At 61.8% G+C, this 57,671-nt stretch carries 50 protein-coding genes and 2 tRNA genes (1 of these 52 running past the window's edge); 36 read left to right on the forward strand and 16 right to left on the reverse strand.

The features are described from left to right. From G7A66_RS02850 to lepB, 4 genes are all read right to left on the reverse strand, one after another. A partial coding sequence (locus G7A66_RS02850; protein ID WP_174294208.1) for a helix-turn-helix domain-containing protein occupies positions 1 to 293 on the reverse strand: 293 nt, incomplete at its 3' end. Positions 294 to 361: 68 nt separating this feature from the next. Beyond that, complete coding sequence (gene era / locus G7A66_RS02855) at positions 362 to 1,267, reverse strand: GTPase Era (RefSeq protein WP_174294209.1); 906 nt, start codon at positions 1,265 to 1,267, stop codon at positions 362 to 364. Beyond that, a complete protein-coding gene (gene rnc / locus G7A66_RS02860) occupies positions 1,264 to 1,929 on the reverse strand; it encodes a ribonuclease III (protein ID WP_174294210.1) in 666 nt (221 codons plus the stop codon). Before rnc ends, era begins: the two co-directional genes overlap by 4 nt. Continuing rightward, positions 1,926 to 2,759 carry a signal peptidase I gene (lepB, locus tag G7A66_RS02865; RefSeq protein ID WP_174294211.1) on the reverse strand — a complete coding sequence of 278 codons (834 nt, stop codon included), beginning with the start codon at positions 2,757 to 2,759 and terminating at the stop codon, positions 1,926 to 1,928. The genes rnc and lepB overlap by 4 nt, the downstream gene beginning before the upstream one ends. A 124-nt stretch (positions 2,760 to 2,883) precedes the next feature. On the opposite strand from lepB, the gene pgi reads away from it, so the two are divergent. The 9 genes from pgi to G7A66_RS02910 all read left to right on the forward strand — a co-directional run bounded on the left by pgi (position 2,884) and on the right by G7A66_RS02910 (position 15,219). Beyond that, positions 2,884 to 4,452: a glucose-6-phosphate isomerase gene (gene pgi / locus G7A66_RS02870; protein ID WP_174294212.1), complete on the forward strand. Its 1,569-nt coding sequence runs from the start codon at positions 2,884 to 2,886 to the stop codon at positions 4,450 to 4,452. Positions 4,453 to 4,538: 86 nt separating this feature from the next. Next, positions 4,539 to 5,885: a glutathione-disulfide reductase gene (gor, locus tag G7A66_RS02875; RefSeq protein ID WP_174294213.1), complete on the forward strand. Its 1,347-nt coding sequence runs from the start codon at positions 4,539 to 4,541 to the stop codon at positions 5,883 to 5,885. 67 nt (positions 5,886 to 5,952) lie between these two features. Further along, on the forward strand, positions 5,953 to 6,981 hold the full coding sequence (locus tag G7A66_RS02880) for an NAD-dependent epimerase/dehydratase family protein (RefSeq protein ID WP_174294214.1): 1,029 nt from the start codon (positions 5,953 to 5,955) through the stop codon (positions 6,979 to 6,981). 121 nt (positions 6,982 to 7,102) lie between these two features. Then, positions 7,103 to 8,635, forward strand: a complete 1,533-nt coding sequence (locus G7A66_RS02885) for an acyl-CoA carboxylase subunit beta (protein ID WP_174294215.1) — start codon at positions 7,103 to 7,105, stop codon at positions 8,633 to 8,635. A 79-nt stretch (positions 8,636 to 8,714) separates the two neighbouring features. Further along, positions 8,715 to 9,164, forward strand: a complete 450-nt coding sequence (gene mce / locus G7A66_RS02890) for a methylmalonyl-CoA epimerase (protein ID WP_174294216.1) — start codon at positions 8,715 to 8,717, stop codon at positions 9,162 to 9,164. Then, positions 9,164 to 9,949 carry an enoyl-CoA hydratase-related protein gene (locus tag G7A66_RS02895; protein ID WP_174294217.1) on the forward strand — a complete coding sequence of 262 codons (786 nt, stop codon included), beginning with the start codon at positions 9,164 to 9,166 and terminating at the stop codon, positions 9,947 to 9,949. The genes mce and G7A66_RS02895 overlap by 1 nt, the downstream gene beginning before the upstream one ends. Further along, a complete protein-coding gene (gene scpA, locus G7A66_RS02900) occupies positions 9,946 to 12,102 on the forward strand; it encodes a methylmalonyl-CoA mutase (protein WP_408609231.1) in 2,157 nt (718 codons plus the stop codon). Before G7A66_RS02895 ends, scpA begins: the two co-directional genes overlap by 4 nt. A gap of 70 nt (positions 12,103 to 12,172) precedes the next feature. Continuing rightward, positions 12,173 to 13,183, forward strand: coding sequence for a biotin synthase BioB (gene bioB / locus G7A66_RS02905; protein ID WP_174294218.1), 1,011 nt, complete (start codon positions 12,173 to 12,175; stop codon positions 13,181 to 13,183). Positions 13,184 to 13,185: 2 nt separating this feature from the next. After that, on the forward strand, positions 13,186 to 15,219 hold the full coding sequence (locus tag G7A66_RS02910) for an acetyl-CoA carboxylase biotin carboxylase subunit (RefSeq protein ID WP_174294219.1): 2,034 nt from the start codon (positions 13,186 to 13,188) through the stop codon (positions 15,217 to 15,219). Positions 15,220 to 15,261: 42 nt separating this feature from the next. Here G7A66_RS02910 and aroB read toward each other — a convergent pair whose 3' ends face one another. Continuing rightward, positions 15,262 to 16,371, reverse strand: coding sequence for a 3-dehydroquinate synthase (aroB, locus tag G7A66_RS02915; RefSeq protein ID WP_174294220.1), 1,110 nt, complete (start codon positions 16,369 to 16,371; stop codon positions 15,262 to 15,264). Then, the gene (locus G7A66_RS02920; protein WP_174294221.1) at positions 16,362 to 16,961 is read right to left on the reverse strand and encodes a shikimate kinase; all 600 of its coding nucleotides are present in this window, start codon (positions 16,959 to 16,961) and stop codon (positions 16,362 to 16,364) included. Before G7A66_RS02920 ends, aroB begins: the two co-directional genes overlap by 10 nt. Positions 16,962 to 17,068: 107 nt before the next feature. Here G7A66_RS02920 and G7A66_RS02925 point away from each other — a divergent pair, with 107 nt between their 5' ends. The 5 genes from G7A66_RS02925 to G7A66_RS02945 all read left to right on the forward strand — a co-directional run bounded on the left by G7A66_RS02925 (position 17,069) and on the right by G7A66_RS02945 (position 22,612). Then, positions 17,069 to 17,224 (forward strand): hypothetical protein, encoded by a 156-nt coding sequence (locus tag G7A66_RS02925; protein ID WP_174294222.1) that lies wholly within the window; start codon positions 17,069 to 17,071, stop codon positions 17,222 to 17,224. Next, a complete protein-coding gene (locus tag G7A66_RS02930; protein WP_269748144.1) occupies positions 17,221 to 19,113 on the forward strand; it encodes a hypothetical protein in 1,893 nt (630 codons plus the stop codon). The genes G7A66_RS02925 and G7A66_RS02930 overlap by 4 nt, the downstream gene beginning before the upstream one ends. 22 nt (positions 19,114 to 19,135) lie before the next feature. Next, positions 19,136 to 20,029 (forward strand): tyrosine recombinase, encoded by an 894-nt coding sequence (locus G7A66_RS02935; RefSeq protein ID WP_332310475.1) that lies wholly within the window; start codon positions 19,136 to 19,138, stop codon positions 20,027 to 20,029. A gap of 11 nt (positions 20,030 to 20,040) precedes the next feature. Continuing rightward, entirely contained in the window at positions 20,041 to 20,988 is a 948-nt protein-coding gene (locus G7A66_RS02940) for an acetyl-CoA carboxylase carboxyltransferase subunit alpha (RefSeq protein ID WP_174294224.1), read from the forward strand. A 121-nt stretch (positions 20,989 to 21,109) separates the two neighbouring features. Next, a complete protein-coding gene (locus G7A66_RS02945; protein WP_232366608.1) occupies positions 21,110 to 22,612 on the forward strand; it encodes a M48 family metalloprotease in 1,503 nt (500 codons plus the stop codon). A 99-nt stretch (positions 22,613 to 22,711) separates the two neighbouring features. Here G7A66_RS02945 and G7A66_RS02950 read toward each other — a convergent pair whose 3' ends face one another. Together G7A66_RS02950 and G7A66_RS02955 are read right to left on the reverse strand one after the other, a co-directional pair. Beyond that, positions 22,712 to 22,897 carry a Flp family type IVb pilin gene (locus G7A66_RS02950; RefSeq protein ID WP_174294225.1) on the reverse strand — a complete coding sequence of 62 codons (186 nt, stop codon included), beginning with the start codon at positions 22,895 to 22,897 and terminating at the stop codon, positions 22,712 to 22,714. Between the two features lie 107 nt (positions 22,898 to 23,004). Then, entirely contained in the window at positions 23,005 to 23,187 is a 183-nt protein-coding gene (locus G7A66_RS02955) for a Flp family type IVb pilin (protein WP_174294226.1), read from the reverse strand. Positions 23,188 to 23,265: 78 nt separating this feature from the next. Here G7A66_RS02955 and G7A66_RS02960 point away from each other — a divergent pair, with 78 nt between their 5' ends. The 4 genes from G7A66_RS02960 (at position 23,266) to G7A66_RS02975 (ending at position 26,797) form a co-directional block, all read left to right on the forward strand. After that, entirely contained in the window at positions 23,266 to 23,673 is a 408-nt protein-coding gene (locus G7A66_RS02960) for a (deoxy)nucleoside triphosphate pyrophosphohydrolase (RefSeq protein WP_332310474.1), read from the forward strand. Between the two features lie 63 nt (positions 23,674 to 23,736). After that, a tRNA-Arg gene (locus G7A66_RS02965) sits at positions 23,737 to 23,813 on the forward strand. A 480-nt stretch (positions 23,814 to 24,293) separates the two neighbouring features. After that, positions 24,294 to 25,364 (forward strand): phosphatase PAP2 family protein, encoded by a 1,071-nt coding sequence (locus G7A66_RS02970; RefSeq protein WP_206675036.1) that lies wholly within the window; start codon positions 24,294 to 24,296, stop codon positions 25,362 to 25,364. 155 nt (positions 25,365 to 25,519) lie between these two features. Continuing rightward, a complete protein-coding gene (locus G7A66_RS02975) occupies positions 25,520 to 26,797 on the forward strand; it encodes an O-antigen ligase family protein (RefSeq protein WP_174294228.1) in 1,278 nt (425 codons plus the stop codon). 44 nt (positions 26,798 to 26,841) lie between these two features. On the opposite strand, the gene G7A66_RS02980 is transcribed toward G7A66_RS02975, so the two are convergent. Continuing rightward, positions 26,842 to 27,243, reverse strand: coding sequence for a metallopeptidase family protein (locus tag G7A66_RS02980; RefSeq protein ID WP_174294260.1), 402 nt, complete (start codon positions 27,241 to 27,243; stop codon positions 26,842 to 26,844). Positions 27,244 to 27,352: 109 nt separating this feature from the next. Between G7A66_RS02980 and G7A66_RS02985 the strand changes: the two genes are divergently transcribed. From G7A66_RS02985 to G7A66_RS03000, 4 genes are all read left to right on the forward strand, one after another. Next, complete coding sequence (locus G7A66_RS02985; protein ID WP_174294229.1) at positions 27,353 to 27,844, forward strand: hemerythrin domain-containing protein; 492 nt, start codon at positions 27,353 to 27,355, stop codon at positions 27,842 to 27,844. Between the two features lie 23 nt (positions 27,845 to 27,867). Then, on the forward strand, positions 27,868 to 29,394 hold the full coding sequence (locus G7A66_RS02990; RefSeq protein WP_174294230.1) for a phospholipase D-like domain-containing protein: 1,527 nt from the start codon (positions 27,868 to 27,870) through the stop codon (positions 29,392 to 29,394). Then, entirely contained in the window at positions 29,391 to 29,999 is a 609-nt protein-coding gene (gene folE, locus G7A66_RS02995) for a GTP cyclohydrolase I FolE (protein WP_174294231.1), read from the forward strand. Before G7A66_RS02990 ends, folE begins: the two co-directional genes overlap by 4 nt. A gap of 122 nt (positions 30,000 to 30,121) precedes the next feature. Next, the gene (locus tag G7A66_RS03000) at positions 30,122 to 30,565 is read left to right on the forward strand and encodes a PA2169 family four-helix-bundle protein (protein ID WP_174294232.1); all 444 of its coding nucleotides are present in this window, start codon (positions 30,122 to 30,124) and stop codon (positions 30,563 to 30,565) included. A gap of 93 nt (positions 30,566 to 30,658) precedes the next feature. Here G7A66_RS03000 and G7A66_RS03005 read toward each other — a convergent pair whose 3' ends face one another. Continuing rightward, positions 30,659 to 31,138, reverse strand: coding sequence for a peroxiredoxin (locus tag G7A66_RS03005; protein ID WP_174294233.1), 480 nt, complete (start codon positions 31,136 to 31,138; stop codon positions 30,659 to 30,661). Positions 31,139 to 31,332: 194 nt separating this feature from the next. Here G7A66_RS03005 and ahcY point away from each other — a divergent pair, with 194 nt between their 5' ends. The 8 genes from ahcY to trxA all read left to right on the forward strand — a co-directional run bounded on the left by ahcY (position 31,333) and on the right by trxA (position 44,240). Further along, complete coding sequence (gene ahcY / locus G7A66_RS03010) at positions 31,333 to 32,742, forward strand: adenosylhomocysteinase (RefSeq protein ID WP_174294234.1); 1,410 nt, start codon at positions 31,333 to 31,335, stop codon at positions 32,740 to 32,742. Positions 32,743 to 32,909: 167 nt separating this feature from the next. Next, positions 32,910 to 35,264, forward strand: coding sequence for a sensor histidine kinase (locus G7A66_RS03015; protein ID WP_174294235.1), 2,355 nt, complete (start codon positions 32,910 to 32,912; stop codon positions 35,262 to 35,264). Then, positions 35,261 to 35,695: a tRNA (adenosine(37)-N6)-threonylcarbamoyltransferase complex ATPase subunit type 1 TsaE gene (gene tsaE, locus G7A66_RS03020; protein ID WP_174294236.1), complete on the forward strand. Its 435-nt coding sequence runs from the start codon at positions 35,261 to 35,263 to the stop codon at positions 35,693 to 35,695. Before G7A66_RS03015 ends, tsaE begins: the two co-directional genes overlap by 4 nt. Then, positions 35,692 to 36,666, forward strand: coding sequence for an aminoglycoside phosphotransferase family protein (locus tag G7A66_RS03025; protein WP_174294237.1), 975 nt, complete (start codon positions 35,692 to 35,694; stop codon positions 36,664 to 36,666). Before tsaE ends, G7A66_RS03025 begins: the two co-directional genes overlap by 4 nt. Positions 36,667 to 36,701: 35 nt before the next feature. Beyond that, positions 36,702 to 37,391 (forward strand): nucleotidyltransferase family protein, encoded by a 690-nt coding sequence (locus tag G7A66_RS03030; RefSeq protein ID WP_174294261.1) that lies wholly within the window; start codon positions 36,702 to 36,704, stop codon positions 37,389 to 37,391. Beyond that, entirely contained in the window at positions 37,384 to 40,359 is a 2,976-nt protein-coding gene (locus G7A66_RS03035) for a PD-(D/E)XK nuclease family protein (RefSeq protein WP_174294238.1), read from the forward strand. The genes G7A66_RS03030 and G7A66_RS03035 overlap by 8 nt, the downstream gene beginning before the upstream one ends. Then, positions 40,356 to 43,868 (forward strand): double-strand break repair helicase AddA, encoded by a 3,513-nt coding sequence (addA, locus tag G7A66_RS03040; protein ID WP_174294239.1) that lies wholly within the window; start codon positions 40,356 to 40,358, stop codon positions 43,866 to 43,868. The genes G7A66_RS03035 and addA overlap by 4 nt, the downstream gene beginning before the upstream one ends. Positions 43,869 to 43,919: 51 nt before the next feature. Then, a complete protein-coding gene (gene trxA, locus G7A66_RS03045) occupies positions 43,920 to 44,240 on the forward strand; it encodes a thioredoxin (RefSeq protein ID WP_174294240.1) in 321 nt (106 codons plus the stop codon). 7 nt (positions 44,241 to 44,247) lie between these two features. Here trxA and G7A66_RS03050 read toward each other — a convergent pair whose 3' ends face one another. Both G7A66_RS03050 and argJ read right to left on the reverse strand, forming a co-directional pair. After that, on the reverse strand, positions 44,248 to 45,051 hold the full coding sequence (locus G7A66_RS03050) for an inositol monophosphatase family protein (protein WP_174294241.1): 804 nt from the start codon (positions 45,049 to 45,051) through the stop codon (positions 44,248 to 44,250). Beyond that, a complete protein-coding gene (gene argJ / locus G7A66_RS03055; protein ID WP_174294242.1) occupies positions 45,048 to 46,274 on the reverse strand; it encodes a bifunctional glutamate N-acetyltransferase/amino-acid acetyltransferase ArgJ in 1,227 nt (408 codons plus the stop codon). The genes G7A66_RS03050 and argJ overlap by 4 nt, the downstream gene beginning before the upstream one ends. 103 nt (positions 46,275 to 46,377) lie before the next feature. Here argJ and G7A66_RS03060 point away from each other — a divergent pair, with 103 nt between their 5' ends. The 4 genes from G7A66_RS03060 (at position 46,378) to secA (ending at position 49,922) form a co-directional block, all read left to right on the forward strand. Further along, entirely contained in the window at positions 46,378 to 46,548 is a 171-nt protein-coding gene (locus tag G7A66_RS03060) for a hypothetical protein (RefSeq protein WP_174294243.1), read from the forward strand. Further along, positions 46,466 to 46,771: an energy transducer TonB gene (locus G7A66_RS14580; RefSeq protein WP_408609233.1), complete on the forward strand. Its 306-nt coding sequence runs from the start codon at positions 46,466 to 46,468 to the stop codon at positions 46,769 to 46,771. Before G7A66_RS03060 ends, G7A66_RS14580 begins: the two co-directional genes overlap by 83 nt. A gap of 45 nt (positions 46,772 to 46,816) precedes the next feature. Then, the gene (locus G7A66_RS03070; protein ID WP_174294245.1) at positions 46,817 to 47,086 is read left to right on the forward strand and encodes a hypothetical protein; all 270 of its coding nucleotides are present in this window, start codon (positions 46,817 to 46,819) and stop codon (positions 47,084 to 47,086) included. A 91-nt stretch (positions 47,087 to 47,177) separates the two neighbouring features. Continuing rightward, positions 47,178 to 49,922 carry a preprotein translocase subunit SecA gene (gene secA / locus G7A66_RS03075; protein ID WP_174294246.1) on the forward strand — a complete coding sequence of 915 codons (2,745 nt, stop codon included), beginning with the start codon at positions 47,178 to 47,180 and terminating at the stop codon, positions 49,920 to 49,922. Between the two features lie 141 nt (positions 49,923 to 50,063). On the opposite strand, the gene G7A66_RS03080 is transcribed toward secA, so the two are convergent. Both G7A66_RS03080 and G7A66_RS03085 read right to left on the reverse strand, forming a co-directional pair. Further along, a tRNA-Asn gene (locus G7A66_RS03080) sits at positions 50,064 to 50,138 on the reverse strand. 80 nt (positions 50,139 to 50,218) lie between these two features. After that, complete coding sequence (locus tag G7A66_RS03085) at positions 50,219 to 51,007, reverse strand: NAD kinase (protein WP_174294247.1); 789 nt, start codon at positions 51,005 to 51,007, stop codon at positions 50,219 to 50,221. 159 nt (positions 51,008 to 51,166) lie between these two features. On the opposite strand from G7A66_RS03085, the gene G7A66_RS03090 reads away from it, so the two are divergent. After that, positions 51,167 to 52,477, forward strand: a complete 1,311-nt coding sequence (locus tag G7A66_RS03090; RefSeq protein ID WP_174294248.1) for a GGDEF domain-containing phosphodiesterase — start codon at positions 51,167 to 51,169, stop codon at positions 52,475 to 52,477. Here the strand turns inward: G7A66_RS03090 and mfd are convergent. Together mfd and G7A66_RS03100 are read right to left on the reverse strand one after the other, a co-directional pair. Then, positions 52,474 to 55,971, reverse strand: a complete 3,498-nt coding sequence (gene mfd / locus G7A66_RS03095; protein ID WP_174294249.1) for a transcription-repair coupling factor — start codon at positions 55,969 to 55,971, stop codon at positions 52,474 to 52,476. The two genes, G7A66_RS03090 and mfd, sit on opposite strands and share 4 nt — an antisense overlap. A gap of 129 nt (positions 55,972 to 56,100) precedes the next feature. Further along, complete coding sequence (locus G7A66_RS03100) at positions 56,101 to 56,397, reverse strand: FAD assembly factor SdhE (RefSeq protein ID WP_174294250.1); 297 nt, start codon at positions 56,395 to 56,397, stop codon at positions 56,101 to 56,103. Positions 56,398 to 56,450: 53 nt separating this feature from the next. Between G7A66_RS03100 and recG the strand changes: the two genes are divergently transcribed. Beyond that, positions 56,451 to 57,671, forward strand: partial view of an ATP-dependent DNA helicase RecG gene (gene recG, locus G7A66_RS03105; RefSeq protein ID WP_174294262.1) — the 5' portion only. It continues 867 nt past the right edge of the window; the window shows 1,221 of its 2,088 coding nt (coding positions 1-1,221); the start codon lies at positions 56,451 to 56,453; the stop codon falls past the right edge of the window.

The raw sequence follows: 57,671 nt of genomic DNA on the forward strand, positions 1-57,671 counted from the left end.
ATCACCTTTGCCACCTGCTCATCGGAGACGGTTCGCGGGCGGCCGGGCCGGTACTCGTCGGTGAGCCCCTCGATCCGGTCCTTTACGAACCTGCGGCGCCACTTCCCGACCGTGTGCTCGTGCACCCCGAGCCGCTCGGCGACCTCCTTGCTTTGCGAGCCATCTGCGCACAGCAGGATCATCCGGCACCGATCCGACAACGACCGCGGGGTTTTGTGCCGCCGAACCTGCGTCTCGAGGAAATCGCGTTCCTCGCCTGTTAACACCACCGCGTCCGCCTGCCGACCTACCATCGCTCATCTCCTCACCTGGATCTGAATCAATGATATGAATTACAGTTCCAGGTGACTAGTGAAGGTTGTTACTGGCCCCAGTCGAGGCCGATTTCCTCGAAGATCTCCTTGTCGTCGGCCCAGCGTTCGTCGACCTTCACATGCAGGAACAGGTGAACCTTGCGCCCGAGCAGCTCGCTCAGTTCCTTGCGCGCAGCCTCGCCGATGGCCTTGATGCGCTGCCCGCCCTTGCCGAGCACGATGGGGCGCTGGCTTTCGCGGGCGATGACGATCTGCTGGCGGATCTCGACGCTGCCATCGCGCCTTTCGGTGTAGCTTTCCGGCCTCACTGCGCTGTCATAGGGCAGTTCCTCGTGCAGCTGCTGGTATAGCTGTTCGCGGGTGATCTCGGCCGCCAGCAGGCGTTCGCTTGCATCGGAAACCTGGTCTTCGGGGTAGTGCCAGAGCCCCGGCGGCATCTGACCGGCCAGATGCTGTTTCAGGCCCGCAACCCCGTCACCCGTTTTCGCGGATATGAAGAATATCTCGTCGAACTCGACCTTGCTGCCAAGATCCTGCGCCAGCGCCAGCAGCGGCTCCTTCGCCGCGATATCCACCTTGTTCAGAGCCAGCAGCTTGCGTTCGGGGCGTTCCTTCAGGGCGGTGAGCAGCGGCTCCAACTCGTGGCGGCGCTGCTTGACCGGGTCGACCACCAGCAGCACCGCGTCGGCCTCGGTCGTACCTTCCCAGGCGGCGCTGACCATCGCGCGATCCAGGCGTCGCTTCGGTGCAAAAATGCCGGGCGTGTCCACAAGGATCATCTGCACCGGCCCGTCGAGCGCGATGCCCATCAGCCGGGCGCGGGTGGTCTGTGCCTTGGCGCTGGTGATGGCGACCTTCTGGCCGACCAGCTGGTTCACCAGCGTCGATTTACCGGCATTCGGCGCACCGATCACCGCGACTACGCCGCAATAGGGCTGTTCCTGCTCGTTCATCCGTAACGCTCCATGAATTCCTTGGCAGCGGCGGTCTCCGCCTCCTGCTTGCTTGATGCGGTGGCCTGTGCCTCGCCCACGTTCGCTACGCTGACCCTGACGGTGAATTGCGAGGAATGATCGGGACCCGACCTGTCCACCACCTCATATTCCGGCATTCTGCGCCGATTGCCGGCGGCCCATTCCTGCAAGGCCGATTTCGGGTGCTTGGCCGTGCCGGCTTTCCCCTCGACCTCGGGCGCCCAGATGGTGCGGACCCAGTCCCGCGTGGGTTCGAACCCGCGCTCGACGAAGCTCGCGCCCAGCAATGCTTCCATTACATCGCCCAGGATGTTGTCGCTTTCCGCGCCGCCGTCCTCGCGCGCCTGCTTGCCCATGCGGATATGCGGCGGCAAGCCGATGCGCCGCGCCACGCGCGCGCAGGTGGCCCGGCTTACCAAGGCATTCAGGCGCTGCGAGAGAGTGCCTTCTGGGCCGGTGTTGCGCTGGTAGAGCCAGTCCGCGATGGCGATGCCCAGAACCCGGTCACCGAGAAATTCCAGCCGCTCGTAATCCGGTTCGTCGGGGCCGTAGCTGCCGTGGGTCAGCGCCTGTTTCCAGAGGCTCTGATCGAAAGGCTCGATACCGAACCTGCCAAGCCACTGCAGGGCTTCGGTCTTCATATGAGATCCCCGATGCGGCTCCAGCGAGCGGCGGAGAACCAGGTCCAGGGCAGCAGCCATTCCGCCGATCCGTCGGTGGACCACATCAGAACGGTGGCCCGGCCGACCAGATTGTCCATCGGCACCATGCCGATGCCGCCACCGGGCGCGGCAGGGAAGCGGCTGTCCTGTGAATTGTCGCGATTATCGCCCATGGCGAAGAAATGCCCTTCGGGCACCATCACCGGTCCGAAATTGTCCGCAGGGCCGGTGCCAAGGTCGATGATCTCGTAGGAACGGCCACTCGGCAGGGTTTCTTCAAACCGGATGTAGCGGCAGAACAGTGCACCCTCCACACGCACGACCTGCGCGGCGGGATGGCAGTCGGTGTTCGCCGAGATCGGCACCAGCAGATCGTCGAGGCGGCGGCGAGGCAGAGCCTCCCCGTTCAGATAAACCGTGCCGTCGCGCAGTTCCACGGTGTCGCCGGGCATGGCGATGGCCCGCTTGATGTAATCGGTCCCGTCGACAGGGTGGCGGAAGATGACGACATCGCCGGGATCGGGGGCACTTGCTAAAATGCGGCCCGGTATCAGCGGTGCGTTGAAAGGTAGAGAATTGCTGGTGTAGCCGTAGGACCATTTGGAGGCGAGCAGGTAATCGCCGTTCATCAGGCGCGGCAGCATGCTTTCGCTGGGGATGTTGAAGGGCGAGAAGATGAAGCTGCGGAAGATCACCACGATCAGCGCCAGCTTCAGGACGAAAATGAAGAAGTTTTCCTCTTCCTTCGCCTTGCTGTCTTCGTGCGTTGCGGGTGCTTGCTCCGCCGGGGCGACTGCGGGTTCGCTCACGAACGGCCGCCTGTTGCCGGGCTGAAGCGGCTGTGCGGCATCATCGGGGTGGTGCCCTTTTCATCCTTCCAAATCATGGCGGCATTCCCTAGTCGCCGTAAGGCACGGTAGGAAAGGAAATTCGATGAGCGACCCGACGCAGTCCACGAAATCGCAGGATATCAAGGACCGGATCGCTCAGCGGCAGGTCCTGACCCTGAAGGAACTGTTCCGGGCCGAAAAGGACCGCGTTGCCACCCTGGCGAGCCGGATCGAATGGCCGGTTGGCGAAGCTGGCGACGACGGGGCCGATGCGCCCCGAGCCGGAATGCTGTGCGACTGGTCGAAAACGCATCTAGACGCGACATTGCTCGGCGACTTCGAGGAACTTGCCGATGTCATGGACTTTGCAGCGGCGCGCGAGGCGCTGTTCGCTGGCGACATCGTCAATGTGACGGAAGGGCGGCCCGCCGAGCACATCGCGCAGCGCGGCATCGGCAACGATGCGGCCACCGAGGAAGCGGCGGCACTGCACCGCCGGATGAAGCTGCTGGTCGAAGCGATACACGAAGGCGCGCTGGGAGAGGTCAGGCACCTCATCCATATTGGTATCGGCGGCAGCGCGCTCGGCCCTGCTCTGGCAGTAGACGCGCTGACCCGCGATCTTGCGCTTGTGGACGTGCATGTCGTGTCGAACATCGACGGGCTCGCGCTGGAAGCGGCCTTTGCGGCATGCGACCCGGCCACGACACTGATCGCGGTGGCGAGCAAGACCTTCACCACCATCGAAACCATGACCAATGCGGCCAGCGCGCTGAAATGGCTTGGCGACAATGGCGTTGCCGACCCGCAGGGGCGCGTCATTGCGCTGACCGCCTCGCCTGAAAAGGCCGTGGAGTGGGGCGTCGACGAAACGCGGGTGCTGCCGTTTTCCCCTGCGGTTGGTGGACGCTATTCGCTCTGGTCGTCCATCGGTTTTCCGCTGGCGCTAGCGGTGGGCTGGGACGAATTCGCGCAATTCCTTGCTGGCGCTCGGGCTGTCGATGAACATTTCCGCGATATGGAGGGGCGCGAAAATCTGCCGTTGCGCGCCGCTTTCGCTGATCGATACTACGCTGAAATCCGCCACTGCCAGACCCGCGCGGTGTTCGCCTATGACGAACGGCTTGCGCTGTTTCCCGATTATCTCCAGCAGCTTGAAATGGAATCGAACGGTAAGCGGGTGACCGCCGAAGGGCACCCGGTGACCGGCCCTACAGCTGCGATCACCTGGGGCGGTGTCGGGACCGACGCTCAGCATGCCGTGTTTCAGCTGCTGCATCAGGGCACGCATCTGGCGCCGGTGGACTTCATCGCCAGCATTGCCCCCGGAGACGACCTCGACCCGGCGCATCACCGCATCCTTCTGACCAATTGCTTCGCACAAGGGGCGGCGCTGATGGCGGGCGAGCAGGGCAAGGATCCCGCGCGCCATTTCCCCGGTGACCGGCCCAGCGCCACCATCCTGTGCGACGATCTGGATGCGGCAACCCTGGGCGCGCTCATCGCCTTTCACGAACACCGCACCTTCGCCGATGCCGTGCTGATGGGCATCAACCCTTTCGACCAGTTCGGGGTGGAACTCGGCAAACGCATGGCGAAGGAAATCGAGGCAGGCGAGGGCGATTTCGATGCGGGAACGCGGGGGTTGCTGAAGGCTGCCGGGCTGGATTGAGGCGGCCCCAGATCGGCGCTCCTGTTGGCATTCGGGTGCCGCTCGCCCATATCGCCCGGGATTGCGTGGGCGAACAGGAGTATTGCATGGCCGAATATGATTATGATCTCTTCACCATTGGCGCCGGATCGGGCGGGGTGCGCGCCTCGCGCGTGTCCGCTGCGCATGGGGCAAAGGTCGCCGTGGCAGAGGAATATCGGGTCGGCGGCACCTGTGTCATCCGTGGCTGCGTTCCGAAGAAGATGCTTGTCTATGGCGCGCATTTTGCCGAGGATCTGGAGGATTGCCAGAAATTCGGCTGGACTGTCGAAAACCCGACTTTCGACTGGATCAAGCTGCGCGACAATGTCCTTGGCGACGTCGATCGTCTGAACGGCCTCTATAAGGACACTCTCGAGAACCACGGCGTGGAGATCATCCACCAGCGCGCCCGCATCACCGGCGATCACGAGATCACGCTGGCAGATGGCACCGTGGTTACGGCCAGGCACATCCTCATTGCCACCGGCGCCCGTCCCCATGTGCCGGAATGTCCCGGCCACGAACTCGGCATTACCAGCAACGAGGCGTTTCACCTCGACAAATTGCCCGAGCGTATCCTGATCGCAGGCGGCGGCTACATCGCCAATGAATTTGCCGGGATCTTCAACGAATTCGGCACGCATGTGACCATCATCAATCGCAGTGACACCCTGCTGCGCCAGTATGACGAACAGGTCCGCGACCGGCTGCTGCAGATATCCATGATGAAGGGCATCGACTTCAAGTTCCACGCCGAATTCAAGGGGATCGAAAAGACCGACGCCGGCTGCCTGCGTGTCTCAATGACGAACCATGAAGATATCGAAGTCGATTGCGTGATGTTCGCAACCGGCAGGATTCCGAACACGGAAGATCTCGGGCTTGAAAATGTCGGCGTGGAACTGGGAGAGAAGGGCGAGGTAAAGGTCGACCGGTTCAGCAAGACCAGCGTCGATTACATCTACGCCGTGGGCGATGTGACCGACCGGATACAGCTCACCCCCGTCGCCATTCGCGAGGGGCAGGCCTTTGCCGATACGGTATTCGGGAACGAGCCGACCTCGGTCAGCTACGATCATGTCCCCAGCGCCGTATTCAGCCACCCGCCCATCGCTGCTGTCGGCATGACCGAAGGGGAAGCGCGGAACAGCCTGGGCAGCGTGAAGGTCTACACTTCCGATTTCCGTCCCATGAAGAACGTGGTCGCAGGGCGCAACGAACGCGGCCTCTACAAGCTGGTTTGCGACGGTGAGAACGGCCGGATTGTCGGCGTGCACATGATCGGCCCGGACGCGCCGGAAATCATGCAAGCCGCCGCCGTTGCGGTGAAGGCCGGGCTGACGAAGCAGGATTTCGACAATACGGTCGCGATTCACCCGACCATGGCGGAAGAGCTTGTCCTGATGCGCTGAACGATCCGGACTGTCATGCGTTCAACCTCACAATGCACCAATGCGGACGCGAATGAAGGAGAAGCACATGTCAGGTACGGTTCTGGTCACGGGCGGCACAGGCTACATCGCAGGCGAATTGATCGGTCAGTTGCTGGACAGCGGCTGGAAGGTCCGGACGACCGTGCGCGACATGGCGGCGGGGGGTGGCCGCTTGCGCGGCCGGTTTCCCGGAGCGGGCGACGATCTGGCGATCATGAAGGCGGATCTGCTTTCGGATGATGGCTGGGCCGACGCGATGAAGGGCTGCGATGCGGTTGCCCATGTCGCCTCGCCCTTTCCGATGGGCGTGCCAAAGGACGAGGATGAACTGATCCGCCCCGCACGTGAAGGCACGTTGCGCGTCTTGCGCTTTGCAAAGGAAGCCGGTGTTACCCGCTTCGTGCAGACGTCCAGCGCGGCGGCCATCGCCTATGGCCATGACAGCGAGCAGACTCATTTCGACCATACCGACTGGACCGACGTAACCGACCCGAAAGTCGCGCCTTATGCGAAGAGCAAGACCCTAGCCGAGTTCGCCGCACGCGACTGGGTCCGCGACAATGCGCCTGAGATGGTCTATTGCTCGGTCAATCCCGTGGCTGTCCTTGGCCCCGTGCATGACGAAGACCTGTCGACGTCCATCCAGTTCGTGAAGAAGGCTCTCGATGGTTCGATGCCGATGATTCCGCATGTCGGCGTCGGCATCGTGGATGTGCGCGATGTCGCTTCCCTGCATGTGAAGGCGCTTGAAGCCGATGCCGTCAAGGTTCGCGGCGAACGTTTTGCGGCTTCTGGTCCGTTCATATGGCTCGAGCAGATAACCGAGATCCTGCGCAACCGGCTACCCGAACGCGAAACCCGTAAGGTACCCACAAGCCGCATGCCGAATTTCGCCGTGCCGGTCCTTGCGGTGTTCATGCCTGAAATGCGGCAGCTGAAGACGGAACGGGGCCGGGTCCGGGTGATCGATTCCAGTCATGCCGAGGATGTGCTGGGCTGGACGATGCGAGATTCGACGCAGACGATCGTGGATACAGCGCGCAGCCTGATCTATCAGGGCATCGTCAAGGTCTGAGCGCTTCCCGGCAAACCGCACGGCGGCGCTATTGACGCTGCACCGCGCCACTCGCTAGGCGGTCGGCGTAAGTTTCTCCTCCCGTGCCGAACGCAGCGGCATGCCAGACGCAGGATCGCCAATGTCCGCCAATATCGCCGAACTCGAACGTCGCCGCGCCGCAGCCCGGATGGGCGGGGGGCAGAACCGGATCGACGCTCAGCATGCGAAGGGCAAGCTGACAGCGCGCGAAAGGCTGGACGTGCTACTGGATGAAGGCAGCTTCGAGGAATACGACCAGTTCGTCGAACATGACGCTGTCGACTTCGGCATGGCAGACCAGAAGTTCTACGGCGACGGCGTGGTGACCGGCAGCGGCACGATTAACGGCCGCCTCGTCTATGTCTTCAGCCAGGATTTCACCGTCTTCGGCGGCAGCCTGTCGAAGCGGCATGCGGAAAAGATCTGCAAGGTGATGGACATGGCGCTGCGCAACGGCGCGCCGGTCATCGGCCTCAATGACAGCGGCGGTGCGCGCATCCAGGAAGGGGTCGCCAGCCTCGGCGGCTATGCCGAAGTGTTCCAGCGCAACGTGCTGGCTTCGGGCGTGGTGCCGCAGATCAGCCTCATCATGGGGCCATGCGCGGGCGGTGCGGTCTACAGCCCGGCAATGACTGACTTCATCTTCATGGTGAAGGATTCGTCCTATATGTTCGTCACCGGCCCCGACGTGGTGAAGACGGTTACCAATGAGGTGGTGACGCAGGAGGAACTCGGCGGTGCGGTGACGCATACGACCAAGACCAGCGTCGCCGACCTCGCATTCGAAAATGACATCGAGACCCTGCTGCAGACGCGCAGGTTCTTCGACTATCTGCCGCTGTCGAACCGCGAAGGCGTGCCCGAACGCCCCACTGACGATGCGTGGGACCGGGTTGAGGAAAGCCTCGACACGCTGATCCCCGACAATGCCAACCAGCCTTATGACATGCACGAGGTCATCACCAAGGTGCTGGACGAAGGCGACTTCTTCGAAGTGCAGCCCGCCCATGCCGGGAACATCCTGTGCGGCTTCGGCCGGGTGGAGGGGCGCACGGTCGGTATAGTCGCCAATCAGCCGATGGTGCTGGCAGGCGTACTCGACATCAATTCATCGAAAAAGGCCGCGCGTTTCGTGCGCTTCTGCGATGCTTTCGACATTCCCATCCTTACCTTCGTCGATGTGCCGGGCTTTCTTCCCGGCACGGGGCAGGAGCATAACGGCATCATCAAACACGGCGCGAAGCTGCTGTTCGCCTATGCCGAGGCGACCGTGCCCAAGATCACGGTGATCACCCGCAAGGCCTATGGCGGTGCCTATGACGTCATGGCGTCCAAGCATCTGCGGGGCGATCTGAACTATGCGTGGCCCACTGCCGAGATTGCCGTGATGGGTGCGAAGGGCGCGGTGGAGATCATCTTCCGCCAGGACCGCGACGATCCCGAAAAGATTGCCGAAAAGACAAAGGAATATGAAGACCGCTTCGCCAACCCCTTCGTGGCCGCGAGCCGCGGCTATATCGACGAGGTAATCTACCCGCGGAACACCCGCCGTCGCATCGCGCAAGGCTTGCGCAAGCTACGCGGCAAGGCGCTGGAGAACCCGTGGAAGAAGCATGACAATATCCCGTTGTAGGATTGGCTGATGTCCTCCTTCGGCTTTCTCGCGCTTACAAGCCACTTTCTTTCATCCGCTGCCAACCAGGAATGAAGCCATGAAACTCGGCCGCCTCAACCACATCGGCGTCGCGACGCCCTCAATTGCGGATAGCATCGCCTACTATCGCGAGGTCATGGGCGCGACCGACATCACCGAAGCGTTCGACCTGGCCGAACAGGGGGTGAAGGTCTGCTTCGTCAACACGGCGACGGATAGCGGCGTGAACGGCACGCAGATCGAACTTATCGAGCCGCTCGGGGAGGGCTCCACCCTGCGCGGGTTCATGGAGAAGAACCCGCTCGGTGGGCAGCACCATGTCTGCTATGAGGTCGAGGATATCGTTCAGGCGCGTGCGTGGTTCGAGGGCAAGGGCAAGCGCATCCTCGGCCCTACTCGCATCGGGGCGCATGGCACGCCGATCTTCTTCCTTCACCCGAAGGACATGATGGGGCAACTGACCGAGATCATGGAAACGCCGAAATCAGCCGGGGAGGGCACGCATTGATGGCCGATTACCAGACGATCCGCTTTGACATCGCCGACAACATCGCGCGGCTGACGCTGAACCGGCCGGAACGGCTCAATGCCTGTTCGCTCGATATGGCGGACGAGATGATGGACGCGCTCGACCGGCTGGACGGCGCCCGTGTGCTGGTCCTGACAGGTGAGGGCCGCGCTTTCTGTTCCGGGGCCGATCTGGCGGCGCGCGGAGACCGTCCCGTGAATGGCGGGCAGGGCAGCTATGCCGCGCTTGCCACCCGGTACAATCCGCTGATGATGAAACTGGCGCGGCTCGACATTCCCGTCATCTCAGCCGTCAACGGCCCCGCTGCCGGGGTCGGCTGCTCCATCGCACTGGTCGCCGATTTTGTCATCGCGGCGGAGTCCGGCTATTTCCTGCAGGCCTTCGTCAACATTGGCCTCGTGCCCGATGGCGGCGCAAGCTGGATGCTCCCGCGCCTCGTCGGCAAAGCGCGCGCGACGCAGATGATGATGCTGGGCGAAAAGATCGGCGCCGCGCAGGCGCAGGATTGGGGCATGATCTACAAGGCCGTGGCCGACGATCAGCTGACGGGCGAGGTCGTTGCTCTGGCCCAGCGCCTCGCCACCGGCCCGACGGTCGCCTATGGTGCCATGCGCCGCAACCTGCTGACCGCGCTGGAGGCCTCTTTCGCCGAGGCGCTGAACGCCGAAGCCGAAGGCCAGCGGCTGGCGGGATCCTCTGCCGATGCTGCGGAAGGCGGCATGGCCTTCCTCGCCAAGCGCAAGCCTACTTTCAAAGGGAAATGATGAGCAAGGATTCCACCCCGTCCGACTGGCAGGCCGCCGCCGACAGGGAAGTCAAAGGCCGCGACCTCACCTGGCACACGCCGGAAGGCATTGCGGTGAAGCCGCTGTACACCAGTGCGGATACTGCCGATCTCGACCCTGGAATGCCCGGCTTTGCGCCCTATACGCGCGGCCCCTATGCCAGCATGTACACCGGTCGTCCCTGGACGATCCGGCAATATGCCGGCTTCTCGACTGCCGAGGAATCCAACGCTTTCTACCGCCGCAATCTCGCGGCCGGGCAGAAGGGCCTGTCGGTCGCCTTCGACCTCGCGACCCATCGCGGATATGACAGCGACCATCCCCGCGTAACCGGCGATGTCGGCAAGGCCGGTGTCGCCATCGACACCGTGCGCGACATGGAAATTCTGTTCGACCAGATCCCGCTCGACACCATGAGCGTGTCGATGACGATGAACGGCGCGGTGATCCCGATCATGGCGTTCTACATCGTCGCTGCCGAACGCGCAGGCGTGAGCCAGGAGAAGCTGTCGGGGACCATCCAGAACGACATTCTTAAGGAGTTCATGGTCCGCAATACCTATATCTACCCGCCCGAACCGAGCATGCGGATCGTCTCGGACATCATCGCCTATACTTCGGCCAACATGCCGCGTTTCAACAGCATCTCGATCAGCGGCTACCACATGCACGAGGCCGGGGCGACGGCGGTGCAGGAGCTCGCCTTCACGATCGCGGATGGCAAGGAATACGCCAAGCGCGCCATGGAAGCGGGCCTCGACATCGATGTCTTCGCGCCGCGCCTGTCCTTCTTCTGGGGCATCGGCATGAACTTCTTCATGGAGATCGCCAAGATGCGCGCGGCCCGTGCCCTGTGGCACGACGTGATGATCGACCTCGGCGCGCAGGATCCCAAGTCGAAGATGCTGCGCACGCATTGCCAGACCAGTGGGGTGAGCCTGCAGGAGCAGGACCCTTACAACAACGTCATCCGCACCACGATCGAAGCGATGGCGGCGGTGCTGGGCGGCACGCAAAGCTTGCACACCAACGCGCTGGACGAGGCGATTGCCCTTCCGACAGACTTCTCGGCGCGTATCGCCCGCAACACGCAATTGGTGATCCAGGAAGAGACCGGCATCACCAATGTCGCCGATCCGCTCGGCGGCAGCTACTACATTGAAAGCCTCACCGCCGCTTTGGTGAACGAGGCGAAAGTGATGTTGGGTGAGGTCGAGGCGGCTGGCGGCATGACGGAATATGTCGCCAGCGGGAAGCCCAAGGCCGCCATCGAGAGCGCCGCCGCAGCCAAGCAGGCGAGTGTCGACCGGGGCGAAACGGTAATCGTGGGCGTGAACAAATACCGCCGCGACAAGGAAGACGAGATCGACACGCTCGATATCGACAACCACGCCGTGCGCCAGAGCCAGATCGCAAGGCTGGAGAAGGTCCGCCAGGGGCGCGACGAGTCGGCATGCCGTGCCGCTTTGCAGGCGTTGACCGAAGGCGCGAAAAGCGGGGGCAACGTGCTGCAGCTCGCTGTCGAAGCCGCCCGCCACGACGCCACTCTAGGCGAAATCTCATCGGCGATGGAAGACGTGTTCGGGCGCTACGACACCATGCCGACGCCGGTACGCGGGATATATTCGCAAGCTTATGAAGGCGACGATCGCTACGCGCAGGTAGTCGAAGGCATAAAGGCAGTCGAACGACGCCTTGGCCGCGCGCCCAGGCTGATGGTCGCCAAGATGGGGCAGGACGGACACGATCGCGGCGCTAATGTCATTGCGTCAGCATTTGCCGACATGGGTTTCGAGGTATTGTCCGGTCCACTGTTCCAGACGCCTGCGGAAACGCGTGACATGGCGCTGGAGAACGACGTCGATGCAATCGGCGCCAGCAGCCTTGCGGCAGGCCACAAGACGCTGATCCCCGAACTGATCGGGTTGCTTAGGGAAGTGGGCCGCGCCGACATCAAGGTCATTGCTGGCGGCGTGATCCCGCAGAAGGACTACGACTTCCTCCGCGATGCCGGGGTGCAGGGCATCTACGGCCCGGGCAGCAACGTGGTCGAATGCGCGGCGGACGTGCTGCGCCTGCTCGGCCACAACATGCCGCCTGCGGGTGAGGATCTGGACGAGGCGGCGGAGTGATAGAGAGTGAAGAACCTTTGCTGCCCCTGTGGTGCAAAGTGCTTCTGATATTGAAAAGGCAGTTTGCTAAGTGACACAAATTCGCACCGACTGGACCCGCGCAGAGATTGCGGAACTGTTCGACCTCCCCTTTACCGAGCTGCTCTTTCGCGCGGCCACCGTTCATCGCGAGTTCCATCCGCCCGAGCAGGTGCAGCTTTGCACTCTGCTGTCGATCAAGACCGGCGGGTGCCCGGAAGATTGCGGCTATTGCTCCCAGTCGGTGAAGGCCGATAGCGGCGTCGAGGCGACCAAGCTGATGGAGGTGCAGTTGGTCCTCCAGCGCGCTGCACAGGCCAAGGACCAGGGCAGCCAGCGTTTCTGTATGGGTGCCGCCTGGCGCAATCCCAAGGACCGTGACATGCCCAAGATCGTCGAGATCGTCAAAGGCGTGCGTGAAATGGGTCTGGAAACCTGCATGACGCTTGGCATGCTGACGCCGAAGCAGGCGGACATGCTGGCCGAGGCAGGGCTGGATTACTACAATCACAACATCGACAGCAGCCCGGAATATTACGAGCGCGTCATCAGTACTCGCACAATGGACGAACGGCTCGAAACGCTCGATAATGTGCGCAAGTCAGGCATCAACGTCTGCTCCGGCGGCATCGTGGGGATGGGCGAAACGCGGCAGGATCGTGTCGGCTTCATCCACACTCTCGCCACTCTCAACGCGCATCCCGAAAGCGTGCCGGTGAATGCGCTGGTGCCGGTGAAAGGCACGGTGCTGGGCGACATGCTGGCCGACACGCCCCTCGCCAAGATCGACGATATCGAATTCGTCCGGACTGTCGCAGTCGCGCGGATCACCATGCCGCTGAGCATGGTGCGCCTCTCCGCCGGTCGCGAAAGCATGAGCGAGGCCACGCAGGCCTTGTGCTTCCTGGCGGGTGCGAATTCGATCTTCACCGGCGACAAGCTGCTGACCGCTCCGAATGCGGGCGACGACAGCGACGAAGCGCTGTTTGCCAAGCTGGGATTGACCGCGCTGAAGGGCGAGGAGCCCTTGCGTCAGCAGAAGAACCTGGAGCCTGCGGAATGACGATGTTCAAGAAAATCCTGATCGCCAATCGCGGCGAAATTGCCTGCCGGGTCATCAAGACCGCGCGCCGTATGGGCATTGCGACCGTCGCGGTCTATTCCGATGCGGATGCCCGCGCGCCTTTCGTGCAGATGGCTGACGAGGCGGTTCATATCGGCCCCGCGCCTGCTGCCGAAAGCTATCTGTTGGCAGACAAGATCATCGCCGCCTGTAAGCAGACCGGCGCGGAAGCGGTTCACCCGGGCTACGGCTTCCTGTCCGAGAGGGCCAGTTTCGTCGAGGCGCTGGACGACGCGGGCATCGCCTTCATCGGCCCGCCGGCCAGCGCAATTGCCGCGATGGGCGACAAGATCGAATCAAAGAAGCTGGCCGAGCAGGCCGGTGTGAATGTCGTCCCCGGCTCCGGCGGAGCCATCGCGGACACGGCGGAAGCGCTCGAATGGGCGAACCGCATCGGCTATCCGGTGATGATGAAAGCCAGCGCAGGCGGCGGCGGGAAGGGCATGCGCCTCGCCTGGAACGACCAGGATGTAAAGGACGGCTTCGAGGCGACACAGCGCGAAGGTCTGAATTCCTTTGGGGACGAGCGCGTGTTTATCGAAAAGTTCATCGAGGATCCGCGTCACATCGAAATACAGGTACTGGGCGACAAGCACGGAAACCTCATCTATTTGAACGAACGCGAATGCAGCATCCAGCGCCGCCACCAGAAAGTGGTGGAGGAAGCGCCTTCGCCGTTCGTCAGCCCTGAAATGCGCCGCAAGATGGGCGAGCAGTCCATCGCTCTGGCCAGAGCCGTCGATTACCATAGCGCCGGCACGGTCGAACTGATCGTTTCGGGCGCAGACAAGACGGGCGACAGTTTCTTCTTCCTTGAAATGAATACCCGCCTGCAGGTGGAGCATCCCGTTACCGAGGCAATCACGGGCGTCGATCTCGTCGAACAGATGATCCGCATCGCTGCTGGTGAGCGTCTGGAGATGACGCAGGACGACGTGAAGATCGACGGCTGGGCCATCGAGAACCGCGTTTATGCCGAAGATCCCTATCGCGGGTTCCTGCCGAGCATCGGGCGTCTGGTGCATTACGATCCGCCGGTCGAACCTTGGGCCAGCGATGCCGAAACCTACGACGGGCGCGGCGTCCATGTGGACGGCGGCGGCATCCGCATTGATGATGGCGTGCGCGAAGGCGGTGAGGTATCTATGTTCTACGATCCCATGATCGCAAAGTTGGTGACCTGGGGCGAGACGCGCGACGCCGCTGCCGATTTGCAGGTCCAGGCGCTGGATGCTTTCCGCATCAAAGGTCTCGGCCACAATGTCGATTTCCTGTCCGCCATCATGCAGCATCCGCGCTTCCGCAGCGGTAATCTGACGACGGGATTCATCGCCGAGGAATATTCGGAAGGGTTCGCAGGTGCCGCCGCGAGCGACCATCTGCTGCGCAATCTTGCGGCAATCGCGGGGGTGATCGCCACGGCTGACGAGGATCGCGCAGGCCGCATTGATCAGGCACTGGCAGATCGTGCAACTCCGACGGGCGACTGGACGGTGCGACTCGGCGGGCGCGATTACGCCATTGTCATGGAGGAAGACGCCATCACCGTGGATGGTGTCGAAATTCCAATCATGATGGAATATACGCCCGGCGACCGCATGATCGAAGTGGAGGTAGGCGACGACAGCCTGACGCTGCAGCTTGCCCCTACGCGAACCGGTTATCGCATGACGACGCGCGGTGCGGCACATGAAGCCCGTGTCCTCCCCACGCGCATAGCGGCGCTGGCCGAACACATGATCGAAAAAGTGCCGCTCGATCTCTCCCGCCTGCTGATCTGCCCCATGCCGGGCCTTCTGGTTAAGCTGCATGTCGAGGAAGGCGAAACCGTGCAGTCCGGGCAGCCATTGGCGACCGTGGAAGCGATGAAGATGGAGAACATTCTTCGCGCGGAAAAGGAAGGCGTCATCGCCAGCATCAAGGCGGGCGAAGGCGACAGTCTCGCAGTGGACGAAATCATCCTAGAATTGGAATAGATCCGGGGCACTCCAACACACCCGGCTCCATGGGAAAGGCGCTTAGTGCGCCTGCAGCTGTTCATCTAGAAAGCGGGCGACGTCGGATAGTTCGACATCCTTCGTCACGAAGGCATTACCGATGTCGCGCAGCAGGATGAAGGGCAGGGTACCGCCATCCATTTTCTTGTCATGCAGCATGTGTTCGACCAGTCCTTCGCCATCGCAGGTCAGGCCCAGCGCGCTGACTTCCGCGGGAAGCCCTGCCTTGTCCGTTGTGCGGGTCAGCCGGTGCGCGGCCTCGTTCGGCAGAAAACCCCGCCGTGCCGAATAGCGCGCAGCCAGCACCATGCCCAGCGCCACGGCCTCGCCATGCAGCAGGCGATCGGAAAATCCCGTTTCGGCCTCCAGAGCATGGCCGAAGGTATGTCCCAGATTGAGCAGCGCGCGCGCTCCCGCTGTCTCCTTTTCATCCCTGGCGACAATGGCGGCCTTGGCCGCCACACTATGCGCGACGGCCTGTTGTGCGGCTTGCACATCGAGCCGCAGTACCGCGTCGCCATGCTCGTCCAGCCAGTCGAAGAATTGGGCATCGCCCAAAACGCCATATTTCAGAACTTCGGCATAGCCTGCCCGCAGTTCACGCGGTGGCAGGGTTTCGAGGCAGGAGATGTCAGCGAGAACGAGCGAGGGCTGATGAAAAGCGCCAATCAGGTTCTTGCCTGCCGCGCTGTTGATGGCGGTTTTTCCCCCAACTGAACTGTCCACTTGCGCCAGTAGGGTGGTGGGAAGCTGTATGAACCCGCAGCCTCGTTTTAGAATGGCCGAGGCGAATCCAGTCAGATCGCCCACGACCCCGCCGCCAAAAGCCAGCACATGATCGCCTCTCTCCACCCCAAGGCTCAGCATCCAGTCAGTCAGTTTGCGCAGATTATCCCAACTTTTCGAAGGCTCGCCGGAAGGGACTTCGAACCAGGCGATCTCGTGGCCCGCCTTCATCAGTGAGCCCGCCAATCTGTCCCCGTGCAGGCGGCGGGCATTCACATCGGCGACGACAGGGATGACCTTTTTCCGAAGGAAAGGTGTAGCAATAACACCTGCCTTGTCGAGCAAGCCTGTGCCGACGTGTACCTCGTAGGGCCGCCCTTCGAGCGCGACGGAAATCACAGCCACCTTTCAATACCCTCCAGGATGCGCAGCGCTGTCGCGTGATGCGGCCCTTCCTCGCTGTTCACATGAATAGGTGCCTGCCGATAAAGCGGATCACGCTCGTCAGCCAGCCTGTTCAGGATCGCCTGCGGATCGCCATCACGCAATAAGGGTCTGCTGTTACGCCGACCGGTCCGCTTGACGAGAGTTTCGACTGTCGCGCGTATCCAGACGGTCACGCCATGGTCTAGGATCATTGCGCGGGTTTCCGCATCCACGAAAGCCCCGCCGCCGGTGGCAATGACGCCATGTCCTTCGGCCATGAGCCGTGCGATGACGCGCCGCTCTCCATCGCGGAAGTAAGCTTCGCCATGAGCCTCGAATATTTCCGAAACGCTGCGCTGTGCAGCGGTCTCGATAGCCTCGTCCGCGTCGATGAAGCCGGTGTCGAGCAGGTCGGCCAGCTTGCGCCCTACCGTGCTCTTGCCAACCCCCATCAGCCCGATCAGGACGATCGGTCGATCGATCCTCCGGGCGAGCGCGCCAATCTCGGCCGGCGTAATGACAGGCGCTTCGCTGCTATTGCCGGATCGTATGGGGCGGGTGGATATCATGATCTGCGCGACTATAGATGCGCCCGTGCAAATCGGCTAGGGCGTGCCTGTTTTTGCGTGCGAAGAGGCTTGTGCAAGAAATGGCGAATTGGCGGTTCCGTCGAAGCTTGAACGAGAATGCGGATATCGGCAGAGGCAAAGCGGTCGCGCTCGGGGTTGCGCTGGCGCTTCTACTGTCGTTGATCTACGCATGGTTCGACGGCGGAGAGGAACCTGTTCGCCCGATCACCCAGCCTGTCGAATTGCCGGAGCAGGCACGATGAAGAAGTTTCTACTGACAACCACGTCCGCCATTCTGGTGGCGGGATCGATGATCGGCCTGTTCGGACCGCAGTTGCAGGCCGCGCCGGAAAGCCTCCTGCCGCCGGTTTTCCGCAACCCTGCGCCCGCTCCCACCCCGGCGCCTGCCCCGTCGCCCACTCCGGCACCAAGGCCTGCACCTTCTCCGTCGCCGGTTCCCACCGCGACGAGTTCGCCGGTCATTCAGCAGGTTCCAACCAGCCCGGCACCTGAACCGCAACAGCCCTCGCGGCCAGTTTCTGCGCCATCAGCGCCACTGGCAGAGCTGCCCGACGGCCTGCCGACTTTGCGCGAGCTTGAGAACATGTCCACGGACGAGCTGGACCAGCTGTTCGGTCTGCGGCCGAAAGTGGATATTCCGCCTGAAGCGCAGCGATCGCTGGCGCAGGTCGGCCTGATCGCGCCAACCGAAGGCGGCATGCCCTCTGCCTCACTGGCGCGCCAACCAGCGTCTCTGGTCCGCGCTGCTTTGCGCAATGTAGATGGGCCGCTGGTCTCGCGATGGGGGCACATCCTGCTCCGCCGCGCTCTCTCCAGCCGTCTTGCTGCGCCTGCCGGTATGAACCCGGTCGAGTTTGCGGCGATGCGCGCGGCCGCCCTGAACACCATTGGCGAACACTCTGCCGCAAGGGCTCTGGTTCAGGACGTCGATACGGCCAATTACAATCCCGCGCTGACCGAAGCGGCACTTCAGGCGTATCTGGCTACGTCGGACATCACTGGTGCCTGCCCGGCCGTGCGGTTGCAGAGCGGCCGTGACGATCCGCAGTGGCAATTGCTGCAAGGGATCTGCAACGCCTTTGCTGGCGAGGGGGCGAGGGCGGAACGCGATCTGAAACGGGCGTTCTCCCGCGGGATCGCGCCGCCGATCGATGTCCTGCTGGCCCAGCGCTATGCCGGAGCGGCAGGGCGGAGCCGGCGCGCAGTGAATATCGAGTGGGACAATGTGGACGAGCTGAACCCCTGGCGGTTCGCGCTGGCCAATGCGTTGAGCGAGGAAGTGCCCGAGGGGCTGATGACCTCGGCGGGACCCTATTACGAGCGTGTCGCCGCGACGACCGCGTCCTTGCCGCTGCCACAGCGCGCAGCGGGCGCGCAGCGGGCGGCTCGCGAAGGCATTCTGTCGTCTGCCGCAATGGTCGATCTGTACTCGATGATCTACGAATTGAGTGACATTGACGACCCCTCCGCCGAAATCGCGCGGCAGTTGCGCACGGCCTATGTCGGCAACAATCCGGCGGCGCGGCTAGCCGCCATCCGCGAGATATGGGCATCGGCAGGCTCGAACTACGCCATGCAGGTGCTTACCGCCTACGCGGCGGCCAGAGTCACTCCGACGGAAGAACTGGCCGAGAGCGCCTTTCCGCTCATCGCATCCATGCTGACGGCAGGCCTTGACCGTGACGCCATGGAGTGGGAGCCATTCGTGCCGCAGGGCGGCAACGCCTGGGCGCTGCTGGCAGTGGCGCAACCGGGATCACAGGGGTCGATTTCACTGGGTGCGCTCGATGAATTTATCGATGAAGATGCCAGCGATCGCCAACATAAATCGAGGTTCCTGATCGCGGGGCTGGCTGGGCTGGGCCGTCTCGATCCCGGCGACGCTTCGGAATTGTCGCAGCGGCTGGGTCTCGGTCTTGCGCGTGAGACGAAGTGGAGCCGGGCCATCGGGCAGGCGGGCCGCTATGAAAATCCTGTCCTCGTGTCCTATCTGGCCGCGCTTGGCATGCAGGGCGAAGGATGGGAACGCATGACACCGCGCCATCTGTACAATATCGTTGCGGCGCTGAATGCCGCCGGTCTGGACGCGGAAGCGCGCATGATTGCTGCGGAGGCCGTGGCACGGGGGTGATCGGCAGGCGGGTCTTGATCGGATCGCCAGCGCGACGGGGGCGACATTGATCGAGGACTTTCTTGCTATGCTTTCGGCAGAACGGGGAGCGGCGGCAAACACGATTGCAGCTTACCGCCGAGACCTGGAGGGCGCGGAAGAACTTCTCGGGTCTCTGCCGTCGGCCTGCGCGGAGGACATGAAGCAGCTTGGCGCCGCATGGCGCGATCTCGCTCCGGCGACAGTCGCCAGGAAATGCTCCGCACTGCGCCAGTTCTACGGCTTTCTCTTGGATGAGGGGGTCATTCCTGCCGACCCCAGCGCCCATCTGCCGCGCCCCGCCGCCAGAAGGCCGCTGCCGCGTATCCTCGATCACGAGCAAGTCGCGGCATTGTTCGCGCAGGCCGAGGATGAGGCGAGGGCCGATTCTCCGGCGCCTTTGCGCACCCTGACCATGCTGGAACTGCTGTACGGCTCCGGGCTACGCGCCACGGAACTCGTATCGCTGCCCTTATCGGCGGTGCCGCGCGATGCGCCATTCCTCACCGTCACCGGGAAGGGCGGGCAGGCGCGGATGGTGCCGGTCAGCGGGCGAGCGGCCGAAGTTCTTGCCCGGTGGGTTCAGCTGCGCAAATCAGGCTCCGACTTCCTGTTTCCATCGGGAAAAAGTCACCTCACGCGCGTCCGGCTGTTCCAACTGCTGAAGGAACTGGCCACAAGGGCCGACATCCCGGCGGCAAAAATCAGCCCGCATGTCCTGCGCCATGCTTTCGCCACGCATCTGCTCGAGGGCGGGGCGGATTTGCGAGTGCTGCAAACTCTGCTCGGCCACGCGGACATCGCAACCACCCAGATCTACACCCATGTCGATAGCGCAAGATTGGTCGGCCTGGTGAATGAACGGCACCCGCTTGCGGATCGCACCCTTTCGGACTAGCGCCACTGGCCATGAAAACATTCCTCGACTTCGAGAAACCCGTCGCCGAACTGGAGAACCGCATCGCCGAACTGCGCAGCGCCGCAGAGGGCGATGATGTGGACATCAGCAATGAATTGCAGCGCCTCGAACTCAAGAGCGCCGATCTCCTCAGGAATACTTATTGCAATCTGACTCCGTGGCAGAAAACGCAGGTGGCGCGCCACCCGTTGCGGCCGCATTTTCGCGATTATGTCGAACAGATTTTCGATGATTTCATGCCGCTCGGCGGCGACCGCACCTATGGTGAAGACGAGGCTATTCTCGGCGGCTTTGCCAAGCTGAACGGTCGCCGCGTCATGCTGATCGGCCATGAAAAGGGCAACGATACGAAAAGCCGCATTCGCCACAATTTCGGCATGGGCAAGCCTGAGGGCTATCGCAAGGCCATACGGCTGATGGAGATGGCGGGCCGCTTCGGTCTGCCGGTTGTGACGCTGGTGGATACCTCGGGCGCGTTTCCGGGAATCGAGGCGGAAGAACGCGGTCAGGCTGAGGCAATCGCCCGATCGACGGAAGCCTGCCTCGCCCTGCCCGTGCCCATGGTCGCTACCATCGTGGGTGAGGGCGGATCCGGGGGTGCAGTCGCGCTCGCCAGCGCGGAGCGGGTGTTGATGCTGGAGCATGCCGTTTATTCGGTCATCTCTCCCGAAGGATGTGCCTCGATCCTGTGGCGAACGGCGGAAAAGGCGCCCGATGCTGCCGAGGCGATGAAGATTACGGCGCAGCAACTGGCGCAGCTGAACGTGATAGACCGCATCATCGAGGAGCCGGTCGGCGGCGCTCACCGCGACCCGGCGGGCGCGGCAAGCGCACTGGGCCAGGCGATCGGCGAAGAACTGGATGCGCTGGTCGGGAAGCCCGCCGACGAATTGCGGCGCATTCGCGAAGATCGATTCCTGGCGATCGGGACGAACTAGGCCCAGTTTGAACCGACCCTCTGGCGCAGCGGGAACCAGACGCGCTCCTGACAGCTTCTTCCATACAATACCAAGGCACTGGCGGGGCGATACGCGGTGCGTTTCATGGAGGAAAATATCGATGAGCTTCACCAAGACTAAACTGCCTGAACGGATCGCCCCTAAACTCATGGCGCTGGCATCCAGCGCCGCACTCGCACTTTCGCTGGGCGGCTGTGCCGCCGTCGGCGGCGGAAACATACCCAGCGCCAATACGCCGATCAGCCAGTCCGAAGCGCAGCAGGGCGCAGAAGCCGATCCGCAGCTGCTGGCGGAATTCGGCGGCCGCATGACCGGGCGTCATGCCGATTACGTGGAGCAGGTCGGTAAGAACATTGCCGTTCAATCCGGGCTGGGCAATGCGCGCGAGGATTTCCAGGTCCGGCTGGTGAATTCCAGCGTTAACAACGCTTTCGCGATCCCGGGCGGCTACATCTATACGACTCGCCAACTCGTCGCGCTGATGAACAATGAAGCCGAACTAGCGGCTGTGCTGGGCCATGAGGTCGGCCACGTTGCCGCCCGCCATTCGCAGCGGCGCCAAGCTGCCACCCAGCGAAACACGCTTGCAGGCGCAGGTCTGGCGATTCTCTCCGGTGTGCTGCTGGGCGATACCGGCCTTGGCGACACATTGTCGCGCGGGTTCCTTCAGGGATCGCAGCTTCTGACCCTGAGCTTCTCACGTAACCAGGAACTCGAGGCAGACAGGCTGGGTGTTCAATATTTGAATTCCGCCGGATACGATCCGCGCGCGATGGGCATGGTTCTCGCCAATCTGGCGGCACAGAATGCATTGGATGCGCAGATTCAGGGCCGCGACGCGACCATCCCCCAATGGGCATCGACTCACCCTGACCCTGCCAGCCGCGTGCAGAACGCGCTACAGATGGCGCAGGGTACCGGTATCCTCAATCGCGACACTTTCCTCACCAACATCGATGGTCTGGTTTATGGAGATGATCCTGCGCAGGGTGTGATCGAGGGGCAGCAGTTCCTTCATCCGGACTTCCGGCTCAAGTTTACCGCACCCAATGGGTTCTACATGGTGAATGGGACACGAGCGGTGTCAATCAACGGGCAGAGCGGCCAGGCGCAGCTTACTACCGGCCAATATAACGGCAACATCGAAGCCTATGTCCGGCAGGTATTCGCGACGCTGGGCGGGCAGCAACAGCAGATCACGCCGCAGTCAATCCAGCGGACCACGATCAACGGCATTCCGGCGGCCTATGGGACAGCGCGGGTGAATGCGCAGGGCGGGGCGACGGATCTGACGGTTTTCGCCTATGAATTCGGCAACAATCAAGCCTTCCACTTCCAGGCCGTAGCACCGGCCGGGAGGACAAATGTGTTCGGACCGATGTTCAATTCGATGCAGAGGATCAGCCAGGCCGAAGCGAATGCGATCGTTCCGCGTCGCCTCGACATCGTGACGGTTGGGGCGGGTGATACGGTGCGCACTTTAGCGAACCGAATGGCCTATCCCAATGCACAGGAAGCGCGGTTTCGTGTGCTGAATGGGTTTTCGTCCACCGATACGGTGCAGGCCGGGCAAAAGGTCAAAATTGTGGTGCGAAGTAGGTGAGGATGTTTTTGAGGGCTTGTGCATAACTTCGATGCGCACATGAGAACGGCGGGGATTGCTCCCCGCCGGTTCCACTTGCTTGTAGTTAGATGAACTCGATTACGGCGTGGCGGTCGATTCGCCCGCTGCGAGTTGGCCGCTTACATCATTAAATGTGCTGCTGAGCTGGGTACCAAGGCCGCTCATAGCTGTGATCGCTGCAACAGCGATAAGTGCTGCGATCAGGCCGTATTCGATTGCGGTTGCGCCCTGCTCGTCGGCGATCAGATTCTTGAAAAACTTCATTTGGTGTCTCCTGGTTCAGTCTTCGTTAACCCGCTCTAACCGTCCTGGGCTTGAGCAAATCCGGTAATAAGGTCTACTTCTTTACAAGTTGTAAAATCTGCCGACCGTTATTGCATTACCGCTGTAGTCTTGTCGGAAACCGTGGCCCACAGTCCGTATTTTTCATCGGCTACCGATGACATGGCGGATATGCAGGCGATTACGACAAGGCTCACTATCAGCCCATACTCGACGGCAGTTGCTCCGGAATTGTCTTTCCCTAATTCAGTCAGGAACTGCGACAGTGCCACACAACTTTCCTCGAGACGATCTGATTGATGTCTTTCTGATCGAGAACATTTAACAAATAGTTGAAGGGAGCGATACAAGTGGAAAATTTGCCGACATGGGTGCCTGTCGTCGCGGCCGCGATACTGGACCCTCAGGGCCGCGCGCTTATGCAGCAGCGACCAGAGGGCAAGCACCATGCCGGGCTATGGGAGTTTCCCGGCGGCAAGGTCAAGCCGGGCGAAAAGCCCCGTTCTGCGCTGATTCGCGAACTTGCCGAAGAACTCGGGATCAGCGCAGACGAGACTGAATTGGTCCCTGTCGGCTTTGCCGATGAAGGTGAGGACGCGCAGGACCGCCCGCTTGTAATACTACTTTACAAACTGTCCGAATTCAGCGGCCAGCCAAGATCGACAGAAGGCGCGCAAATCGGATGGCACACTTCGGAAACCTTGCTTCCCCTACCGCTGGCGCCCTTGGACAGGTATCTCGCCGCACGGCTCTTTTGACGAAAAGAGCGCCGAGGGGGATTGCCAACCGTGAGGATGGTCCATATAGGCCGCGGCTCCAAAGCGCCCGTAGCTCAGCTGGATAGAGTACTTGACTACGAATCAAGGGGTCGGAGGTTCGAATCCTTCCGGGCGCACCACAATCTTCAGATCAGCGAATTTTGCGAAGCTTTCGCTAACATCAGATGGGCGATTGGCTCGTCTGCAACTGCGCCGCTTTCTCGGCTATCGATTGTGTTCGGCACACCGCCTGTAGCGCGTGATCGCATGATCGGCTGCGGGCGGTGTAGTCTGCACTTCTCGGCTCGATGAACTCATATCGGCCGCGCTCAGGAGGTAGGGTCTTGCTCTGCCTAGGCCTGCGTCGTCAGCACTCACAGCTCAAACGCTGCATTGAAACAAAGCTTATTCGTTGGTCCAACGGGAGCGCGCGGACTTTCTACACCTGTTCGCGAACGCACAATGCGCTCGTCGTTCTTTGTTAAACGTTTCGCGCTGTCGCCCTTCCCATCAGAGCTTTGATCAATATGATTTCCGGTTCCGTCGGTTCGACCATCCAGATCAACAGAATTGTTAACTGTTTGTCGTAAGGGATCGGAAGGCACGGGGGAACGGATGCGATGCAGGAAGCGGTCAGACAGGGGATGCGGTCGAAGGTCCACTGGATTGGGCCGGGCGCTAACGCTCCAGTTTATCTGTGCTTCCTCGTCATACTCTTGGCGACGGTCGCCGCTGTTTCACGTCACGGAATGCCGTTCCCGGCAGCCGTCATCTACACCAACCTCGACTTGTATCTAAAGGGTTTCGGGCTGTTTCTCGTCTGTGACGGCACAGTCCAGCTTTGGAAACATCGTCCCAAAAGCCCCATTGGCTTTCTGAAGGAGCGATATACCAGCCCCGAGATGAGCGCGTTGTTCATCAATAGATTGCCTCTGCTTTTCGTTTTCATCTCCTTTCTTCCGTTATTCGCCGTTCTGAAGCCGCTGATCCCGCTTGTAAATTCCTACACTTGGGATGCAGCGCTGATCGGATGGGATGTCGCAATTTTTGGAACCGATCCCTGGAGGCTTCTTCAGCCGTTGATCGGATATCCGGCGATCACGGCAGCACTGGCGATCCTCTATCATGCGTGGTTTGGACTGATTTATCCCGGCAGCCTCATCTTCATCTATCTTAAGCGGGCGAATGCCATTCGCAGGCAGTACCTGCTCACCTTCATGCTGATGTGGTTCGTGGGCGGGTTTCTGGTAGCCGCCGGCATGTCGAGTGTCGGACCCTGTTTTCTGGAAGCCATCACGGGCGACAAGCATTTTTCCGATCAGATGGCGTATCTTCATCAGGCGAATGAGCAGTTCAAAATCGTTGTCTTGGATATGCAGAGTAGCCTGCTGCAGAATCACCTTGAGAAGGGCCCGGGATTTGGCGCCGGCATTACGGCCATGCCATCCATGCATGTTGCAGTGGCATTCCTGTTCTGGCTGGGCATTCGGCAGGTGTCGGCCAGGGCCGGAAGATGGTTCTTTGCCTTCTTCCTGATCATCTGGGTGGGGTCAGTGCACCTCGCCTATCACTATGCGGTCGATGGGCTGGTTTCGGTTCTGCTCGTTGCGTTCTTGTGGAAAGCCTCGGGCAAGGTTGTCGAAACATGGGACACGAAGCGCGAGCAAATCGCTGCGCGCCAACACGTGTGAAACAGCAGATCGTTCTCTTGCGATAACCAAAGACGCCTTTGTATCAATTTGGTGGCTCGACAACTGAATGAGCCGAAATGCCGCAGTCCCGTCAGAGCCGGTATGGTCTGCTTTTACCTTTTGTGAAGCATGTTTGCAAAGGCATGTGATCTTCGATGGAGAAACCAAATCTAATGCGCCTCTTACCTCGTGTTGGTCTTACCGATCTTCCTTCGAGTGCCATCTGGAAGCGTTCTGATTGCCTTGCCGGGGCCGTCATCGCTGTGGCCTTCGGACTGGCACCCGCTGTTCTGGTGCTCCTGACCTTCGACGAAGTCCTTACGCCCATTCAACTCCAGGCTCGCAGCCTCGCCACCCCAATCCTTCTGATGGAAATCGCCGTTATCGTTTATGCGCTGCTTGAAGGGTTGAAGCTTCCGCGCATCGTGGCACTTCCGTCAGCCGCATTGGTCATGCTTTTGGCACTGGCCTGGGTCACGGTCGTGAACTCGCCACTGGCATCTGCCGGCATCATCCGTACGGCGATATGGACGATTCACATGTTGTTCGGCTTTTCCATCGTCAATCTCATTAGGTGCGGCCAATTGCGCCGCGAAGATTTTCCGCCGGCAATTGCCTTCGGCTTCGTAGTGTTCAATTTCCTGTTCGTAGCTTTCGTTGTCTCTGTACATCGGGCTGACTACGACTGGATCGACGCCATGCCGGCCTACAGTAACATCCGTTGGCTGGGTTTTTATTCAACTGCAGTATTCGGCATCTGCGCTGCAGTATACACAGGCAACCGGCATTTATATGCTGCAGTTGCAGTTCTGGCCCTTGGTATCGCTGTGTGGAGCGGATCACGCGGAACGATCTATTCCATTCTGGCAGGCTATACTGTCGCCATTGCCTTGTTCCCTGAAATGCGGAGCGGTTGGCGACGTGTCGCGATGATCGTTGCGGCCGGCATCGCCGTCGGAGCGGCGCTTACCGCAGTCCTTCCAATGGGAATGGGTGCGGAACGTCTGTCCGATACAAGCAGCAGCGGGCGCGTGGAGATCTGGACGGCGACTCTGCCTTACATCCAGTTGCGTCCGTTCTTCGGATGGGGCGAAGGGCAGATGCTTTGGATGCCCCAGGCCAAGGGCGTATTTGTCCACCCTCATAACGTGATATTACAGGTGCTACTCGCTTGGGGAATGGTCGGACTAGCGATCATTGCCGGCCTCTCCCTTTGGCTGGCGCGCCAATTGTTCCCGCAGATAAGCAGGGATGACTTACCTTTTGTGCTGCCGGTCCTGATGATCACAGCTTTCTCTCTCATCGACGGGGCGTTATTTCACGTCCAATCGGTGGCGACCTTCGTGCTCTTGCTAAGCCTTCTTGCGGCCGGAAAAGTATCATCGCGGGCGTCAATTTCTGCCGATGGATATCCCTATCGACAGCTTTCGTAGTTGTATGCGAAGTTACTGATTCCGATCACCCTGCACCGCATCTTCTAATCAGCCTCGTCTTCGAGCTGGTGCATGTCTTCGTCTGAAAAACCGAAGTGGTGCCCGGCTTCATGCACGACCACGTGATGGATGAGGCTTTCGAGGTCGACGCCTGTTTCCTGCCATTCCCTCAGCAGCGGGTTGCGGAAAAGCGTGATGGCAGGAGGCATGTCGGAATGATCCCAGACCGACTTGTCGGGCAAAGGTCGCCCTTCATAAAGACCGGAGAGGTTCCAGCGGTTGTCGATGTCCACCGCTTCGAGCTGCTCCGGCGTCGCGAAGTCGGTGACGCGGAGCACGATATCGGTCAGGTGCTCGCGAAAACGGGCAGGCAATCTGGCCAGTGAGCGTTCGGCCATGGCCTGCATCTGCGCAAGGCTGGGCAGGTCGTTAGATCGTATGTCCATCGTCCTCATATAAGCAGCGCATGCCGCCATTCCAGAGCACGGGGCCCGCGCTGCGGAACTGCCCTTGCGTCAGCTTGTTGTGAATGTAACCAACAAGGGAAGATCCAGCATGACCAACAGCACCGACATCTTCGTTCGCCTGAAGAAAGACCATGATCGTCATCGCGACTTGCTCGATCAGATGGCCGAGACCAAGGGCGAGACGGACCGGCGCAAGGAATTGCTGGAGGAATTCACGAGGGAAGTGAAAAGTCACGCCGCGGCGGAGGAGCAGGCGCTTTATTCCACCATGCTCCGCAAACCGCCGACCACGGATGAGACACGCCATTCCGTGGCCGAACATCATGAGCTGAACGAAGCGCTGAACGATTTGGCTGCGACCGAGATGTCATCCGATGAATGGATGGAGAAGTTCAAGCAGCTCGATCATGACTATCGCCATCACATCAACGAGGAAGAGGACGACCACTTTCCCGATTTCGAGAAGCACCTGACCCCTGACGACGAACAGCACATGCGGGCAGTGTTCGATCGGCGCAAGAAAGCGGAGCACGAAGCCGCTGAAGTGACACCCGAAAAGAAGGAAGATGCTAAGGAGTGAGTTTTGCCTTACGGGCAAATCGCATGAGTGAGAAAGCGAAGAATACATCCCGGCTTGATGACAGCGTCGAGCCGGGAGTCTGGCGTTACGAGCGCGCGGAGAAGGCCAGCGTCGTTATCGATGCAGCGGATTATTTTTCGCTGATGCAGGACGTTATGCTGAAGGCGCGGCAGCGAATCCTGCTGATCGGCTGGGACTTCGACACCCGCATTCACCTGGCGCAGGGGCGCCGCTGGTATCAAAAGGGCTTCCGAAGGAAGTATCCCTCTCGCCTCGGCAGTTTCGTGCTCTGGCTTGCCCGGCACAACAAGAACCTCGAAGTCCGGATCCTGAAATGGAGTGTCGGCGTCTTTCAGCTGTTTTCGCGCGGCTCCATGACGATGGATCTGATGCGGTGGTTCCCGAACCGCCAGATCGACTTCAAGTTCGACACGGCGCATCCGGTCGGATGCAGTCATCATCAGAAGCTGGTCATCCTCGATGACAGGCTGGCGGTTTGCGGCGGCATCGACATGACCACGCACCGCTGGGACACACGTTCGCATATCGAGAACGACACGCGCCGCAAGCGGCCTCGTGGCGCGCTTTATGGCCCATGGCACGATGCGACGATGATGATGGAAGGCCCGGTTGCCTCGGCATTGTCGGAGCTTGGCCGCGACCGATGGGTCCGGGCTGGCGGGAAGCCGCTTCAGCCCATCGATAATTGCGGGGATTCGCTCTGGCCAGAAGGGCTGATGGTCAGTTTCGAAGACGTCGAGGTCGGCATTGCCCGGACGCGGGCCAAGCATCGCGACTGGGAGCAGGTGAGCGAGATCAGCGACCTGTTCGTGCGGCACATCAGGCGCGCCAAGAGGTTCGTTTATGCCGAGAGCCAGTATTTCGCGTCACGCGTTGTGGCGGAAACGATAATGGAGCGGCTGGAGGAAGATGATCCGCCCGAGATCGTCATCGTGCATCCGCAACATGCCGACGGCTGGCTGGAGCAGCAGGCGATGGACCACGCCCGCGCGAAACTCGTGCAGGGATTGCACGAGGCCGATCACAAGAAACGCTTCTCACTCTGGATGCCGTTCACCGGTGCCACGCCGATCTATGTCCATGCCAAGATCATGATCGTCGATGACGAGATCCTGCGGATTGGGTCGGCCAATCTCAACAACCGGTCTCTGGGTCTCGACAGCGAATGCGATGTGTTCATAGACTGCAAGCGACCCGGTAACGAAAAGCATTGCGCCGCCGTCCGCGGGCTGCGGCTATCGCTGCTGGCAGAACATCTGGGTGTCGGCGAGGATGAGATCGGGCCGATGCTGGACGATCACAGGTCCATGGCGGCGACGATCAGGGCAGTCGGGACCGCGCGAACGCGATCCCTGCGTCCCTATGAACTGCCCGATCTGAACGAATTGGAGGCAAGGCTGGCCGAATCCGGCCTGCTCGATCCAGAGCGGCCCGAGGACATGTTCGAACCCTATGCAAAGGGCGGGCTGATCCGCAAGGGAAGCCGCCTGGCGAGAGCACGAAACAAGATTTTACGGAGGAAGAAATGAGCAGCCTGGTCGGACCCGATGAAGACCGCGAAGCAGGTAAGCCCGAGGTGCCCGAAGATGTGCAGGACGCTATTCGCACGCTGATTTCCTGGGCGGGAGACGATCCGACGCGGGAAGGGCTGCTCGATACGCCGAAACGGGTTGCGCGTGCGTGGAAGGAATATTGCGTCGGCTATGCCGAGGATCCTTCCATCCACCTATCCCGAGTGTTCGAGGAAGTGGGCGGCTATGACGAAATCGTCCTGCTGAAGGACATTCCGTTCCAGTCGCATTGTGAACATCACATGGCGCCCATCATCGGCAAGGCTGCCATCGCTTATCTGCCGCGAGACCGCGTGGTTGGCATTTCGAAACTTGCGCGCGTGCTGCACGGATATGCTCGCCGCCTGCAGATACAGGAGCGGCTCACTGCAGAACTCGCGGCCTGCATCGATGAACATCTGAAACCCCGCGGCGTCGCGGTAGTGATCGAGGCGAGCCATGCCTGCATGACCGCGCGCGGCGTTCGCACGCCGGGTGTCTCGATGGTGACCAGCCAGGTGATGGGGGCTTTTCGCGAAGACGATCGCAGCCGCAAGGAAGTGCTCAGCCTGATGGGGTATTGATCGCAACGGATCGTCTTATCGCCGGGGCCAACGAGCGGGGAATGCCGCGCGGGAAGGAACTATCCAGCTTCAGTTCCGCTGTATCGGGACAACTACCTTCCCATACAGGATGACGATGCAACATGGCGATCAAAGACGATATTTCGGCGACTAACGGTCTGATCAAGACTACACTCGACAGCATGAAAGGTTATCGGGAAGCTTCGCAGGACAGCAAGACTGCCAACGCTGCCTTTTTCTGCGAAATGGCCGATCAGCGCAGCGCCGTTGCAACAAGGCTGCAGTCGCATGTCGCCTCGCTGGGCGGCGACCCGCAAGACGAAAGCAGTGCCTCTGCCGCAGCCCATCGCGGTTTCATGAACCTCAAGCAGGCGATCATGGGCACCGAGGAGAAAGCCGTGGTCGAAGAGGTTGAACGGGGCGAGGACTTCATCAAGGCGAAGTACGAAGCTGCCCTGAAAAGCAATGATCTCTCACCCGCAACGCGGAGCGAGATCGAGGAAGCCTATGTTTCGATCAAGGCGGGTCATGACAAGGTCAGTGCCATGAAGCACGCCATGCGCTGAACCGCAGTTTTAACAAAGACTGGGGCGCCGTCTGCAGTCAGGCGGCGCCCCTTTTGTTTCAGGCCCTTCTTCGGCCTGGGTGCTTATACCGGATCAGAGCTGGCCCAGCAGGTGATCGGCGGAGCTGACCGAGAAATCGCCGGGCTGTTCGACATTCAGCTGTGTGACCTTGCCGTCGTCGACTACCATCGAGAAACGCTGGCCACGCTTGCCCATGCCGAACCCGCTGCCATCCATCGTCAGGCCGAGCTTGTCGGCGAATTCGGCATTGCCGTCAGCGAGCATCGTGATGTCCGAAGCGCCGTTGTCCTTGGCCCAGGCGGCCATGACGAAAGCGTCGTTCACCGCGGTGCAGGCGATCTCGTCGATGCCCTTGGCCTTGAGCTCATCCGCTTTGTCGACAAATCCGGGCAGATGCTTGGCCGAACAGGTCGGTGTGTAAGCGCCGGGAACGGAAAAGATCGCGACCTTCTTGCCAGCGAAGAAGTCCTTCGCCTCGATCTTGTCCGGGCCTTCGGGCGTCGCCTTCACCAGTGTTGCCTGCGGGATAGTGTCGCCTACGGAAATCGTCATGCAATTCGCTCCAGATTAGTTGTCGATGAGGCTGCAGATAGGAACGGACGGGAGGCGAACAAGCCGCGCCGATCGAATCCGTCAAGCGCAGTTTGCCAATGAATGCAGGAGTGGTAAGGGCGCTGCAACATCAAGGCCGACGCAAGCGCGGCCTGTCCTGAGCAATTCCTCATAACAAAATACAGGAGCCGGTCTTGGCTGACACTAACGACTACATCATCAAGGATATCGGTCTTGCCGGATACGGCCGCGCGGAAATCGCCATCGCCGAAACCGAAATGCCGGGCCTCATGTCGCTGCGCGATGAATATGGCGAGAGTCAGCCGCTGAAGGGTGCCCGCATCACCGGCAGCCTGCACATGACCATTCAGACCGCCGTGTTGATCCAGACGCTCACCGCGCTCGGCGCCGATGTGCGCTGGGCCACCTGCAACATCTATTCGACGCAGGATCACGCCGCAGCTGCCATCGCCGACAGCGGCGTGCCGGTGTTCGCCGTTAAGGGCGAATCGCTTGCCGAATATTGGGACTATGTTGGCCGCATCTTCGACTGGTCGAGCGATGACGATGCTGATTGCACCGCAAACATCATCCTCGACGACGGCGGTGATGCCACCATGTTCGCGCTGTGGGGCGCACGGCTGGAAGCGGGCGAGGAAATGCCCGAGCCGCAGAATGCCGAAGAAATCGAAATGCAGCGCGCGCTGAAGGCTTACATCAAGGCAAAGCCCGGCTATCTGACCAAATCGGTTGAGAACATCGTCGGCGTCTCGGAAGAAACCACGACCGGCGTGCATCGCCTTTACTCGCTCGCGAAGAATGGCAAGCTTCCGTTCCCTGCCATCAACGTGAACGATAGCGTCACCAAGTCGAAGTTCGACAATCTCTATGGTTGCCGTGAATCGCTCGTCGACGCCATTCGCCGCGCCACCGATGTCATGCTGTCGGGCAAGGTTGCCTGCGTCGCCGGCTTCGGCGATGTCGGCAAGGGCAGCGCCGACAGCCTGCGCAATGGCGGCGCTCGTGTCATGGTAACCGAGATCGACCCGATCTGCGCGTTGCAGGCGGCGATGGAAGGCTATGAAGTCGTGACGATGGAAGACGCGGTGAGCCGCGCCGACATCTTCGTGACGACGACCGGCAACGAAGACGTCATCACGGCCGAGCACATGAAGGCGATGAAGCCGATGAGCATCGTCTGCAATATCGGCCATTTCGATTCCGAGATCCAGATCTCGGCGCTCGACAATTACGAATGGACCGAATTGAAGCCCGGCACTGACCTCGTAAAATTCCCCGACGGCAAGGAAATCATCATTCTGGCGAAGGGCCGCCTGGTGAACCTCGCCTGCGCGACCGGGCACCCGAGCTTCGTCATGAGCTGTTCCTTCACCAACCAGGTGCTGGCGCAGATCGAACTCTACAAGAACGGCAATGCCTACAAGAACGACGTCTATGTCCTGCCCAAGCATCTGGACGAGAAGGTGGCGGCGCTGCATCTCGACAAGCTGGGCGTGAAGCTGACGAAGCTGAGCAAGGAACAGGCGGATTACATCGGCGTGCCGGTGGAAGGCCCCTACAAGCCCGAACATTACCGTTACTGAGCCTTCGCAGCGCCTTGTCGCGCTGTAGCTCTGGATCTGAAGGGGTCCGCCGATACCATCCTGACGGATGATCGGCGGCCCTTCATCATATTTGCGGGGGATTCTGCTGTCTTTTGTCGCACGCACGCCATTGCATCCGGCACACGGGCGTCATAGCGAACGACTGCATGGAACTGACCCCCACCGCGCTGGCCCTGATCGGCCTGCTTATGGCAGCATGGACGGCTGCTGCGGCTTGGATGATGATCTCGTCAGCCGCTCGCGCGCGAAAGGCGGAATCGAGCCGCAAGGCTGCCCGCCGCCTGACCCGGCTGATCGATGAGGCCCCCGCCATCCCGCTACTCATAAGGGCCGATGGCAAGATCGAAGCGCCCGACAGGCTGGCTCGCTGGCTGGGGCTGGACGAGGTGCCGCGTTACCTATCCGATCTCGACGGTGGCGGGGCGGCGGGCAAGCGCGGCGGCGGCCTGTCGGTCCCGCAATTGGAAGAGCTTACTCGAAACGTCCGGACGACGCAGAAAACCGCTGCTCCGTTCCGAATGGCACTGACGCCGCCCGCGTCGAATCGCAGCCTGGCCCTGCGCGGATCGCTCGCAGATGCCCAGGTGTGGCCCGGCGGCGCGGCGCTGGTCTGGATCTTCGATTTCAGCGAAAGCGAGAGCGAACTTACCCGGTTACGCACGGAATCGCTGCAGGCACGGCAGGATTTCATCGCCCTGTCAGGCCTGATCGAGGCAGCTCCCATGCCGATGTGGTTCCGTTCCTCCGATTGCCGGTTGAAACTGGTGAACGCCGCTTACGTCAAAGCAGTTGGCGCCGCTTCGGTAGATCAGGTGATCGCCGAGCAGATCGAACTCATCGAGAGCACCGAGGGACGCACTGCCGCGCAATATGCCGGGCAGGCAGCGGAACAGGCGGCGTTAATGGAACGTGTCGTCGCCACGACGATCGATGGCGCTCGCCGAACCATGAGGGTGAGTGATTTGCCTCTCGGGGCGGAAGGAGTCGCGGGATATGCCGTCGACATGGAAGAACTGGAGGAGCAAAGGCGCGCCTTCCGGGCTTTCCGCGAAGCACAGCGGCAGATGCTCGACCAACTGTCCGTCGGGGTCGCACAATTCGACGGGCAGCGCCGCATCATATCAGCCAATCAGCCCTTTCGCCGAATATTTGCGATCGCGACAGGCGCGGTCGCCGGGGGCAAGACCTTCGATCGTATTCTTTCCGATGCGAGGGAACAGGGCCGGACCCCGGAAGTGCGCGACTTCCCGGCATGGCGCGCCGAACATGCCGAATGGTTTGCGGCGGGGGAAACGCAGGAAGAGGCATGGCCGCTGCCCGGCGGCACGCACCTCCGTGTCGTTGCACAACCCATGCCGGACGGCGGCCTCGTGCTCATCGCCGAAGATCGAACCGAGCAGCTGGCCCTGTCCGCCACGCGCGACACCTTGCTGCGAACGCGCACTGCAACCTTCGATAGCCTGTTCGAATCGCTGGCGGTATTCGCGCCTGATGGACGGGTGCAGATCTGGAACCGCAGTTTCGCGCAAAGCTGGGGGCTGCCGGGCGATTTCCTCGACGGCCATCCCTCGGCGGAAGCTGTTCTGGACGCTATCGCTCCGCATCTACAGGATGCTGATAACGCCGAGGCCATAGGCCGCACCATTCGCGCTGCGACGCTGGACCGCAAGGGCACGGGTGGGCGCGTTGCCCTGACGGACGGACGGGTTCTGGAATATGCCGGTGTGCCGCTGCCGGACGGCAACGGACTACTCACCGTTCTCGACATCACCGATGCGCAAATGGCGGAAAATGCCTTGCGCGAAAGGAACCAGGCGCTGGAACAGGCGGATCAGGTGAAGACGCGTTTCCTCGCCAACATGTCCTATGAATTTCGCACGCCGCTGACGTCCATCGGCGGCTTTGCCGAACTGCTGCAGGCGGGCGTAGCCGGCGACCTTTCGGAGCAGGGGCGCGATTATGTCGATGCGATCGTCCGGTCGGTAGGCCGACTGACAGAGCAGGTGGAAAATGTGCTCGACCTGTCACAAAGCGAAGCGGGCCTGATGCCCATATCCAAGGAACCGCTTCGCCTCTTGCCCTTCGTGACGGATATCGTGAGGCAGAGGGCGCAGCTTCTCGAAGAACGCGGCCTGACACTGGATCTGCGTGGGGGCGCAGGGACCAGGATCGAGGCCGACCCGCGTCAGCTTGGAAAGGCGATCGGTCACCTCCTCGACAATGCGATTGCTGCGACAGGTGCAGGAGGCAAGATCCTGGTAGACCTCTCGCGAAAGAAGGGTGTGTCCCGGATCGTGATCTCGGATAATGGCGCGGGGATGACGAGAAGCGAGCTGGCGCGAGCCATGGATGGGCTGCGCACCGCTGCCGATGGTACGCTCGAACGAAGGCAGGGGCTGGGCATCCCGCTGGCACGTCAGCTGGTCGAGGCGCACGGCGGCTCGCTCGAGATCGTCTCCGCGAAGGGACAAGGCACATTCGCCACGGTGGCGCTGCCATGATCCGTAACCTGCCGAACCTCGCTGCGATGCGCGAATATGGTCGAAATGTCGCCGCCAAGCTTTGCGCAGGCGACGTTGTCGCACTTACCGGTCGTCTGGGTGCCGGCAAGACCACCCTGGCCCGCGAGATCATTGCGGCTCTGGGCCATGAAGGAGAAGTCCCTTCGCCGACCTTTACGGTTGTCGAATGCTACGACACCGACCCGCCGGTGGTACATGCGGATTTCTACCGGTTGAACGATCCTGCTGAGGCGCAGGAACTCGGGCTGGACGATTACCGGGAAGGGGCCGTGCTGATCGCCGAATGGCCAGATAAGGCGGGCGGCTTCGAAACCGAGCCCGCGTGCCTGTCCATTCACCTCGAAATTGCGGATGAGGGGCGGATTGCGATTGCCCGCCCAGGCCCTGATTGGCTAACCCGCCTGCCATGAGTGACCTTCCCGACGGAATCGAACCCTTTCTTACTGCAAATGGCTGGGCCGATGCAGCCATCTCACCGCTTCCAGGCGATGCCAGCTTCCGGCGCTATTTTCGCCTCACACTTGGCGGCGAAAGCGCCATGCTCATGCATGCGCCGCCGCCGCACGAAGACCCGCGCCCCTTCCTGCAAGTGGCGGAGTGGCTTGCCGGGCAGGAACTGCGCGCGCCCGCCATTCTGGCGCAGGATGCGGCGGCTGGCTGGGTGCTGATCGAGGATTTCGGCGACGATCGCATGCGCGAGGCGCTCGAGGCCGATCCTTCTCGTGAAGGGACGATTTACGCCGAGGCAATCGATACGCTCGTGACCTTGCACGGGAAACCCGCCGGTCCTTTCGAACCATACGACATGGCAGTGTACCGGCGTGAGGTCGATCTGTTCGTCGAATGGTACTGTCCATTGCTTGACCTGAACATCGACAGACCTTCCTGGGGTTCCGCATGGAAGCAAGCACTGGAACCACTGCTCGAACATCAGCAGCCGGGTGTGACCGTTCTGCGGGATTACCATGCCGAGAATATCATGCTGCCTCCCGGCGGCGGTCAGGGTCTGATCGACTTTCAGGACGCTCTGGTTGGCCACCCCGCCTATGATCTCGTATCGCTCCTTCAGGATGCGCGGCGCGATGTCTCATCCGCGCTCGAACAGCAGATGGTGGAGAGATACAAGCAAGCTGTGTCCCCTGGCCCCGAGTTCGCTGCCGATTATGCGCGGCTCGGGGCGCAGCGGAATGCCAAGATCGTCGGAATATTCGCGCGGTTGTGGAAGCGCGACAACAAGGCGCGTTATCTCGCCTATATTCCCCGCGTCTGGGAGGCGATGGAGCAAGACCTTGCCCATCCCGCACTTGCGCCTGTCGCAGACTGGTTCGATGCAAACATCCCGCGCAACATACGCGACAACCGCGGTGGAGAGCTGCGGTGACGGCGAAGGGCTCCCGACTGGCATCCGACACGGCGATGGTCATGGCTGCAGGTCTGGGTAAGCGGATGCGTCCTCTCACCGCATCCCAGCCGAAGCCGATGGTCCGCGTTGCCGGGAAGCCGCTGATCGATCACGCGCTTGACCGGGTTGCGGAAGCTGGCGTCGCGAGGGCGGTCGTCAACGTGCATTACTTTGCCGATGCGCTGGAGGCTCATCTGGCGGAACGCGATACTCCTGAAATCTGCGTATCGGACGAGCGGGAAATGCTGCTGGAGACAGGCGGCGGGATGGTCCATGCCCTGCAGCATCTGCCCGACCCGTTCTTTTCCCTAAATTCCGACAACATCTGGCTTGATGGGCCGCGTGACGCTTTCCAAGACCTTTCAGATTGCTGGGATGCGCAGCAAATGGATGCGCTTCTCCTGCTGGTGCCGCATCAGAGAGCCGTCAATTTCAGCGGTCCGGGCGATTTTCACATGGATCCGGCCGGTCGCCTGCGGCGGCGGGCACCCGGCCGGATCGCCCCCTTCATCTTTACCGGCATCCAGATCGTCTCGCACCGGCTGCTGCGAGATGCGCCCGGTGGCAAGTTTTCGACCAATGTGCTGTGGGACCGCGCACTTGAAGAAGGGCGGCTGTTCGGTACGACGTTCACCGGCCAATGGTTTGAAGTCGGCACGCCCGATGCGATCCGCCCGACAGAAGATGCGCTGACCCTTGGCTGAGGGTCCGTCAGTCTACTCCATCGCCGCGCACCGCGGATTTGCCGATGCGCTGGTTGCGGGCCTTCTGCCGCGTTATTCCGACCCGGAGCTCGGTCTTGCGCGGCTGACTCTGCTGTTGCCGAGCGGGCGCGCCATGCGTACCGTCAGCGAAGCCTTCATCCGCCTGTCGGGCAATCAGGTGGGCGGTGCGGGCGGATTGCTGATGCCCCGCATGGTCGTGGCCGGCGATCTCGATCTGGACGAGGCGCTCGGGCCGCTACTCGACCCGATGGGAAGCAGCGACATACCTCCTGCCGTCGAGCCGACGCGCCGCTGGCTCCGGCTTGCAGCCTTGCTGGAAGAAGAAATGGGCGCAGATGCACCGCGTGGCAGCGCGCTTCTGCGCCTTGCGCAGGATGTCGCCGGAACGATGGACCGGCTGCTGGTGGAGGATATCGGCCCCGAAGAATTGCTGCAGGACCGTGTCCTCGACCTGCTCGGCGATCTGTCGCACCATTGGCAGAACAGTCTGCGCCTGTTCGCGCGGGTGCAGGCGCGCTGGCTGGCCGAATTGCAGCAGCGCGATGAACTTGACGCCGCTGCCCGGCGCAATCGGCTGTTCGACCATGCCGCCCGCCAATGGCGTTTGCAGCCGCCCCCGACGCCGATCGTTGCGGCCGGGATCACCAGCGCGTCACCGGCCCTCGCGAAATTGTTGAGGGTGGTTGCCGGCCTGCCGGACGGTGCCGTAATTCTGCCTGACCTCGACCTCACTATGGAGCAGGCTGTCTGGAACGAACTCGGCTCGGCAGGCGCACCGCAGCAGCAAGGCGAAGCGCCTTTCGAGCGCAGCGACGCGGTGACGCATCCGCAGTACCATTTGAAGCTGCTGCTGAACCGGATGGGAATCTCCCGTGACGAGGTGCGCCAGTGGCACCGCAAGGGGATGGGCGCCGCGCCGCCGACGCGCACACGGGCAATCTCTTCTTTGTTCCTGCCCCCCGATGCGAGCCGGATCTGGATTGACCTGCCTTCCGAAGACCGCCGCTTGTCCGGCGTACGCGTGATGGAAACCGTCAATCCGGAAGAAGAGGCACAGTCGGTGGCCTTGCTGGTCCGGCAGGCAATCGCCGACCCGGAACGCCGCGTGGCGGTGGTGACGCCTGATCGCGGCCTTGCACGGCGCATCGTCCATCATTTGCGCCGCTGGAACATCGTTGCCGATGACAGCGCGGGTCGCCCGCTGTCGCAGACTGCTTCTGGTCGCCTGTTCCTGCTGCTGGCGGAAACAGTGGCGGAACAGGCTGCACCGATACCCTTGTTGGCGCTGCTGGAAGATCCGCTCGTCAACGGAGGCATGCAGCGCGGCACCTGGCTCGGCCATGCCCGCGCTTTCGAATTGAAGATGCGCGGACCTCGCCTGACCCCCGGCCTTGAACCACTGGCAGAGTTGGCGAAAGATGCTCAGGTCATTGAGTGGTGGACGGTCATCACCGAAATTCTATCGCCGCTGATGATCGATGCTGGTGCAACTCCGCTGGCAGATCTGATCGACAGGCTTGCCGCTGCAGGCGAGGCACTTGCCGGCGAAGCGATCTGGGCGGGCGAGGATGGCCGCGCGTTGGCATCCTTCGTGGAAGATCTGCGCCTGCATGCTGAGGATGTCGGCACTGCGCTGGAAGTACGCGAACTGCCGCCGGTCCTGCGCGACGCGATGGAACAAATCGCGGTTCGCCCGCCCTATGGCGGTCATTCGCGGGTCGCTATTTACGGATTGCTCGAATCCAGGATGAGCCGGGCCGATCTCGTCATCTGCGCTGGTCTCAATGAAGGAACATGGCCGGCTGCCAGCAAGACGGATGCCCTGCTGGCACCGGGTGTATTGCGCGCGATTGGCGTGCCCGGTGCGGATTTTCGCATCGGTCTTTCGGCGCATGATCTGGCCGGAGCCCTGGGCGCCCCCGAGGTGGTCCTCAGCCGCAGCGCACGCGACCTTGGCGGCCCTGCCATCCCCTCGCGGTTCCTGCTCCGTGTGCAGGCGCTGCTCGGCCGGGATCTCCTGCCGCGTCACCGCGAAACCGTCATGCCCGAACTTGCCCGCGCAATCGACGACGCGCCGCCCGCGCTGCCCTATACGCAGCCATCGCCGAAGCCGTCTGCGGAACAGCGCAAGCGGCGCATCAGCGTCACCGCGCTGGATAGGCTGCGGTCCGATCCCTATCAGTTCTACGCCGGATCGATCCTCGGGTTGAAGGAACTCGACGGGCTGGATGCAGAACCCTCGGCCGCATGGCGGGGAACTGCCGCGCACGAGATCCTGGAGAATTGGCATCGCAGCGGACGCCCGATGCCGGAAGTCGCCGCAAAGGTTCTGCAGCAGATGCATGCTCACCCCTTGATGCGGGCGCTGTGGGAGCCGCGCCTGATGAAAGCCCTGGAATGGGTGGAGCAGGAGATCGCTGCCATGGACGGCCGCAAGCCGGTGCTGTTCGAGGAGTGGGGCGCGATGATGGTCAAGGGCATAGAGATTTTCGGCAAGGCGGATCGCATCGACCTTATGGAGGATGGAGCGCTCGGCATTGTCGATTACAAGACTGGAGGGCCACCGTCCGGACGCGAGGTCGAGGCTGGTTATGCGCTGCAACTCGGCACGATCGGCATGATGGCGGAGCGTGGCGCTTTCGCTCCGAAGGACGGTCCTGCCCTGACCGGAGAGGCGCGGAAGTTCGAATATTGGTCGCTCGCGAAGAGCGATCGCAGTGAAACAGGGTTTGGCTACATCGCTACACCGCTGAAGGAAGGCGCGAAGCGCAGCGGAATTGCACCGGGCGAATTCCTGCCGGCTGCCGAGCACTTCCTGCACGATGCACTCGACAGGTGGATATTGGGAGAGGAAGGCTTCACCGCCCGGCTGAACCCCGATGCGAAGGCTTACGCCACCTACGATCAGCTGATGCGGCTCGACGAATGGATGGGGCGGGAGGAATGAGCGGCGGCGCAGTTCATGCGCTGAAGGACAATCAGGCGCTCGCCGTCGACCCGCGCGACAGCGTGTGGCTTTCCGCCTCGGCGGGCACCGGCAAGACGCAGGTCCTGTCCGCCCGTGTGCTTCGCTTGTTGCTGCGTCCGGGCGTCGATCCCGGCCAGATCCTCTGCCTCACCTTCACCAAGGCGGGCGCTGCGGAAATGGCAACTCGGGTCAATGCCGTGCTGGCCGGCTGGGTCCGAATGAAATCCGCCGATCTGGCTGTCCACCTGAAGGCGATCGGCGCGCCTTTCGACGCTGACATCCAGGCCCATGCGCGCACCCTGTTCGCACAGGTGCTCGACACGCCCGGCGGCGGATTGCGGATCGATACGATCCACGCCTTCGCGCAATGGCTGCTCGCCGCCTTCCCGGAAGAGGCAGGTCTGATGCCGGGCACAACGGCGATGGAGGACCGCGACCGCGAGGTGCTTTCCCATCAGGTCCTCGCCGACATGCTGGTCACGGCAGAGCAGAACGGCGAGAGGCAGCTCCTCGACGCTCTCGCCATGCTCAGCCTGCGGATGGGAGCCGACGGCGCGAAGGCCTGGCTGATGCGCTGTGCCGAAGCGCGAGAGGTCTGGTTCGGCACAGGTGCGTGGTCCGCACCCCTGCGCGGCCGGGTCCTGCAGCTTTTAGACCTCAAATCCGACAGCGGTCCGGAAGATCTCGCTGCCCTCTGCAATGACGATACCTTCGCTTGCGAAGCGTTGCGGCAATGTATCGCGGCGAATCTGGCGTGGGGCACCAAGACCGGCCTCTCTACGGCAGAAGCCGGGCAGAAGTGGCTGGCGGCTGAAGCGAGCGGACGCCCGTCACTCTGCGCCGATCTCGCCAAGGCCTTTTTCACGCAGGGCGGCGATATGCGCAGCCTCAAGTCTCTGGAAAAGCAGGATGCGCAATATGCCGCATCGGCGGAGGCGCTGAAGGCTGCAATCGATGCCGTGCAAACGCGCGCCAGGCTGATGGAGCTTGCCGACTGGCTGGCGCCGGCGCTGGAAATCGGCCGCCGCTTTGCAATTGCCTGGGACGAGGCGAAGACGCGCGAAGGACTGATGGATTTCGACGACCAGATCCGCCGGGCTGCAGCGTTGCTTACCCGGTCCGATATTGCCGACTGGATCCGCTACAAGCTCGACCGGCGCTTCGATCATATCCTGATCGACGAGGCGCAGGATACGAATGAGGCGCAATGGTCCATCATTCGTGCCCTGACGGAAGATTTCTTCACCGGATCGGGACAGCGCGAGGATGTCCTGCGGACCATTTTCGTGGTCGGCGATTACAAGCAGGCGATTTTCCGGTTTCAGGGGACCAGTCCCGAAAACTTCGAGATTGCCAAGCATCATTTCGCGCAAATAATGGCGGAAACTGCGCGGAATGCCGATGAACTGAGCCAATCTTCGCCCGCGCGCGAGTTGGTGGATCTCGGCCTTGGCCGATCCTACCGCACGGCGCAGCCGGTCCTCGACTTCGTCGATGCGGCCATTGGTGCGATCGGGCCCGCGCAGTTCGGTCTGACCGATGCGCCCGACCGGCATCGTGGCGACGACCGGCCCGGCATGGTCACACTTTGGCGCCCGGTCGCGGCACAGCCCGATGGGGACGAGCAGCAGGGCGATGCGGGCGGTGAAGGCGAGGGGCCGGAAGGATGGGTTTCCGAACCTGAAAGGCGAATGGCCGACCGCATCGCCGCGCAGGTGAAGCGCTGGATGGACAAGGGCTTTCCGCTGGTAAAAGGCACCAGCCGCAACGCCGGACCAGGCGACGTGATGGTCCTGGTGCGAAAGCGGCGCGAGCTTGCCGGACTGGTCGTCGCTCGCCTGCATGCCGCCGGTGTTCCGGTGGCCGGTGTGGACAGGCTGCGTCTAGGTGCGCCACTCGCGGTGAAAGACCTGATGGCGGCGATCCGCTTTGCCGCCCAGCCGCTGGACGATCTGAGCCTGGCCAATCTGCTCGTTTCGCCCATCATGGGCTGGACCCAGCAGCAGCTGCTCGATCATGGCTACAGGCCCGACAAGGTGGCGCTATGGAACCATCTTCGCCGTAGCGAGGATGCCTTCGTCATCCAAACCGCGGAGGCCCTGCGCGAGGTGTTGCGCCTCGCCGATTACGAGCCGCCGCAGGCGCTGCTGCACTGGATGCTTGTCGGCCCCTGGCAGGCGCGCCGCAAGCTGGTCGCGCGGCTGGGGCGAGAGTCCAATGATCCGATCGACGAATTGCTGAACGCGGCACAGAACTATACTGCCAGTCACACCGCCAGCCTGCAGGGATTCATCCACTGGTTCGACGCGGGCGAGGGCGAGTTGAAGCGCGACGCGGCCGAAAGTACTGGCCTGGTTCGGGTGATGACGGTGCATGGATCGAAGGGATTGCAGGCACCTATCGTCATCCTTGCAGATGCAACCGGCAACCCTGACGCATCGCCGGTTCGCGGACTGACCCTGACGGAAGAACTGCCGGGCGGCGCAGGGCGGACGCTGCCGCTTCCCCCGCTCAAGGCCGAGGAGCGGATCGGCCCTATAGCGGAAGCCGAATCTGCTGCTGCCCTCGCCGAACGGCAGGAGCATTGGCGGCTGCTCTACGTCGCGATGACCCGCGCCGAAGAAGCGCTGTTCATCGGCGGTGCCCTGGGCAAGAGGGAAGCCGAACCTGCTGCGGACAGCTGGTATGCCCGGCTCGCGCCGTTGCTCGACCCTGCGCCGGTAGAGGACGACATCTGGGGATCGCACCTTGTATGGGGCGAGTTGGCGGAGCCGGTCACGGAGGCAGTCCCGCCTGCTGCTGCGCCAAGGCCAGAACTGCCCGATTGGGCGACACAGCCGATCGGACGCGAACCGCGCCCGCCGCGCCCGCTGGCACCGTCTTCAGCGGGCGAGGACCTTGCTGCCGACCCGCCCCTGCCGCCGCAGGTTGCACGTTTTGCTGCCCGGCGCGGGGTGCTCATCCACCGCTTGCTGGAAAGGTTGCCTGAGGTGGAGCCAGAGAGGCGCAGGGAAGTGGCCGAGCTCTGGATGAAGAGACAGGGGGCGGATATTTCCGCTGCGGAGCAAGGCGAGATCGTCTCATCCGCCCTTACGGTTCTTGAGCATCCCGACTTTGCTGAAGTCTTCACGCCTTCGGCAACAGGCGGCGCGTTGGCAGAGATTCCGCTTGCCGCGACGGTTGACGGTCAGGTCATCGCGGGTGTTGCCGACCGATTGCTGGTGACTGCGAACGAGGTCACCGTCATCGACTTCAAGACCGCTCGCCGCCCGCCTGCATCGGTTGACGCCATACCGGAAGCCAATTTGCGCCAGATGGCTGCCTACACTGCGGCACTCGGCAGAATCTATCCCGGACGCCGCATTCGCGCTGCGATCCTCTACACGCAGACGCCCGAACTCATGGTGCTGCCGGATGGTTTGCTGGCGCGGCATGGGGCTAGATTGCAGGGCGGCAAGGATAGCTTTGCCGCCTCGCCCGTTGAATAGACGACCCCTGCGCCCGACATGGGCGACAAGCAACAATTCAAGGAGAAAACAATGGCCACCGTCAACGTGACAGATTCCAGCTTTCAATCGGACGTACTCGATTCCGAAACGCCGGTGCTGGTCGATTTTTGGGCCGAATGGTGCGGGCCATGCAAGATGATTGGCCCCTCGCTGGAAGAGATCAGCGATGAACTGGGCGACAAGGTGAAAATCGCCAAGATGGACATCATGGAGAACACCGAAGTGCCCGGGCAGATCGGCGTCCAGTCGATCCCGTTGATGGTGCTGTTCAAGGGCGGCAAGCCGGTGGCGCAGAAGCTCGGCGCTGCACCCAAGAGCCAGCTGAAGAGCTGGATCGAAAGCGAGCTCTAGGCTGCTGTCAGGTGCTTTCCGGCGGATAGAGGTCCGCCATCGCCTGCCATAGTTCCGGGGACGCCGCGCCGATCAGGCCGCGGCGTTCCCATTCATTTACACGATATGGCGAACCGTCGGGCCGGGCGACTTTCCCCCCGGCCTCGTTCAGCCACAGCGAACCCGCCGCATGGTCCCAGGCCAGCGTGCGTTCGAAGATCGACACATCGTTTTCGCCCAGCGCCAGGCGCGGATATTGTTCTGCCGCACAGCGGGGAATATCCACCAACCGGTAGTGCGGAGCAATTTCGCGCTTGATTACAGCGCGGCGTTCTTCGTTCAGAAAGACCAGCGAAATGGCGGCGACCGGCGGCACTTCCCCGGTCGTTCCCGCTTTGATTCGTTCCCCGCCGATATAGGCGCCTTCGCCGAAATGTGCCGCGCAGAAGCGGCCCGTGATGCAGTCATAGATCCAGCCGGATTGTACCACGCCGCCATCTGCGAGTGCGATCAATATGCCGAACGGTGCTTCACCCTTGGCGAAATTATTCGTGCCATCCAGTGGATCAACGATCCAGCAGGCACCTGACAGGAGTTCCGCGACCTGCGGGTTGGCGTGAACATTTTCTTCCCCCACTATGGCGATGCCCGGGTTCAGCCGCGCCAAGCCCTCGCAAAGCAGATCTTCCGCCGCGCGGTCGGCGACGGTCACGACATCGTCGGCGGCCTTGTTCTCGATCTGCGATGCGGAAAGGGTGCGGTAATGCGGCATGATCGCTTCTTCCGACGCGCGGCGCATCAGGGAGAGAATTTCGCGGTCGAGCACGCTCATGACCGGTAATCCGCGTTAATGGCGATGTACCCGTGCGTAAGATCGCAGGTCCACACGGTGGCGAACCCGTCGCCCAGTCCGATATCCGCTTCCACGACGATTTCCTCACCCTTCAGATGTTCGGCCAACGGCGCCTCGTTGAAATTGGCGATCCGTTCGCCGTTTCGCGCCGCCTGGATGCCGCCGAAAGCGATGGAGAGCCGGTCGCGATCGGCCGGCTCTCCGGCCTTCCCCACCGCCATGACGACCCGGCCCCAATTTGCATCCTCGCCCGCAATCGCGGTTTTTACCAGAGGAGAATTAGCGACGGAAAGCGCGATCCGATGCGCGCTATCGTTGCTCACTGCGCCGGTAACCCGCACCTCGATTAATTTGGTAGCGCCTTCGCCATCGCGCACGACAAGCTGCGCCAGCTGGCGGCAGATATCCTCCAGCGCGGCTGCGAAGGCGTCGGCGCCCGCATCCTCCGCTGACTTGATTTTTGCGTTACCTGCCGTGGCGGTCGCAAAGGCCAGCACGGTGTCGCTGGTGGAGGTATCGCTGTCCACAGTAATGCAGGAAAAGGTGCGCCGATTGGCAGAAGACAGCGCCTCTTGCAGGAAAGCCGCATCCACGGCGGCATCGGTAAAGATATAGCCGAGCATCGTCGCCATGTCGGGCGCAATCATGCCGCTGCCCTTGACGATGCCGACGAGTTCGACCCGCGTGTCTCCGACCATTGCGGAGGCAGTCGCTCCCTTGGCGAAAGTGTCCGTCGTGGCAATGGTATCGGCAGCGTCGCGAAATGAGCATGGATCGGCGTTAAGGACGGCGGCAACCCCGCTTTCTGCTCTGTCCAGCGGCAGGGGCACACCAATGACGCCCGTAGATGACACGAAGACCTCGCCCGCCGCGCACCCCACATGCGCCGCGACCTGCGCGCAAATCTGTTCGACTGCCTTGCGGCCGCGAGCACCCGTGAATGCGTTGGAGTTGCCGGCGTTTACGATCAGGGCACGCGCTTGCCCGGCCTTCACCTGTTCCCGGCCAAGTTCCACCTCTGCCGAGGGGCAGGCGCTGCGGGTGAACACGCCTGCCACGCTGGTGCCCTCCGCCAGTTCGGCGAAGGTGACATCGCAGCGGTCCCACTCCTTGTAACCGGCCCTCGCGATGCGCAGGGTCACGCCGGCGACCGGCGGCATGTCGGGGAAGGGGCGGGCGAGGGGTGAGGGTGCGAGTTCCATGACATTTTGGCGACTATGCGAGGATGGACCTGCCCGCAAGCGTGGTGGAAACCCTGGTCGATGCCCCTTGCGCCTGCTTGCTGGCCGCATGTAGTCACCGACTATGACTTCGCAGGACAAGATGTTCGTCTGTTTCGGGCTGATTGGCCTCGCCTCCTTCGCACTGGTGGTGCGGGACGATGCCCCGGCACATGCCGGGCCCGCGGACGAAACGACAATCCTCACCGAGCGGATCACGCCTGGAACCATCCAGCGTTACAGCCAAGAAACCTAACGAAAATGGTAATGAAGGCGTGCTCGGCCTTCGAGTGAGTGTCGGACCCTTCGGTGAAGTATTCAGATGCGTGGTGACGCAATCGAGCGGTTTCGCAATGTTCGACAAGCGCAGTTGCGATGCAATCTCCGTGCGGGCTCGCTTCCATCCCGCACTGGATGCCGATCAACAGGCAACAACTGGCACCTTTTCAACCTCCATCAGGTGGGAAATGCCTGACTAGATGGGGCATGGACAGGCTGCAATGCAGTGCCTATCTGCCAATTGCATGATCCGCCGCATTCTGACCCTGCTCGCCCTGATGACGGGCCTTGCCGCAACGGCCGCACCCGCCGGGGCCAGTGTAGCGGAAGCGTTGGCCGGCCGGATCGAGGCCGGAGAGCAGGGACAAGGGGTTGAGGCCGCAGTCCTGATGCAGGCTCGGCTGACGGTCGCTTCGTCCGGGTCCGAATTGCCGGCCAGCATCGAACGGCCATTGGCAATTTCGTTCGGCACGAAGGCACCTGTCCTGCTGCCGGTCGACCGCGCACACGAATAGCCGCGCCAGCTTGACCGATCGTTTTCACCGCTGCGGCCCCTCAGAGGCGCGCCGCCGGTTATCAGCAATTCGTCCCTGAAGGACTACGCCCATGATTCCCTTTATGAAGAACATCTTCGGTTCGTCGAACGACCGATACGTCAAATCCATTCGCAAGGTCGTCGATCAGATCAACGCATTCGAGGGTCAGATTGAAGCTCTCTCCGATGCCGACCTTCAAGCCCAGACCGACAAGTTCCGTGAACTTCTGGCGAACGGTTCGACGCTGGACGACATTCTGCCCGAAGCATTCGCCACCGTCCGCGAGGCATCGCGCAGGGTGCTGGGCATGCGGCACTTCGACGTGCAGATGATTGGCGGCATCGTGCTCCATCGCGGCGAGATCGCCGAAATGCGGACGGGCGAGGGCAAGACGCTGGTCGCCACACTGGCCACCTACCTCAACGCTATTGAGGGCAAGGGCGTCCACGTCGTCACCGTCAACGACTACCTGGCCGCACGCGACGCCGAATGGATGGGGCAGATCTATCGCTGGATGGGGCTGAGCGTCGGGGTCATCATCCCCAATCTCGGGGAACATCAGCGGCGTGAAGCCTATGCCGCCGACATTACATACGGCACCAATAACGAGTTCGGCTTCGATTATCTGCGCGACAACATGAAGCAGGAGCGCGGCCAGATGGTGCAGCGCCCCTTCAATTACGCCATCGTCGACGAGGTCGATTCCATCCTGATCGACGAAGCGCGGACCCCGCTGATCATCTCCGGCCCGACCGAGGACAAGCAGGATCTCTACATTGCGATCGACGCGATCGTGAAGCAGATCGACGAAAGCTATTACGAGGCTGACGAGAAGACGAAGAACATCTCGTGGACCGAGGAAGGCAGCGAAAAGGTTGAGGAACTGCTCGCCGCATCCGGCCTGCTCCAGACAGAGAATCTCTACGACGTCGAGAATACGCAGGTGGTCCACCACATGGGCCAGGCGTTGAAAGCGAACGTCATGTTCAAGCGTGATACGGATTACATCGTGAAGGACGAAAAGATCGTCATCATCGATGAATTCACTGGCCGCATGATGGAAGGCCGCCGCTGGTCCAACGGCCTGCACCAGGCGGTCGAGGCGAAGGAGGGCGTGAAGATCGAGCCCGAGAACCAGACCATGGCTTCGATCACCTTCCAGAACTATTTCCGCATGTATCCCAAGCTGTCCGGCATGACCGGCACCGCCGCCACGGAAGCGGCGGAGTTCTGGGACATCTACAAGATGAATGTCGTCAACATTCCGACCAATATGCCTGTCCAGCGCATCGACGAGGAAGACGAATTCTACAAGAACACCATGGACAAGTTCCAGGCGATTGCAAAAGCGATCCGCGAGAAGAACGAAATCGGTCAGCCGGTGCTGGTCGGCACTGTTTCGATCGAGAAATCAGAATTGCTCAGCCAGTTCCTCGACAAGGAAGGCGTGAAACATTCTGTTCTCAACGCGCGCTTCCACGAGAGCGAAGCGCATATCGTCGCGCAGGCAGGCCGCCTCGGTGCCGTGACCATCGCCACCAACATGGCCGGCCGCGGGACCGACATCCAGCTTGGCGGCAATGTCGAATTCCGCGTCGAGGACGAATTGCGCGACATGCCCGAAGGGCCGGAGCGTGATGCTGCAATCCATAAGATCGAGGAAGAAGTCGCGGCCGAACGGCAGCAGGTCAAGGAGGCGGGCGGTCTGTTCGTGCTGGCGACGGAGCGTCATGAAAGCCGGCGCATCGATAACCAGCTTCGCGGTCGTTCGGGTCGGCAGGGCGACCCCGGCCTTTCGCGTTTCTACCTCTGCCTGGAAGACGATCTGCTGCGCATCTTTGGCCCGGACACCTTGTTCAGCCGGATGATGAACTCCAATCTCGAAGATGGCGAGGCTATCGGCTCCAAGTGGCTGTCCAAGGCCATCGAAACTGCGCAGAAGAAGGTCGAGGCGCGCAATTACGACGTCCGCAAGCAGGTCGTCGAATATGATGACGTGATGAACGACCAGCGCAAGGTCATCTACGAACAGCGGTCCGAGATCATGGACAGCGAGGCCGTGGACGATGTGGTCGTCGACATGCGGCACGACACGGTGAACACCCTCGTGAGCGAAGCCTGCCCGCCGGGGTCTTACCCTGAGCAGTGGGATATCGCCGGCCTGAAGGAACGGGTGAAGGATGTTCTCGGCATCGAGCCTCCGATCGATGAATGGCTCGAAGAAGACCAGGTCGAGCCGGAACTGATCGAGGAACGCCTGCAGGCTGAAACCGACGCGATCATGGAACGCAAGATCGCCGAGGCCGATCCCTCGATCTGGCGCCGTGTCGAGAAAGGTATCCTGCTGGAACGCCTGGATTATCACTGGAAGGAACACCTCGCCACGCTCGACGCATTGCGGCAGGTCGTCTTCCTGCGTGCCTATGCGCAGAAGCAGCCGATCAACGAATACAAGCAGGAAGCGTTCGGCCTGTTCGAACGGATGCTGGAAACGCTGCGCGAGGATGTGACCAAGATCCTGCTGGTGAACCAGTTCCGCATGGCACCCCCGCCGCAGGCCAGCCTGCCCGACCTGCCGGAGTTCCTGACCGGCCACATCGATCCGCTGACCGGCCTGGACAATTCAAACGATGGTGACGGATCGGAAACGCGCGGTGCCCTGTTCGGTTCGCTTGCCGGCAGCAGCCGCGCCTCGGCCGGTCCCGGCGGTGCCAATCGTGAAAACCCCTATGCAGACAAGGAAGTCAGCCGGAACGCGCCATGCCCCTGCGGGTCAGGCAATAAATACAAGCACTGCCACGGCGCCGCTGCCTGAATTCTGCGGCTGGAGAAACAAGATGGGGCTCGGTCAAGAATGACCGGGCCCTTTTTCGAATGCCCATATCAAAAATGGAAAACGCATGAAAAAAACCGCCCCGAAAGGCGGTTCATCATGCGGCTTGAGCCTTGCTGTAAGTGGCTCCCCGAGTTGGATTCGAACCAACGACCAAGTGATTAACAGTCACCTACTCTACCGCTGAGCTATCGGGGAGCAGCCCTTTCGAGCGAGCCGAGCCTATATGCAGCGCAATTCGGTTTGGCAAGCCCCGCGAACGCAAAAATGGCAGACAATCAGAATACGAACTGTTCCGCGACGATACGCTCGTCCAGCGAATGGCCGGGATCGAACAGCAGGGTCAACTGCCGTTCGCGCGCGACATCCATGCTGACTTCCACGATGTCGCGCAATTCCTTCTGGTCGGCGACAGCGGATACAGGTCGCTTGTCCGCTTCCAGCACGCGAAACTTCACGGTGGCCCGGTCAGGCAAAACGGCACCGTTCCAGCGCCGTGGCCGGAACGGGCTGATAGGCGTCAGCGCGAGCAATTGTGAATCAAGCGGCAGGATAGGGCCGCCGGCTGACAGGTTGTAGGCAGTGGAACCTGCTGGCGTTGCCAGCAACACACCGTCGCAGACCAGTTCCTTGATCCGGACCTTGTCATCGACCGTGACTTCGATCTTCGCCGTCTGCCGGGTTTCCCGCAGCAGGCTCACCTCGTTAATAGCGCGGAGCCTTTCTGTTCTTCCGCATTTCAGAGTGGCTTCCATGGCAAGGGGCGCGATGCCGATCACCCGGGCCTTGTTGATGCGCGACAGCAGCTTCGCACCGCTGCGATAACGGTTCATCATGAAGCCGACAGTTCCAAGGTTCATCCCGTAGGCAGGCACGACCTTGCGCGCATCCAGCATCCGGTGGAGCGTGTGCAGCATGAACCCGTCACCGCCCAGCACTACCACGGCATCGGCTTCGTCCTGCGACACCCAATCATGCATTTCCGCCAGTTCCTGCGCGGCCGCTTGGGCGCGTTCCGTGTCTGATGCGATAAGTGCTATCTTCTGAAAGTCATGGCCGTGTGTCAAAGCCGCATTCCCCGATCGTCGGCAGCAGGCCGCCTGCCTTGCCTTGTCCTATGGAGGACTGTGCCATTTGGCAACGCATGCGATGACAGGCAGGACTCCTAGGGAATATGAGGTTAACCGCTGGTGATGGCCACATTGCCCCTTTCTGAAACATGCGACATGCGCGACGCCCTGACCGGGCTCGCCAGTGCAGAGCTTGCTCGGGCGACCCTGGCGCAGTGGCAGGCCCCGCGCGAGATCGAGGGTGCGACCATTGATATTCATTCCTGCTGCCGCGTCATGCTGCTCGGGCTCGGACGGATCGACACTGTCAATCTGGCATACGGCGCCAGTGCCGGTGACCGGGCGTTGCTTGAAGTGGCGCAACGGATTCTCGAATTTGCCGAAGAAGAATTCGAGAGCGAGACATGGCTGGCGGCGCGCCTTTCCGGCGGCAACTTTCTTATCGCCGTTCGCGAAAGCTGCTCGCCTGAAAGGTGGCAGTGGCTGGCCGAGGCTTTGGCCGATTTCGTTTCCCATCCAATCAGTGACGATGCGAATGCGAGTACTCTGCGTTTATGGCCGAGGATTGCGGTCATGAGACCTGCTGCCTTGGAATCGCCGGATGTGATCCTCGACCGATTGGCTGATACTCTTGCGCGGGCGCAAGACAGGCATGGCAGTCGCGTCCTGTGGGTAGACGGCAAGCTGTTTCCGCAGGGGCGCAGCAGCGCATCGCTGGAAGCCGACCTGCTAGGCGCGCTCGACCGGGACGAGATAAAGATCGTGTACCAGCCGCAGTTTTCGCTGGAAGACGATAGCCTGATCGGGGCGGAGGCCCTGGCGCGCTGGGATCATCCGGAACTCGGTCACTTGGGCGCGAATGCCCTGTTTGCCATTGCGGAACGTGCCGATCATGTTGCGCAATTATCCCAGCATATCGCCCGCGTTGCGCTCGCGGACGCTGCGATTTGGCCGGACCATCTGCGGCTTTCGCTCAACGTGACGCCTGCAGATCTGTCTTCGGGCATGTTTGCCACGAGCCTGCCGGATATCATTGGGCAGGCGGGCTTCGATCCGCAGTTGCTGACGCTGGAGATCACCGAGCATGTTCTGTTGGCGGATCTGGAGCGTGCGGCTATCTCGTTCAGCGCATTGAGAGCTCATGGAATGCGAGTGGCTCTCGACGATTTCGGCGCGGGCTTCTGCAACTTCCGCTATCTGAAATTGCTGCCGCTCGATTACCTGAAGCTCGACCGGACGATGGTCGAAGGGTTGGGACATGACACGCGCGATCTCGCAATATTTCGCGGTATCGTGACCATGGCGAAAGCGCTGGACCTTGCCGTGATCGTGGAAGGCGTCGAGAGATCGGACCAAATAAGCATCGCCCGGGAAGAAGGCGCGGCGATCTACCAGGGTTTCATCGGTGCCAAGCCTTTGGACAGGGATGCTTTCCTGACGTTTGCCGCCGATTATCCCTCCCGCTAACTTGCGGCTTTCTTGGCCTTCCGTGCGATGCCCGAAAGCCCTTTGGTAAGCTGAAACAGGCCGTTCAGGCGGCTTTGCGGATCACCCCAGGCACGGTTCACCACCAGCTTCATGTCCGGCCGCAATTTCGCGGTTCCTTTCAGCCTTTCCACATAGGCCAGCAGACCCGCTGGATCCGGGAAGTGGTCCTTGTGGAAAGTGACCAGCGTTCCGCGCGCGCCGACGTCGATCTTGGAAATGTGGGCCATGATCGCCTGATGCTTGATCTCGATCAGGCGGACCAGATTGGCGGTCGCGGCGGGTAGCTGGCCAAAACGGTCGATCATCTCGGCGGCCAGCGCCTCGATCTCCGCCTTGTCCTTGGCATCGTTCAAGCGGCGATAGAGCGCCATCCGCACGGCCAGATCGGGCACATACTCTTCGGGGATCATGATCGGCGCATCGACGGTAATCTGCGGAGAGAGCCCGCGGTCCTCACGCTCCAGCCCCATTTCGCCTGCCTTCACCGCCAGAATGGCATCCTCCAGCATCGACTGGTACAGTTCAAAGCCGACCTCGCGAATATGGCCCGATTGTTCGTCGCCCAGCAGATTGCCCGCACCGCGAATGTCCAGATCATGGCTGGCGAGCTGGAAACCGGCGCCGAGACTGTCGAGATCGCCCAGCACCTTCAGCCGCTTCTCAGCCACTTCGGACAGGGCCATGTCGCGCCCGGTGGTCAGATAGGCATAGGCGCGCAGTTTGGACCGGCCGACCCGGCCGCGAAGCTGGTACAATTGCGCCAGACCGAACCGGTCGGCTCGGTGGATGATGATGGTGTTGGCGCTGGGGATATCCAGCCCGCTTTCCACGATGGTCGTCGACAGCAGCACGTTGAACTTGCCGTCGTAAAAGGCACCCATCCGCTCCTCGACCTCGGTTGGAGACATTTGCCCATGAGCGCTGACGGCCTTGAGTTCCGGAACATTGTCGCGCAGCCACTGCTCGATCTCCTCCATGTCGGAGATACGCGGGACAACGATAAAGCTTTGCCCGCCGCGGTGGTGTTCGCGCAGCAAAGCCTCGCGCATGACCACATCGTCCCATTCCATGACATAGGTTCGCACCGCCAGGCGGTCGACAGGCGGGGTCTGGATGGTCGATAGTTCGCGCAGGCCCGTCATGGCCATTTGCAGGGTACGCGGAATCGGCGTGGCGGTCAGTGTCAGCATGTGGACGTTCGCCCGCAGCTGTTTCAGCCGTTCCTTGTGGGTGACGCCGAAACGCTGCTCCTCGTCGACTATGACAAGACCGAGGTCGCGGAAATTCGTGTTCTTGGACAGGATCGCGTGCGTGCCGATGACGATGTCCATCGTGCCTGCGGCCAATTGCTCGCGCGTGTCCTTCATCTCGCCTGCGGGAACAAGGCGCGACAAGCGCCCGACCTTCAGCGGAAAGCCGGAAAAGCGTTCGGTAAAGTTCGTATAATGCTGGCGGGCGAGCAGGGTGGTCGGGGCGACGACTGCTACCTGCTGCCCGTTCATCGCTGCGACGAAGGCTGCGCGCAGCGCGACTTCGGTCTTGCCAAAGCCGACATCGCCGCAGACCAGCCGGTCCATTGGATGGCCGCTTTCAAGATCGCGCAGCACATCGGCGATGGCGTTTTCCTGATCGTCGGTTTCCTCCCAGGGAAATTTGTCGACAAACTGGTTGTAGGAGGCGGGATCGCGCGTGACCGGATCGGCCTGTTTCAGCGCGCGTTCGGCGGCGACTTTCATCAATTCGCCGGCAATCGCCTGAATGCGCTCCTTCAGCCTGCTGCGGCGCTTCTGCCAGGCCTCACCGCCAAGGCGGTCGAGAGGAACGCTCTCCTCGCCGCTGCCATAGCGGGACAATACGTCGATATTCTCAACCGGAATGTAGAGCTTGTCGCCGCCGTGATATTCCAGGATGACGCAATCGTGCTGGCTCTTGCCCACGGTGATCGGTTCAAGGCCGAGATACTTGCCGACGCCGTGATCGGTATGCACAACCAGGTCGCCGCGCCCGAGGGCGGACAGTTCGGCTAAGAACGCATCGCTGCTCTTGCGCTTCTTGCGGCGGCGGACCAGCCGGTCGCCCAGGATGTCCTGCTCCGTAAGCAGCTCCATCTCGTCATTGGCGAAGCCGGTTTCCAGCGGCAGCACCATTGCCGCAACCTTGCCCTTGGCCGATAGACCCAGGGCTTCCTGCCAGCTTTGCGCCAAGGCCAGCGTGGTCCCGGCGTCGCCCAGAATGGAAGCGATGCGCGCCCGCGAACCAGTAGAATAGGCTGCAAGCAGGCGCTTGCGGCCCTTCTTTGCCGTCGTTTCAAAGTGCCGGCTCGCCGCATCGTAAACATTGTCGCCGCGTGCGCGCTCGGGCGTGAAATCACGCGCCGAGGCGAAGCCGAAGTCGATAACGCGTTCGCTCTCCGGTTCGGCGAAGATGCCCGCACGGTGGATCGGCCATGCGGCGAGGGCGCGGTCGAACTCGTCCTCCGTCAGATAGAGGGCATCCTGCGGAAGCGGACGGTAATTGCCTGAGGCGGGGCCGGTCACGTCGCGGCGGGCCTGGTGATAATCGGCAATGTCGGAGAGGCGCTCGGCGGCGGCAGGGATGGCTGCGGCATCGATGACGATGGAGTCCTCCTCGCCCAAATGGTCGAACAGGGTGGCCAGCTTTTCTTCGAACAGCGGCAGCCAGTGCTCCATTCCCGCAAGGCGCCGACCATCGCTGATCGACTGGTAGAGCGGGTCTTCCGTCGCGCCTGCGCCGAAGGTCTCGCGGTAGCGGGTGCGGAACCGCTTGATCGATTCCGCATCGATCAAAGCTTCGCTGGCGGGCAGGAGCAAATGCGAATCCAGCGTTCCCGTGCTCATCTGGGTCGACGGATCGAACAGCCGCAGCGACTCCAGCTCATCGCCGAAGAAATCGAGGCGTAATCCCTGGTCGAGTCCGGATGGGAAGATGTCGAAAATGGACCCGCGCACCGCGAATTCGCCCGCATCGACGACGGTGTCCGTCCGGCCATAACCCTGTCTTTGCAGGAGGGCGCTGAGCGAATCGTGACCGATCTCGGTCCCGACCCGAAATTCTCTGATCGACTCACGAATGCGGAACGGGGTCAGCACCCGTTGCAGCAGGGCGTTGACAGTCGTGACCAGCAATTGCGGTGCCCCGCGCCCTGCCTGCAGGCGGTGAAGCGCGGAGAGCCGCTGTGCGCTGATCGACAGGGCGGGCGATGCGCGGTCGTAAGGCAGGCAGTCCCATGCCGGGAAGGTGATGACTTCCAGCTCCGGCGCGAAATAGCCTGCGGCATCGGCCACGCTGCGCATGGCGCTATCGTCCGGCGCGATGAACACCGCACGTCCGCCCTTCGACCGTCCCGCTGCAGCGCGGGCGATGTCTGCCATCACCAGCGGCTGAGCCCCTCGCGCAACGGAGGCGAGGGTCAGGGCGACGTCGGAATTCAGGATGCGGGAAAAATCAGGCATGGGATGCTATCGGCTCACTATCGGGCACACACGCGAAAACCGCCCGGCAGGCTTGGCGGGCGGGGCGGTCGGTATCTCGGCTGCGCCTATCTAATGCGCCGGGCAGCGGGACGCCACCCCGGCAGCGGGTCAGATCTGCACGTAATCCAGTTTCTGCATCTTCTGCATGTGAAGATTGTCGAATTCGGCAGGCACCGCCTGCGTCTTCAGTGCCCAAGCCATCACGTCGACATCGTCTTCGTCCAGCAGGCTTTCGAACCAGGCGAAGGCGGCATCGTCCCATTCCTGGTGGTAACGGTCGAAAAAGCCGCCGATCATGTAGTCCGCCTCGCGCGTGCCGCGATGCCATGCGCGGAACCGGCAACGGTTCAGACGGTGGGTTTCGACGGTGCGGTCGCTCGGTTCGGAAGGCGAATTGTCAGACATTGGCGACGGGTAGGGCACTCGCATTGAGCGCGCAACAGGCTATAGCGAGCAGCATGCGGCCCGACATATTGAACCCTCTGTTCACCCCGACCGATACGCTGGAGGGGGTGGGGCCGAAGCTGGCAAAGCCGCTGAACAAGCTGGGCCTGAACAGATTGCGCGATGTCGCCTACCACTTGCCCGAACGCTTCGTCACCAGGCGCGCTGTAGCCAATCTGGATGACGCGGGCGCCGGCGAGCAGGTCGTGATCGCGCTCGTGCCGACCGAACATCAGGCGAGCAGGGGGCGGGGTCCGTACCGGGTGCTGGCGCAGGATGACGCGGGTAACATCTGCGCGCTCACCTATTTCGGCAGGGCGTCCTACAGCGCCAGGAAGCTGCTTCCGGTAGGCGAAAAGCGCTGGGTCGCAGGGCGTATCGACCAATATGGCCAGATGCTGCAGATCGTGCATCCCGATCACGTCGTGGCAGAAGGCGGCGATACGTTGCGCCGCCTGTGCGAGCCTGTCTACCGACTGGCAGAGGGACTGACGCAGCCCAAGCTGGCCAGCCTCGTGGCACAGACGCTGGAAAAGCTGCCCTCCCTGCCGGAATGGATCGCTCCCTCGCTTCTCGACAGGATGCAATGGCCCGCTTGGAGTGACGCGCTGGAGCTTGCCCACAGGGGCGAGCATGCCGCCGCGCGGGATCGGCTGGCCTATGATGAATTGCTGGCGAACTCGCTGGCCCTGCTTCTGGTGCGTGCTGACAATCGACGTAAAAAGGGGCGCAGTCTGGCAGGCGATGGTCGATTACGTGACCGTGTGGAATTGCCGTTTCCGCTTACCGGCGCGCAAACACGGTCGATTGGCGAAATCGAAGCGGACCTCGCGCAGGAAGCGCCGATGCTGCGCCTGTTGCAGGGCGATGTCGGCGCGGGAAAGACCGTCGTCGCTCTCGCCGCCATGCTGATCGCGGCCGAGGCTGGTGCACAGGCTGCGTTGCTCGCTCCGACCGAAATCCTTGCGCGGCAGCATTTCGAAACGCTTCGACGGATGACCGCGCCGACAGGCGTGCAGATCGCGCTCCTGACCGGCAGGGACAAGGGGCGGTCCCGCGAAGGAACCCTGCTCGGGCTGATGGACGGCAGCATCGATATCGTGATCGGCACGCATGCGATATTCCAGGACAACGTGAACTACCGCGATCTCGGCCTCGTGGTGATCGACGAGCAGCATCGCTTCGGGGTTTCGCAGCGGCTTGCGCTTTCCGGCAAGGGGCGGCGCACGCCGCAT

The sequence above is a fragment of the Alteripontixanthobacter muriae genome, assembly GCF_013336795.1.
Taxonomy (GTDB): domain Bacteria; phylum Pseudomonadota; class Alphaproteobacteria; order Sphingomonadales; family Sphingomonadaceae; genus Pseudopontixanthobacter; species Pseudopontixanthobacter muriae.

Excerpts from the sequence above, each read along its gene's own strand:
- addA (WP_174294239.1), top strand. The coding sequence starts at position 40,356 with ATGAGCGGCGGCGCAGTTCATGCGCTGAAGGACAATCAGGCGCTCGCC.
- G7A66_RS02990 (WP_174294230.1), top strand. The coding sequence starts at position 27,868 with ATGAGTGAGAAAGCGAAGAATACATCCCGGCTTGATGACAGCGTCGAG.
- G7A66_RS02980 (WP_174294260.1), bottom strand. The coding sequence starts at position 27,243 with ATGGACATACGATCTAACGACCTGCCCAGCCTTGCGCAGATGCAGGCC.
- G7A66_RS02975 (WP_174294228.1), top strand. The coding sequence starts at position 25,520 with ATGGAGAAACCAAATCTAATGCGCCTCTTACCTCGTGTTGGTCTTACC.
- argJ (WP_174294242.1), bottom strand. The coding sequence starts at position 46,274 with ATGGAACTCGCACCCTCACCCCTCGCCCGCCCCTTCCCCGACATGCCG.
- G7A66_RS02950 (WP_174294225.1), bottom strand. The coding sequence starts at position 22,897 with ATGAAGTTTTTCAAGAATCTGATCGCCGACGAGCAGGGCGCAACCGCA.
- G7A66_RS03030 (WP_174294261.1), top strand. The coding sequence starts at position 36,702 with ATGGTCATGGCTGCAGGTCTGGGTAAGCGGATGCGTCCTCTCACCGCA.
- G7A66_RS02930 (WP_269748144.1), top strand. The coding sequence starts at position 17,221 with ATGAAGAAGTTTCTACTGACAACCACGTCCGCCATTCTGGTGGCGGGA.
- G7A66_RS02895 (WP_174294217.1), top strand. The coding sequence starts at position 9,164 with ATGGCCGATTACCAGACGATCCGCTTTGACATCGCCGACAACATCGCG.
- gor (WP_174294213.1), top strand. The coding sequence starts at position 4,539 with ATGGCCGAATATGATTATGATCTCTTCACCATTGGCGCCGGATCGGGC.
- pgi (WP_174294212.1), top strand. The coding sequence starts at position 2,884 with ATGAGCGACCCGACGCAGTCCACGAAATCGCAGGATATCAAGGACCGG.
- tsaE (WP_174294236.1), top strand. The coding sequence starts at position 35,261 with ATGATCCGTAACCTGCCGAACCTCGCTGCGATGCGCGAATATGGTCGA.
- secA (WP_174294246.1), top strand. The coding sequence starts at position 47,178 with ATGATTCCCTTTATGAAGAACATCTTCGGTTCGTCGAACGACCGATAC.
- G7A66_RS03090 (WP_174294248.1), top strand. The coding sequence starts at position 51,167 with ATGCGCGACGCCCTGACCGGGCTCGCCAGTGCAGAGCTTGCTCGGGCG.
- folE (WP_174294231.1), top strand. The coding sequence starts at position 29,391 with ATGAGCAGCCTGGTCGGACCCGATGAAGACCGCGAAGCAGGTAAGCCC.
- G7A66_RS02910 (WP_174294219.1), top strand. The coding sequence starts at position 13,186 with ATGTTCAAGAAAATCCTGATCGCCAATCGCGGCGAAATTGCCTGCCGG.
- trxA (WP_174294240.1), top strand. The coding sequence starts at position 43,920 with ATGGCCACCGTCAACGTGACAGATTCCAGCTTTCAATCGGACGTACTC.
- G7A66_RS14580 (WP_408609233.1), top strand. The coding sequence starts at position 46,466 with ATGCCGGGCCCGCGGACGAAACGACAATCCTCACCGAGCGGATCACGC.
- rnc (WP_174294210.1), bottom strand. The coding sequence starts at position 1,929 with ATGAAGACCGAAGCCCTGCAGTGGCTTGGCAGGTTCGGTATCGAGCCT.
- G7A66_RS02885 (WP_174294215.1), top strand. The coding sequence starts at position 7,103 with ATGTCCGCCAATATCGCCGAACTCGAACGTCGCCGCGCCGCAGCCCGG.
- G7A66_RS03100 (WP_174294250.1), bottom strand. The coding sequence starts at position 56,397 with ATGTCTGACAATTCGCCTTCCGAACCGAGCGACCGCACCGTCGAAACC.
- scpA (WP_408609231.1), top strand. The coding sequence starts at position 9,946 with ATGATGAGCAAGGATTCCACCCCGTCCGACTGGCAGGCCGCCGCCGAC.
- G7A66_RS03050 (WP_174294241.1), bottom strand. The coding sequence starts at position 45,051 with ATGAGCGTGCTCGACCGCGAAATTCTCTCCCTGATGCGCCGCGCGTCG.
- G7A66_RS03000 (WP_174294232.1), top strand. The coding sequence starts at position 30,122 with ATGGCGATCAAAGACGATATTTCGGCGACTAACGGTCTGATCAAGACT.
- mfd (WP_174294249.1), bottom strand. The coding sequence starts at position 55,971 with ATGCCTGATTTTTCCCGCATCCTGAATTCCGACGTCGCCCTGACCCTC.
- G7A66_RS03070 (WP_174294245.1), top strand. The coding sequence starts at position 46,817 with ATGATCCGCCGCATTCTGACCCTGCTCGCCCTGATGACGGGCCTTGCC.
- G7A66_RS03015 (WP_174294235.1), top strand. The coding sequence starts at position 32,910 with ATGGAACTGACCCCCACCGCGCTGGCCCTGATCGGCCTGCTTATGGCA.
- G7A66_RS03025 (WP_174294237.1), top strand. The coding sequence starts at position 35,692 with ATGAGTGACCTTCCCGACGGAATCGAACCCTTTCTTACTGCAAATGGC.
- era (WP_174294209.1), bottom strand. The coding sequence starts at position 1,267 with ATGAACGAGCAGGAACAGCCCTATTGCGGCGTAGTCGCGGTGATCGGT.
- G7A66_RS02970 (WP_206675036.1), top strand. The coding sequence starts at position 24,294 with ATGCAGGAAGCGGTCAGACAGGGGATGCGGTCGAAGGTCCACTGGATT.
- G7A66_RS02880 (WP_174294214.1), top strand. The coding sequence starts at position 5,953 with ATGTCAGGTACGGTTCTGGTCACGGGCGGCACAGGCTACATCGCAGGC.
- G7A66_RS02920 (WP_174294221.1), bottom strand. The coding sequence starts at position 16,961 with ATGATATCCACCCGCCCCATACGATCCGGCAATAGCAGCGAAGCGCCT.
- G7A66_RS03005 (WP_174294233.1), bottom strand. The coding sequence starts at position 31,138 with ATGACGATTTCCGTAGGCGACACTATCCCGCAGGCAACACTGGTGAAG.
- G7A66_RS02945 (WP_232366608.1), top strand. The coding sequence starts at position 21,110 with ATGAGCTTCACCAAGACTAAACTGCCTGAACGGATCGCCCCTAAACTC.
- mce (WP_174294216.1), top strand. The coding sequence starts at position 8,715 with ATGAAACTCGGCCGCCTCAACCACATCGGCGTCGCGACGCCCTCAATT.
- G7A66_RS02940 (WP_174294224.1), top strand. The coding sequence starts at position 20,041 with ATGAAAACATTCCTCGACTTCGAGAAACCCGTCGCCGAACTGGAGAAC.
- G7A66_RS02985 (WP_174294229.1), top strand. The coding sequence starts at position 27,353 with ATGACCAACAGCACCGACATCTTCGTTCGCCTGAAGAAAGACCATGAT.
- G7A66_RS03060 (WP_174294243.1), top strand. The coding sequence starts at position 46,378 with ATGACTTCGCAGGACAAGATGTTCGTCTGTTTCGGGCTGATTGGCCTC.